This is a genomic window from Lactobacillus sp. IBH004, assembly GCF_026185255.2.
GTDB classification, from domain to species: Bacteria; Bacillota; Bacilli; order Lactobacillales; family Lactobacillaceae; genus Lactobacillus; species Lactobacillus melliventris.
The window spans coordinates 288,357-346,027 of sequence record NZ_CP110217.2 but is presented as its reverse complement, the minus strand read 5'-3'; the positions used below and the strand labels follow the sequence as shown (position 1 = coordinate 346,027).

General features: G+C 36.0%; 58 protein-coding genes and 1 riboswitch (2 of these 59 cut by a window edge). Of the genes, 9 read left to right on the top strand and 49 right to left on the bottom strand.

Going from position 1 to position 57,671, the window contains the following annotated elements:
• Window positions 1-101: the 5' end (the start) of an L-lactate dehydrogenase gene (locus LDX54_RS01680; RefSeq protein WP_174794912.1), read on the bottom strand. The gene continues 808 nt to the left of window position 1, outside the view; the window shows 101 of its 909 coding nt (coding positions 1-101); its start codon is at window positions 99-101; its stop codon lies off the left edge, out of view.
• Window positions 102-295: 194 nt separating this feature from the next.
• Between LDX54_RS01680 and LDX54_RS01675 the strand changes: the two genes are divergently transcribed.
• On the top strand, window positions 296-1,237 hold the full coding sequence (locus LDX54_RS01675) for an aldo/keto reductase (protein WP_265667057.1): 942 nt from the start codon (window positions 296-298) through the stop codon (window positions 1,235-1,237).
• A 135-nt stretch (window positions 1,238-1,372) separates the two neighbouring features.
• Here LDX54_RS01675 and rpoN read toward each other — a convergent pair whose 3' ends face one another.
• The 5 genes from rpoN to LDX54_RS01650 form a co-directional block, all read right to left on the bottom strand.
• A complete protein-coding gene (rpoN, locus tag LDX54_RS01670) occupies window positions 1,373-2,644 on the bottom strand; it encodes an RNA polymerase factor sigma-54 (protein ID WP_265667058.1) in 1,272 nt (423 codons plus the stop codon).
• A 272-nt stretch (window positions 2,645-2,916) separates the two neighbouring features.
• Entirely contained in the window at window positions 2,917-3,687 is a 771-nt protein-coding gene (locus tag LDX54_RS01665; protein ID WP_174794905.1) for a class II aldolase/adducin family protein, read from the bottom strand.
• A gap of 218 nt (window positions 3,688-3,905) precedes the next feature.
• Window positions 3,906-5,258 (bottom strand): PTS transporter subunit IIC, encoded by a 1,353-nt coding sequence (locus LDX54_RS01660; protein ID WP_265667059.1) that lies wholly within the window; start codon window positions 5,256-5,258, stop codon window positions 3,906-3,908.
• 22 nt (window positions 5,259-5,280) lie between these two features.
• Window positions 5,281-5,601, bottom strand: coding sequence for a PTS galactitol transporter subunit IIB (locus LDX54_RS01655; RefSeq protein ID WP_174794903.1), 321 nt, complete (start codon window positions 5,599-5,601; stop codon window positions 5,281-5,283).
• Entirely contained in the window at window positions 5,598-6,056 is a 459-nt protein-coding gene (locus LDX54_RS01650) for a PTS sugar transporter subunit IIA (protein WP_265667060.1), read from the bottom strand. Before LDX54_RS01650 ends, LDX54_RS01655 begins: the two co-directional genes overlap by 4 nt.
• A 162-nt stretch (window positions 6,057-6,218) precedes the next feature.
• Between LDX54_RS01650 and LDX54_RS01645 the strand changes: the two genes are divergently transcribed.
• From LDX54_RS01645 to LDX54_RS01620, 6 genes are all read left to right on the top strand, one after another.
• Entirely contained in the window at window positions 6,219-6,962 is a 744-nt protein-coding gene (locus tag LDX54_RS01645; RefSeq protein ID WP_238786746.1) for a DeoR/GlpR family DNA-binding transcription regulator, read from the top strand.
• A gap of 20 nt (window positions 6,963-6,982) precedes the next feature.
• Window positions 6,983-7,936 carry a 1-phosphofructokinase family hexose kinase gene (locus tag LDX54_RS01640; RefSeq protein WP_174794900.1) on the top strand — a complete coding sequence of 318 codons (954 nt, stop codon included), beginning with the start codon at window positions 6,983-6,985 and terminating at the stop codon, window positions 7,934-7,936.
• Between the two features lie 367 nt (window positions 7,937-8,303).
• A complete protein-coding gene (locus tag LDX54_RS01635) occupies window positions 8,304-9,272 on the top strand; it encodes an ABC transporter substrate-binding protein (RefSeq protein WP_046324292.1) in 969 nt (322 codons plus the stop codon).
• 460 nt (window positions 9,273-9,732) lie between these two features.
• Window positions 9,733-10,701, top strand: coding sequence for an ABC transporter substrate-binding protein (locus LDX54_RS01630; RefSeq protein ID WP_265667061.1), 969 nt, complete (start codon window positions 9,733-9,735; stop codon window positions 10,699-10,701).
• 30 nt (window positions 10,702-10,731) lie between these two features.
• Window positions 10,732-11,649, top strand: coding sequence for an ABC transporter permease (locus tag LDX54_RS01625; RefSeq protein ID WP_046324290.1), 918 nt, complete (start codon window positions 10,732-10,734; stop codon window positions 11,647-11,649).
• Window positions 11,627-12,430: an ABC transporter ATP-binding protein gene (locus LDX54_RS01620; protein ID WP_187156804.1), complete on the top strand. Its 804-nt coding sequence runs from the start codon at window positions 11,627-11,629 to the stop codon at window positions 12,428-12,430. The genes LDX54_RS01625 and LDX54_RS01620 overlap by 23 nt, the downstream gene beginning before the upstream one ends.
• A gap of 55 nt (window positions 12,431-12,485) precedes the next feature.
• Here the strand turns inward: LDX54_RS01620 and LDX54_RS01615 are convergent, their stop codons facing one another.
• The 20 genes from LDX54_RS01615 to LDX54_RS01520 form a co-directional block, all read right to left on the bottom strand.
• A complete protein-coding gene (locus tag LDX54_RS01615) occupies window positions 12,486-12,986 on the bottom strand; it encodes a TetR-like C-terminal domain-containing protein (protein WP_265667062.1) in 501 nt (166 codons plus the stop codon).
• A gap of 32 nt (window positions 12,987-13,018) precedes the next feature.
• A complete protein-coding gene (locus LDX54_RS01610) occupies window positions 13,019-14,377 on the bottom strand; it encodes a DHA2 family efflux MFS transporter permease subunit (RefSeq protein ID WP_265667063.1) in 1,359 nt (452 codons plus the stop codon).
• 346 nt (window positions 14,378-14,723) lie between these two features.
• Entirely contained in the window at window positions 14,724-14,993 is a 270-nt protein-coding gene (locus tag LDX54_RS01605; RefSeq protein WP_265667064.1) for a hypothetical protein, read from the bottom strand.
• A gap of 25 nt (window positions 14,994-15,018) precedes the next feature.
• Window positions 15,019-16,314, bottom strand: a complete 1,296-nt coding sequence (locus tag LDX54_RS01600; RefSeq protein WP_265667065.1) for a PTS transporter subunit EIIC — start codon at window positions 16,312-16,314, stop codon at window positions 15,019-15,021.
• A 39-nt stretch (window positions 16,315-16,353) separates the two neighbouring features.
• Window positions 16,354-17,439, bottom strand: a complete 1,086-nt coding sequence (locus LDX54_RS01595; protein WP_265667066.1) for a MupG family TIM beta-alpha barrel fold protein — start codon at window positions 17,437-17,439, stop codon at window positions 16,354-16,356.
• Window positions 17,440-17,453: 14 nt separating this feature from the next.
• Window positions 17,454-18,194, bottom strand: coding sequence for a KDGP aldolase family protein (locus tag LDX54_RS01590; RefSeq protein WP_265667067.1), 741 nt, complete (start codon window positions 18,192-18,194; stop codon window positions 17,454-17,456).
• Window positions 18,195-19,292: a DgaE family pyridoxal phosphate-dependent ammonia lyase gene (locus LDX54_RS01585; protein WP_265667068.1), complete on the bottom strand. Its 1,098-nt coding sequence runs from the start codon at window positions 19,290-19,292 to the stop codon at window positions 18,195-18,197.
• 1 nt (window position 19,293) lies between these two features.
• A complete protein-coding gene (locus tag LDX54_RS01580; RefSeq protein WP_265667069.1) occupies window positions 19,294-20,412 on the bottom strand; it encodes an amidohydrolase/deacetylase family metallohydrolase in 1,119 nt (372 codons plus the stop codon).
• A gap of 12 nt (window positions 20,413-20,424) precedes the next feature.
• Entirely contained in the window at window positions 20,425-21,108 is a 684-nt protein-coding gene (locus LDX54_RS01575) for a DUF4310 family protein (protein WP_265667070.1), read from the bottom strand.
• Between the two features lie 25 nt (window positions 21,109-21,133).
• Complete coding sequence (locus LDX54_RS01570) at window positions 21,134-21,907, bottom strand: DUF4311 domain-containing protein (RefSeq protein ID WP_265667071.1); 774 nt, start codon at window positions 21,905-21,907, stop codon at window positions 21,134-21,136.
• A 2-nt stretch (window positions 21,908-21,909) separates the two neighbouring features.
• Complete coding sequence (locus tag LDX54_RS01565; RefSeq protein ID WP_265667072.1) at window positions 21,910-22,260, bottom strand: DUF4312 family protein; 351 nt, start codon at window positions 22,258-22,260, stop codon at window positions 21,910-21,912.
• 8 nt (window positions 22,261-22,268) lie between these two features.
• Window positions 22,269-22,631: an SFCGS family glycine-rich protein gene (locus LDX54_RS01560; protein WP_110445581.1), complete on the bottom strand. Its 363-nt coding sequence runs from the start codon at window positions 22,629-22,631 to the stop codon at window positions 22,269-22,271.
• A 13-nt stretch (window positions 22,632-22,644) separates the two neighbouring features.
• Window positions 22,645-22,995, bottom strand: a complete 351-nt coding sequence (locus tag LDX54_RS01555) for a PRD domain-containing protein (protein WP_265667073.1) — start codon at window positions 22,993-22,995, stop codon at window positions 22,645-22,647.
• 16 nt (window positions 22,996-23,011) lie between these two features.
• Window positions 23,012-24,871 carry a helix-turn-helix domain-containing protein gene (locus tag LDX54_RS01550; protein ID WP_265667074.1) on the bottom strand — a complete coding sequence of 620 codons (1,860 nt, stop codon included), beginning with the start codon at window positions 24,869-24,871 and terminating at the stop codon, window positions 23,012-23,014.
• A gap of 369 nt (window positions 24,872-25,240) precedes the next feature.
• Entirely contained in the window at window positions 25,241-25,999 is a 759-nt protein-coding gene (locus LDX54_RS01545; protein WP_265667075.1) for a TIM barrel protein, read from the bottom strand.
• Window positions 25,996-26,658 (bottom strand): bifunctional 2-keto-4-hydroxyglutarate aldolase/2-keto-3-deoxy-6-phosphogluconate aldolase, encoded by a 663-nt coding sequence (locus tag LDX54_RS01540; RefSeq protein ID WP_265667076.1) that lies wholly within the window; start codon window positions 26,656-26,658, stop codon window positions 25,996-25,998. The genes LDX54_RS01545 and LDX54_RS01540 overlap by 4 nt, the downstream gene beginning before the upstream one ends.
• Window positions 26,659-26,671: 13 nt before the next feature.
• Window positions 26,672-27,226: a 6-phospho-3-hexuloisomerase gene (gene hxlB / locus LDX54_RS01535; RefSeq protein WP_265667077.1), complete on the bottom strand. Its 555-nt coding sequence runs from the start codon at window positions 27,224-27,226 to the stop codon at window positions 26,672-26,674.
• Window positions 27,220-27,849, bottom strand: a complete 630-nt coding sequence (locus LDX54_RS01530) for an orotidine 5'-phosphate decarboxylase / HUMPS family protein (protein ID WP_265667078.1) — start codon at window positions 27,847-27,849, stop codon at window positions 27,220-27,222. Before LDX54_RS01530 ends, hxlB begins: the two co-directional genes overlap by 7 nt.
• A complete protein-coding gene (locus LDX54_RS01525) occupies window positions 27,827-28,807 on the bottom strand; it encodes a sugar kinase (protein ID WP_265667079.1) in 981 nt (326 codons plus the stop codon). The genes LDX54_RS01530 and LDX54_RS01525 overlap by 23 nt, the downstream gene beginning before the upstream one ends.
• A gap of 27 nt (window positions 28,808-28,834) precedes the next feature.
• Window positions 28,835-30,124 (bottom strand): gluconate:proton symporter, encoded by a 1,290-nt coding sequence (locus LDX54_RS01520; RefSeq protein WP_110445573.1) that lies wholly within the window; start codon window positions 30,122-30,124, stop codon window positions 28,835-28,837.
• Window positions 30,125-30,339: 215 nt separating this feature from the next.
• On the opposite strand from LDX54_RS01520, the gene LDX54_RS01515 reads away from it, so the two are divergent.
• Entirely contained in the window at window positions 30,340-31,335 is a 996-nt protein-coding gene (locus LDX54_RS01515) for a LacI family DNA-binding transcriptional regulator (RefSeq protein WP_265667080.1), read from the top strand.
• A gap of 142 nt (window positions 31,336-31,477) precedes the next feature.
• Here LDX54_RS01515 and LDX54_RS01510 read toward each other — a convergent pair whose 3' ends face one another.
• Together LDX54_RS01510 and LDX54_RS01505 are read right to left on the bottom strand one after the other, a co-directional pair.
• The gene (locus tag LDX54_RS01510) at window positions 31,478-32,467 is read right to left on the bottom strand and encodes a D-2-hydroxyacid dehydrogenase (RefSeq protein WP_265667081.1); all 990 of its coding nucleotides are present in this window, start codon (window positions 32,465-32,467) and stop codon (window positions 31,478-31,480) included.
• A 66-nt stretch (window positions 32,468-32,533) separates the two neighbouring features.
• A complete protein-coding gene (locus LDX54_RS01505) occupies window positions 32,534-33,250 on the bottom strand; it encodes a coenzyme F420-0:L-glutamate ligase (protein WP_265667082.1) in 717 nt (238 codons plus the stop codon).
• Between the two features lie 274 nt (window positions 33,251-33,524).
• On the opposite strand from LDX54_RS01505, the gene LDX54_RS01500 reads away from it, so the two are divergent.
• Window positions 33,525-34,727: an MFS transporter gene (locus LDX54_RS01500; RefSeq protein ID WP_265667083.1), complete on the top strand. Its 1,203-nt coding sequence runs from the start codon at window positions 33,525-33,527 to the stop codon at window positions 34,725-34,727.
• Between the two features lie 101 nt (window positions 34,728-34,828).
• Here LDX54_RS01500 and LDX54_RS01495 read toward each other — a convergent pair whose 3' ends face one another.
• From LDX54_RS01495 to rsmG, 21 genes are all read right to left on the bottom strand, one after another.
• On the bottom strand, window positions 34,829-37,453 hold the full coding sequence (locus LDX54_RS01495) for a BspA family leucine-rich repeat surface protein (protein WP_265667084.1): 2,625 nt from the start codon (window positions 37,451-37,453) through the stop codon (window positions 34,829-34,831).
• A 350-nt stretch (window positions 37,454-37,803) separates the two neighbouring features.
• The gene (gene ribH, locus LDX54_RS01490) at window positions 37,804-38,277 is read right to left on the bottom strand and encodes a 6,7-dimethyl-8-ribityllumazine synthase (RefSeq protein WP_265667085.1); all 474 of its coding nucleotides are present in this window, start codon (window positions 38,275-38,277) and stop codon (window positions 37,804-37,806) included.
• Window position 38,278: 1 nt separating this feature from the next.
• Window positions 38,279-39,505, bottom strand: coding sequence for a GTP cyclohydrolase II (gene ribA, locus LDX54_RS01485; RefSeq protein WP_281214432.1), 1,227 nt, complete (start codon window positions 39,503-39,505; stop codon window positions 38,279-38,281).
• An 11-nt stretch (window positions 39,506-39,516) separates the two neighbouring features.
• Window positions 39,517-40,122 carry a riboflavin synthase gene (locus LDX54_RS01480; RefSeq protein WP_265667086.1) on the bottom strand — a complete coding sequence of 202 codons (606 nt, stop codon included), beginning with the start codon at window positions 40,120-40,122 and terminating at the stop codon, window positions 39,517-39,519.
• Window positions 40,107-41,144, bottom strand: coding sequence for a bifunctional diaminohydroxyphosphoribosylaminopyrimidine deaminase/5-amino-6-(5-phosphoribosylamino)uracil reductase RibD (ribD, locus tag LDX54_RS01475; protein ID WP_281214431.1), 1,038 nt, complete (start codon window positions 41,142-41,144; stop codon window positions 40,107-40,109). The genes LDX54_RS01480 and ribD overlap by 16 nt, the downstream gene beginning before the upstream one ends.
• 144 nt (window positions 41,145-41,288) lie before the next feature.
• Window positions 41,289-41,422, bottom strand: a riboswitch (FMN riboswitch).
• A gap of 109 nt (window positions 41,423-41,531) precedes the next feature.
• Window positions 41,532-41,726 (bottom strand): hypothetical protein, encoded by a 195-nt coding sequence (locus LDX54_RS01470; RefSeq protein WP_265667088.1) that lies wholly within the window; start codon window positions 41,724-41,726, stop codon window positions 41,532-41,534.
• Window positions 41,727-41,872: 146 nt separating this feature from the next.
• Window positions 41,873-42,619: an amino acid racemase gene (locus LDX54_RS01465; RefSeq protein WP_122037235.1), complete on the bottom strand. Its 747-nt coding sequence runs from the start codon at window positions 42,617-42,619 to the stop codon at window positions 41,873-41,875.
• Window positions 42,620-42,633: 14 nt separating this feature from the next.
• Complete coding sequence (locus LDX54_RS01460) at window positions 42,634-44,205, bottom strand: UDP-N-acetylmuramoyl-L-alanyl-D-glutamate--2,6-diaminopimelate ligase (RefSeq protein ID WP_265667089.1); 1,572 nt, start codon at window positions 44,203-44,205, stop codon at window positions 42,634-42,636.
• A gap of 44 nt (window positions 44,206-44,249) precedes the next feature.
• Window positions 44,250-45,404, bottom strand: coding sequence for a HAMP domain-containing sensor histidine kinase (locus LDX54_RS01455; protein WP_046324245.1), 1,155 nt, complete (start codon window positions 45,402-45,404; stop codon window positions 44,250-44,252).
• 4 nt (window positions 45,405-45,408) lie between these two features.
• On the bottom strand, window positions 45,409-46,095 hold the full coding sequence (locus LDX54_RS01450) for a response regulator transcription factor (protein ID WP_046324244.1): 687 nt from the start codon (window positions 46,093-46,095) through the stop codon (window positions 45,409-45,411).
• 177 nt (window positions 46,096-46,272) lie between these two features.
• Window positions 46,273-47,241, bottom strand: coding sequence for an ABC transporter ATP-binding protein (locus LDX54_RS01445; protein WP_265667090.1), 969 nt, complete (start codon window positions 47,239-47,241; stop codon window positions 46,273-46,275).
• A gap of 1 nt (window position 47,242) precedes the next feature.
• Window positions 47,243-48,769 carry an ABC transporter permease/substrate-binding protein gene (locus LDX54_RS01440; protein ID WP_265667091.1) on the bottom strand — a complete coding sequence of 509 codons (1,527 nt, stop codon included), beginning with the start codon at window positions 48,767-48,769 and terminating at the stop codon, window positions 47,243-47,245.
• A 187-nt stretch (window positions 48,770-48,956) separates the two neighbouring features.
• A complete protein-coding gene (locus LDX54_RS01435) occupies window positions 48,957-50,819 on the bottom strand; it encodes an ABC transporter ATP-binding protein (protein ID WP_265667092.1) in 1,863 nt (620 codons plus the stop codon).
• A gap of 9 nt (window positions 50,820-50,828) precedes the next feature.
• Complete coding sequence (locus LDX54_RS01430) at window positions 50,829-52,553, bottom strand: ABC transporter ATP-binding protein (RefSeq protein ID WP_174794862.1); 1,725 nt, start codon at window positions 52,551-52,553, stop codon at window positions 50,829-50,831.
• A gap of 141 nt (window positions 52,554-52,694) precedes the next feature.
• On the bottom strand, window positions 52,695-53,477 hold the full coding sequence (locus LDX54_RS01425; RefSeq protein ID WP_110445548.1) for a DUF1129 family protein: 783 nt from the start codon (window positions 53,475-53,477) through the stop codon (window positions 52,695-52,697).
• A gap of 9 nt (window positions 53,478-53,486) precedes the next feature.
• Window positions 53,487-54,587 (bottom strand): redox-regulated ATPase YchF, encoded by a 1,101-nt coding sequence (gene ychF, locus LDX54_RS01420; RefSeq protein WP_174794861.1) that lies wholly within the window; start codon window positions 54,585-54,587, stop codon window positions 53,487-53,489.
• Between the two features lie 24 nt (window positions 54,588-54,611).
• Window positions 54,612-54,887 carry a DUF951 domain-containing protein gene (locus LDX54_RS01415; protein ID WP_174794860.1) on the bottom strand — a complete coding sequence of 92 codons (276 nt, stop codon included), beginning with the start codon at window positions 54,885-54,887 and terminating at the stop codon, window positions 54,612-54,614.
• Window positions 54,880-55,767 (bottom strand): ParB/RepB/Spo0J family partition protein, encoded by an 888-nt coding sequence (locus tag LDX54_RS01410; RefSeq protein ID WP_122037229.1) that lies wholly within the window; start codon window positions 55,765-55,767, stop codon window positions 54,880-54,882. The genes LDX54_RS01415 and LDX54_RS01410 overlap by 8 nt, the downstream gene beginning before the upstream one ends.
• Window positions 55,745-56,524 carry an AAA family ATPase gene (locus tag LDX54_RS01405; RefSeq protein WP_122037228.1) on the bottom strand — a complete coding sequence of 260 codons (780 nt, stop codon included), beginning with the start codon at window positions 56,522-56,524 and terminating at the stop codon, window positions 55,745-55,747. Before LDX54_RS01405 ends, LDX54_RS01410 begins: the two co-directional genes overlap by 23 nt.
• Window positions 56,525-56,539: 15 nt before the next feature.
• Window positions 56,540-57,388, bottom strand: coding sequence for a nucleoid occlusion protein (gene noc, locus LDX54_RS01400; protein ID WP_122025610.1), 849 nt, complete (start codon window positions 57,386-57,388; stop codon window positions 56,540-56,542).
• Window positions 57,389-57,403: 15 nt separating this feature from the next.
• Window positions 57,404-57,671, bottom strand: the final stretch of a protein-coding gene (rsmG, locus tag LDX54_RS01395; RefSeq protein ID WP_110445544.1) for a 16S rRNA (guanine(527)-N(7))-methyltransferase RsmG. 455 nt of this gene lie beyond the right edge of the window; the window shows 268 of its 723 coding nt (coding positions 456-723); its start codon lies beyond the right edge, outside the window — the gene reads right to left on this strand; the stop codon is at window positions 57,404-57,406.

Below are 57,671 nucleotides of genomic sequence, written 5' to 3'. Positions count from 1 at the left end.
TCAATCATAACGAGATCGTCTACCAGACCAGTTAATATCAGCTGTTGTGCTACCGTACTGCCAACGTGACCGTCTCCGATAATTCCAATCTTATTACTCATAATTTTTCCCTCCTATTGTTTTTAAAAATATTAAAAAATTATGTAAGATCTATTATATACAAAATTATGATAAAAATAAAATATTTTTTAAAAAAATATTAGTTTTTAGTTATCATTGCTAAATGTAAATTAAAACCCACACTTTTTTAAAATTATAGGTAAAGAAAGCGTATACTAAAGAAAGGAGGTACATTATGAGACAAATTAAAATAGGTAATACTAACTTCACCGGTTCTGCCATTGCACTGGGAATTATGCGCATGAACAAACTGAGCGTTGACGAAGCTGTTAAAACGTTGGAAACTGCTCACGAAGCAGGAATTAATTATATTGATTCAGCTGATATTTACGGTCATGGCAAATCTGAAGAAATCTTCGGAGCTGCCTTTCAAAAGTCAGCGTTAACTCGAGATGATTTTTATATTCAATCTAAAACTGGTATTTATGAAAATCCTAAATTGGACTACAAGACAACCAGGTATGATTTTTCTAAAAAGTATTTGATTACTGCCGTAGATGGTATTCTTTCCCGGATGAAAATTGACTATTTAGACAGCTTGCTGCTCCACAGACCAGATGCTTTAATGGATCCAGCTGAAGTTGGCGCTGCCTTTGATGAATTACAAAGAGACGGCAAAGTGCGCCACTTTGGAGTTTCAAACTTTAATCCGATGCAAGTTGACTTACTGCAAAGTGGAGTCAGTCAAAGATTGTTGATTAATCAATTGCAATTAAGTGTGATGCACACAGGACCAATTGATTTTAATATTCACACCAACATGACGGATGCACGTAGCATTGACCACGACCGAGGCGTTTTAGACTATTCACGTTTACACAACATGACTGTTCAGGCCTGGTCACCTTTCCAGTACGGTCAAATTGCGGGCAATTTTATTGGCAATCCTAAGTTTCCAGAAGTCAACAAGGCTTTACAAAAAGTAGCTGACCAAAAAGGTGTTTCTAAAAATGCAGTTGCGGCTGCCTGGATTTTAAGACACCCGGCAAATACCCAGGTTATTATTGGAACTATGACACCAGCCCACATCATTGATAGTGCTAAAGGAGCAGATATCTCACTTACTGCTCAAGAATGGTATGATATTTATCTGGCTGCAGGAAATGATTTACCTTAAAAGTAATTTATAAATTTTAAAAATCCTGACATAAATAAAGTGCTCCACAATAGTTAGACATTTATCTGGCTATTAGGAGCACTTTTTCATCACTAAATATTCGACCGCTTTGAAAATTAAAGTTGTTTACAAAATTTAATCTGTTGGCTTGGCCTTTCTACTATAACTATTCGGTATATTGAGTTTTTTGCGGTATTTGGCAATTACACGCCGACTTAAAGTCACATCATGTTTGGCAAATATTTCTACCAGCTGTTGATCACTTAAAGGAGCACGGGCATCTTCTTTTTTTATGATCTGTTGCAGGTCATATTCTATACGCGCTTGGGATAAATCGGTCGTCACTTCCCGTGGAAAAAGCATTTTCAAACTAAAAATCTTGTTCTGACACTGAATATATTTGTCTTTAATCGCCCTGCTGATAGTACTTGGTGCTAGACCCAAAGCTTGAGCAGCTTCTTTTAAACCAAGTGGCTTTAATTCACGTCTTTGCATTGTGGTTAAAAAGTTACGTTGAAATTTACCAACATACTTACCCAGCCGCATAATGGTTTTCTGCCGTTCTACAATTGCGTTTTTCAGTTCGAGATAGTGTTGCTTTTGCTCAGAAAAATATTTATTTTCATCTGACTGCTCTTTTAACTCATGATAAGCTTTTTCGTCAAAAACCATCTCTGGTATTTGCGTTTGATAACTTTCAACTGTTAGGCGCCCATCCGTTATCCGATAAATTAAGTCCGGAAATAAATACTGTATATTATTTTCAACGACATAATCGCTAGCTGGAGTAGGATCCAGTGTTTGGATGCTGGCAAGAGCATCATTTAATTCGGATATTGAAAACTTAGAGTTAGGCCATTGTTTGGGATCAGCCAGCATTTCCAGCTGATTATCAAGTAAAATTTCAAGAGCTACAGGATTAAAATCTGCTTTTTGCATTGCTTGTTGCAACAGGCATTCAGTTAGATCCGCGGCACCGATACCACAGGGATCAAGACTTTGCAATAAATCCTTAGCCCTTGTCAACTTCTCCAGTGAAAACTCTGTTTGTTCGGCAATTTTAGCTAAGTCTACCCTTAAATAGCCGTCTTTATCAAGCAGATAAATTAAAACTTTAACAGCACTTTTTTCCCAATTGTGCCAGTCGCTCAAGTTAACCTGCATTAATAAATGATCAATCAGATTTTCACCTTCGGGCGCCCGCAACCATTCCAAATTTTGCATTTCACCTTTGGGTTCACGCAAAGACACAAACGGGTTGCTTAGGCTCAACTCCTTCATAGCATTAATTAAGTCATAGGTACTGTATGAGAGCACAGTTAGATTTTGCTTTAATTTAGGCGACAAGAAAAGCCGTGTTACTAACTGCTCTTTCGGCTTTAATACCATTTTTTGCAATCGTGTCATCGGCTATTCTCTCCTTTTTATTAAGAAGTAATTACTATTTAATTATACTACACCTATCAGTCCTAAAAAAATCGACAATACAAATATTCCTAACATAACCCAATTAATGTTTACTCTTTTGCTGTCACTATTTGTGACCTTCTTCTACAATGTTACATTAACCAAAAAACCTGATCAAAATGATCAGGCTTACACTTGAATAATAGTTGCATTCAACGCAAAAGTATTATATTGTCAAAGTGGTCAAACTTTGTAAGAAGGGTACTATTTATTTAGTCGCCCTTTTTATTTTGCGCAGTTTTTTTATTATAGAGGGCTTTACCAGCTTTAACATCTTCCCATGTCCCAATTTTGGTTCCTTCTGAGTAATAACCGTCTAGCACACCTATTTGTTGGAAAACAGTCTGCTTATAAGCAACTTTAGCATTATATTCGGTAATATCAACATCTGCTAAAGACTTATGCAGAGCAGTCAATGGATCCATGTCCTTACCACCGGAGGTAAATAAAGTACCGTGAGAATTTAAAATGAACCCATTTCTTAAAGCCTTAGCACCTAATTTCTTTATTTCAGCGGAAACATATTCTGCCAGTTCTTCAGTGCACATTGGATGCCAATTTAAAGTACGAATTTCTTTTAACTTTTGAGTTGCTTCGGTTACATTTGGCATATTTAAGCCACTGGTACCCCAGAACATACATTGATCAGCATGTGAGTGAAAAACACACTTAATTTCAGGATTAGCATCATATATTGCTTCATGCATATTAATTTCTCTGGTAACCTTACCAGTGCCAGAAATCACTTTACGTGTATGAGGTTCAATGACAAGAATTTGATCTGCATTCAAGTAACCCATATAAGCTTCTGACATCATTGTTGGTGTCATCACATAAAAGAATTTTCCAGTTTCATCTTGAACCTTAATACTGATATTACCACCAACAATGTTAGTGTCTCTGCGTTCCATTACTTCACGGACAACTTTTGCTAAATCATTTCGCTCGTATTCAAAAGGAATTCTTCCTGCAGGATATTTCATAAATTATTTTTCCTCCTCATTTTATTTTTAGTTGACATACTTTTTTTGGTAAAAAGGGTATCACTTCCCTTCTTGTTAATTAGTAATCCTAAAATAATAACGAAGACATTTATCCAATAAATTTTAGAAATAATTGCATAACTGAATAAACCAAATGTTAAAAAACTTAAACAAGTCCAAAAGACTTTTTTGTTCATTAATTTATCCATTATTTAGTCCTACTTTAATTTACTGTATTTAAGGGATGGAATTGGATTTTTCTTAAATGAACGATAAAGTAACCAGAAAAGAGCAAGTAATGCAATTAAGCCAATAATTGCCCAAATATTACCTCTTCCTGCCCATGCCATCACAAATCTCAATTCGGGAGCTTCAATTGAACTCCATGATACTTGTGATCCTGCAGGTACTTTAATAGAAGTGCTGGATTTTGCTAATTTTGTAAAGATATTAGCAAAATATGATGCACCGTAAAGAAAAACAGGTTCATAGATAATACCTAAAACAAGCATTCTCAAAAGATTACCACCAGTAAGAAGCAATCCACCTACACCAATACAGTAATTGATGACACCTGCAATTGGGAGAATAGTATTACCAGGCAAAATCGCTGCATAAACAATTGATACTGGGATCATTAACACCATAGTTACCCATAACTCGGTACTTTGTCCCAAAATAGGCCAATCTAGTCCGATTGAGAACGTTCTACCTTTAACGTGTTTTTTCATAAAGTCACTCATAGTAGAACCAAATGGAGTTAAAGCATCCATGAAAAACTTTGCCATAACTGGAAAAATAGCCATGACAGCACCAACAGTTACGGAAAGATTAAGTGCGTCACCTATGCTGTAACGACCTGCTAGCGCAAGAACTAATCCAATAATTGCTCCCATTGTCACTGGTTCACTGAATACACCAATTTTACGTTTTAATGAAGAAGCATCCCATTCACGATTAAAAATTGGTATATAATCCATCAATTTATTAATAGGAGACATTATAATTGCCGTAAACGCTTCAATGTGAGTTACAGTAACTCCCTCATAACCAAGCATATTGGCAATTTCTTTACTCCACATATCACCTAATTTCAAACAAATTACAACTTGGATAGCTCCACAGATGAAACCCCAGATTAAACTGCCAGAAATTTGATAAACCATATAACCAGTTAAGGCGATACCCCATACATTCCACATATCGGCATTCATTGTATCCGTCATTTTAGCCAATAGCATGACCAGATTGACTACAATTTCTACTGCAAAAAACAGAAAAGCTAATGTCCAGCTCCATGTAATAGCAGCAGCACCAGTCCAGCCAAAATCAACTGCTGGCAGATTAATACCAGTATATTTAGCTAACGCTTTAGCCGCTGGACTAACAGTTTCAGTCAATTGATTAATGGCCATTGACATCCCAATAAATCCGGTACCTAAATAAAGACCTGAAAGTATCGCTTTAGATGGTTTCATCCCAAAGATTAATCCCAAAATTATAATTAAAATTGGAATCAAAACCTGAGCACCAACTCCCAAAATTCCTTGAACTATACCGTTCCAATCCATTTAACTCACCTCTATTTACAGATTATTTTGCCTGTTTAACAATATCCGCCACTTTTTGATTGGCTTCTTCCTGCCCCATTCCGGTCAACCAGGGCAAACCCACCATTCCTACAACGTTGTTGGCGTCAAGGACTTCCTGCAGTTCAGCATCAGCTTGTGCTATACCAACATAAATAATGACACTGCTATCATTTTCAATTGTTGTCTTGGCCTCACCAATTGGCTCAGGTGTAGCCTTCGCCAATTGATCTAAACCATTTTCTGTCAAATAATCATTAATTTTATTTGCTACTTGGGGACTGGTAGCAACACCAGTTCCACAACAAACCAAAATAGTTTTCATTTTATTACCTCTTTAAATTTATTTTTGACAATTTGAAGCATATCTTTAGTGTTTCTTGTTTCCATATAAAGTTTGACAAAATCCTTATCTTGAAATGCAGATATTATTTGTGCTAATAGTTCAGGTTGTTTTGACCCGTTTTTAAGGCCTAAAAATAAGAAATCATTAGCATCCATGTCTGCATTATCTCCCATTTGTTTAAGCTTTAATGGCTTAATGGTACGACCAATATAAATAAATGGCTTTTCAACATATTGTGGATCAACATGTGGTAAGGCTAGTGAAACCTGTGGAAATTTAAGTCCAGTTGGATATGAAAGCTCCCTCTTTTCCAAATTTGATATGTATCCAATCCTGGCAAAATCAAGTTTAATTGCACGAGAACCAACTAAATCAAAAAGTTGTTCTTCTGTTTCAACTGAAATATTTAAATCAATTAATTTTTGATAAAACACTGCAAGACCTCCTTTCACTTTGAATACGTTTTCAATATAATACTAAGTTTGAACAATGTCAACCTTAATTTAACAAAGTATAACAAAGTTGAACTTTATATGTTATAAAATGTTTGATATACTACTAAAGTAATGATAAAATCGGTAAAAAGAAGTGATTATTTGAGTTTACAAGAAAAAAGATTAACAGAGATAAACATTCTGTTACGTAAAACCGGTTTTATGACGACAGTTGACATTGCTAAAAGTTTGAATGTTTCTTCAATGACCGTAAGACGTGACCTAAAGCGTTTAGAAGAACAAGGAAAAATTACAAGAATTTATGGCGGTGCACAAAGTAACTCTCGAACTGAGTCAACTACAAATGAAAAATTGCAAAAAAATATTTCTGAAAAAAAAGAGATTGCTAAATTATTAGCAAAGCAAGTAACTAATAATTCAACAATTTTTTTAGGGGCCGGTACAACTTTGTTAATGTCTGTTCCTTTATTACTTTCGAAGAATTTAACTTTTGTAACTAATAGTTTGCCGGCATTTAATGAAATTAATAAAAGTAAATGTCGTCTATTTTTGACAGGTGGGGAACTACATAGGAACACAGAAGAATTTTTGGGTGAAAAAGCTGAAAACATCTTTGAGGGTTTAAATTTCGACTATGCATTGTGCTCAACTAATGGGATCTGTGATAATAGTGTAACTACTAGTACAATACCCGAAGGAAATATTCAAAATATAGCAATTTCCCATGCAAAAATGTCTTTCATAGTGGCAGATCATACCAAACTAAATCATTCTGATATCATCACCTTTCGTGATCTCGATAAATTTGATCTTTTGGTTACGGATCCGAAAGTTACTCCTGAAGATGTTAAAAAATATTCAAAATATATTAAAATCATACATTAACTTATAGGTTAGGAACAAAAATGGAAATTACAGTTACAGTTAATCCTTCAGTAGATCGTTTATACGAGTTAAAGCAGCTGAAAGTAGGACAATTAAATAGGGTTCAATTGATCAAAAAAATGGTCGGTGGTAAAGGCATCAATGCTGCCAGAGTTTCTGCTAATCTTGGAGCCAAAACTGTAGCCACAGGGTTCTTAGCTGGCTCAAATGGCAAATATATTTTAGAACAAGCTAAAAATGACCAGTATAAATGTAAATTTATTGAAACTAACGGTAACACCAGAAATTGTTACACTATAATTCAAAGTAACGGTGAAAAAACAGAAATAAACGAGTATGGAGACCATATTTCTCTACAATATTTCAATCAATTATTAGAGACTATAGAACAATTAATTACTAAAAATAGCGTTGCAGCAATTTCTCTAAATGGCAGTCTCCCTCCTAGTGAGATTCATAATTTTTATCCGCAAATAATTGCCAAAGTTCGTGAACTTAACCCAAATATTAAAATCGTTTTGGATACTTCTGGAGAAGCCTTAGCTGACGTCCTAAACAGCCACTTTTTACCAGACTTCATAAAGCCTAATGAAACAGAAGTAGCAGAATTATTATCTTTTCCTGTTACTAAGAATTACAAAGTAATAAAAGAAGAAATATTAAAGAGCAAACTAATACGAATTCCAAATATAATCGTTTCTTTAGGAGAAAAAGGGGCACTTTTTAAGCATAAACATGATTTTTATAGTATTAAATTAAAACCAGTAAAAGTAGTTAATACCGAGGGCTCAGGTGATTCACTTGTTGGTGGTCTTTTATATGCCTTAGGTAAAAACTATGGATTTCAAGAAGCCATCAAATGGGCTATTGCATCTGGAACTGCTAATGCAATGGAAACCAAAACTGGCTTTGTACAGCTCAGCAAAGTACTCGAAATTATTAAAACCATTAAAATTGAGCGAATTACTGATTAACAAAATTTTTTAACTGTTAGTCTTAATGATTATAAAAATAAAAGCAAAATTAATCCTTGACTTTTAGTTTTTATTTTTTTATAATCTTGTTATCAAAGTTGGAGGTAAGGATAATGATTCATTTTAGTCAAAAAGAGAATCAACTAAATAATCGTTATTATCTTAGCTACTATAGATAAGAGTTTGAGTTCATCTAGGTGAATTCAAACGAAACTAAGTTTGAATTTATCTATGATGGCTAGGACTCTTTTAGTACGGTTAGCCACATAGCTTTCTAAGTGGCTAACCACAATCCAATTATTTGTTGGCAATTTAATTTCTGTGTACCCGCTTAGAAGTAAGTGGGTATTTTTTATGGAGGCACAAGATGCGTTTTAGAAAACTAATTACAGGAATTACAATTGTTGGTTTAATGGCTTTAGGAGGCTGCAGCAGTAAGAAAGCTAGTAAAAGTCCAGACGTGAAACACGTGGGCGTTTTGCAAGTAGTGCAGCATCCTTCTCTAGATAAAGCATACAAGGGCTTTAAAAAGGGCTTGAAGGAAAGTGGCTTTGTAGAGGGTAAAAATCTTAAGATTGATTACCAGAACGCTCAAAATAATCAAGATAATTTGAAAAGTATGAGTGAAAAACTGGTCAACGAAAAGTCAGATTTGATCTTAGGGATTGCTACACCGGCAGCGCAAAGCGTGGCGAATGCAACGCAGAAAATCCCAACTGTTGTCACTGCTGTAACTGATTTAAAAGCCGCTAAATTAGTTAATTCAGATGAGAAACCGGGTAGAAATATCACGGGCACAACAGATATGGTTTCAATTAAACGCCAGATCAAGTTGCTGTTGTCAATTGTGCCCAAGGCTAAAACTATCGGTATCATGTACAACGCTGGTGAATCAAACTCCAAAATTCAGGCTGACTTAGCAACAGCTGCACTAAAAAAAGCAGGAGTTAAAGTTTTGATCAAAACTGCAAATACGACTAACGATGTCCAACAAGTAACAGAAACTCTGGCTTCAAAAGTTGACGGTATTTTCGTTCCTACCGATAATACCTTTGATTCAGCAGCTTCAGTAGTTGGCAAAGTAGTTAAAGAAAAGAAAGTTCCTCTAGTAGCAAGTTCAGTTGATCAAGTCAAAACTGGCGGCTTAGCCTCAATCGGAATTGATTACGAATTATTGGGAGAACAAACAGGGAAAATGGCTGCGAAAATTTTATCTGGCAAAGCTAAACCTGCAAACATGCCGGTTGAAAAAGCACACGATATGAAATTAGTGGTGAACAAAAGTATGGCCAAAGCACTGGGAATTGATCCTAAATCAATTAAAGCTCCAAAATAAACGGGAAACAGACTGCCACAAGGGCAGTTTTTTTATGTAAAACAAAAAACTAGCTTAAACATTTTGGCAAAATAAATTTGAAAATTTCCCTTAGGTTGCACATCAATTGCAACCAAATTTTATTATTCCTTGACTTTTTCTTCTTTATTTTTTATAATCTTCTCATTAAGGTTGGAGGTTGATCTTAAATGAAATATTATATTAAACACATCTCACAACTGAATAATCGCTACTACTTTAGCTATTTTAGATAGGGTTTGGGTTCATCTAGATGAATTCAAACCAGATTCAAGTTTTGAATTTATCTATGATGGCTAGAGTCCTTTAGTTGCGGTTAGCCACATAGCTTTCTAAGTGGTTAATCACAAATAATTATTAATGAAAATGATAACTTGTACACCCACTTAGGAATAAGTGGGTGTTTTTACGTTATGAAGATTAGATTTACGGAGGAAGAAAAATGCGAATTAAGAAATTAGTTATGGGAATGGCCTTAACCGGTTTGTTGCTATTAAGTGGTTGTAATAACAAAAAGACAGGCAGTACAGCAACTGTCAAACATGTGGGTATACTGCAGGTAGTACAACATCCCTCTTTAGATGAAGCCAACAAGGGCTTTAAAGAAGGACTGAAAGAAAAAGGCTACGTTGAAGGCAAAAATTTAAAGATTGATTACCAAAATGCGCAAAATAGTCAAGACAATTTGAAGAGCATGAGTGAAAAACTAGTCAACGAAAAATCAGATTTAATTTTAGGTATTGCCACCCCAGCAGCACAAAGCGTAGCAAATGCTACCGAGGATATCCCGATTGTAGTGACTGCTGTGACTGATCTAAAAGCTGCCAAACTAGTAAATTCAGACACTAAACCTGGCAGAAATGTCACAGGAACCACTGATATGGTTTCAATTGATAAACAAATCAAATTACTTTTATCAATTGTGCCTAAGGCTAAAACAATTGGCATTATGTACAATGCGGGCGAAGCCAATTCCAAAATTCAAGCTGATCTAGCTGTCAAGGCACTTAAAAAAGCCGGAGTCAAAGTTTTAATTAAGACGGCCAACACAACAAATGATGTTCAACAAGTCACTGAAACTTTAGCAGGAAAAGTACAAGGAATTTACGTACCAACAGACAATACTTTTGCCTCTGCTTCTTCAATTATTGGTAAGGTTGTTAAGGAAAAGAAGATTCCACTGGTAGCCGGTTCAACGGATCAAGTTAAAACTGGCGGCTTGGCTTCTATTGGAATAGATTATGAGGCACTTGGTAAACAAACCGGTAAAATGGCTGCTAAGATTTTAGATGGTAAAGCTAAACCTAAAGACATGCCTGTTGAAAAAGCTACCGATTTGAAATTGGTGGTTAACAAGAAAATGGCAAAGGCACTTGGAATTGACCCTGCTTCAATTAAAGCACCTAAGTAAATTAAAGAAAGGCAGCGTGAATCAATAGTTATGTTAAATACATTTTGGGAGTTATTACTTTCGTCTACTTCTCAAGGACTACTTTGGTCATTAATGGCAATCGGTGTTTATTTAACTTTTCGGATATTAGATCTAGCCGATATGACAGCAGAAGGCAGTTTTCCCTTAGGTGGGGCTGTTGCGACGATGTGCATTATTAAAGGAATTAATCCGATATTAGCAACTATTGCCGCATTTATTGGCGGTTTAATTGCCGGACTAGTTACTGGTATTTTGAATACCAAATTGCGTATTCCTTCTTTGTTAGCAGGAATCATCACTATGACTGGACTATATTCAATTACTTCCAGAGTAATGCAAAACGCTGCTAATGTTTCACTACTTGGCAAGGACACGGTCTTTACAATTGCGCAAAATTGGGGCTTAAGTCGTAACAATGCTGTAATTGCAATGGGACTGATAATTGCACTTTTAGTGATCTTCTTATTAGTCGTTTTCTTCAAAACAGAAATAGGCTTGGCTATGAGAGCCACTGGTGATAACCCGCAAATGAGTGCTGCCAACGGCATTAAAACTCAAGGAATGAAAATTTTAGGTTATATGATTTCTAATGGCTGTATTGCTTTGTCAGGTGGACTTTTAGCACAAAATAACGGCTTTGCCGACCTTAACTCTGGTGTAGGTACTCTTGTTATCGGACTAGCTTCAATTATTATTGCAGAAGTACTTATTCGCAATCTGTCAATTGGTGGTCGTTTACTTACTTTAGTTGTAGGTGCCATCATTTATAGACTGATTTTAGCTTTGGTATTCCAGATGAATGTAGAACCATCTGATGCAAAATTAGCTTCAGCTTTAGTCTTAGTTGTGTGCTTAACTTTGCCGAATTTCCATTTACCACGCAATCTTAAAGGAGGAAAGCAAAATGCCAGAAGTACTAAAGATTAAAAATTTACATCAAACTTTTGAACAGGGGACTGTCAATGAAAACCGTGTTTTACGCGGAATTGACCTTAATTTAGAAGCCGGAGATTTCGTGACTATCATTGGTAGTAACGGGGCCGGTAAGTCTACTCTACTCAATAGTATTGCCGGAACGCTCCCTATTCAAGAAGGACAAATTATTCTAAAAGGTACTGATATTACAAAACTGCCTGTTACTAAAAGAGCAAAAAATATTAGTCGCGTTTTTCAAGATCCTAAAATGGGAACAGCAGTCAGATTAACTGTGGAAGAAAATTTGGCTTTAGCCATGAAGCGCGGAAAGCGCCGAGGCTTTCGTCCTGGTGTTAAAAGTCAAGACAGAAAATTTTTCAAAAAGCAGCTTGCGCAACTTAATTTGAATCTAGAAAACCGCTTGGAAACTGAAATTGGCTTACTTTCTGGTGGTCAAAGACAAGCTATTACCCTTTTAATGGCAACACTGCAACGGCCAGATTTGATTTTACTGGATGAACATACTGCGGCTCTTGATCCACAAACTTCAATAACGGTCATGCAATTAACTGAAAAGTTGATATCTGAACAGCATTTGACAGCATTTATGGTCACTCATAACATGGAAGATGCTATTCGCTACGGCAATCGTTTGATCATGTTGCATCAAGGTCGTGTAGCAATTGATCTGGCTGGTGAAGATAAACAAAATTTAACTGTGCCTAAGTTAATGGAATTATTCCAAAAGCATGTAGGCTCAGGTCTTGAAGATGATGCCATTTTGTTGGCATAAAAACAGAAAAACAATCTGCAATTCAGATTGTTTTTTTATTTTTCTTAGGTAGATCTTAATATTTATTACTATTATTCTGCAAACAATTTTGATGTGCATCAATTACTTTAACAACGTTATCTATTGGTTCTGAACAATTATTTTTTAGCCACTCTGTAATTATAGCCGCTATACCATTGCGAAAAAATACTTCATCATAATGATTTTTTTCTTCATGACTATCTATAAACTTTTCAGCAACACCATCTTGTAAATTTAGTTTAAAAAATAAACGATATAAATCTTGGTTGTCTTTAACATGTTGTAATAATTTTGAAAAACATGGTTTTTTAGAATTATTTTGCGTTAGTGCGTATTCATCAACAAGATATTTTCTTAATTTGTCTGCCATATCATAAATATCTGTGTAATTATCATAAAAAGTTGACCTGTTAATTTGTGCCTTTTGACAAATTTCAGTGACTTTTAAATTTTCTAAATTACTATTCTTTAAAAGTTCAACGACGGTATTTTGAATTTTTTTACGTGATACGGTGCGATTTCTTTTTTTATTCATAGAAATGATTATGGCATATAAAAATCTTTTCGTTAAAGCTTTTTAACTTTATATACGCTAATCAATAATTGAACTAAAGCCAAAAATGTCATTATACCGAATGTGAATTGAATTCCTATATAATTTGCCGTCACTTTGGTATCAATAAAGTGGGTTGCGCTAGTCATGGCTTCCATAAATAAAGAAGTTCCTATAGCACCGCTTAATGTTCTTAAACAAGTTAGAAGAGCTGTACCATTTGCTGCTTCATTTTTAGGCAAACTTTGCATTCCCCAAGTTACGATTGGCATCATCAAGCAGCCAACCCCTAATAAACGGAGAAGATAAAAAACTCCTAACAAAATTATTTCTTTTGGAGAATTGATAAATGTTACTCCCAAGCAACTAATTACTAATAACAAGCTTCCTGAAATTGCCAATTTAGTTATTCCAAATCTGTCATAAAACATTCCCGTAAAAGGATTAATTATAGCCATAGCTAACGATCCGGGCAACATTATAAATGCTGAAATAAGGGCTGATTTTTTCATTACAGTTTGAATTAAAATAGGGTAAATAGTTGAACTACCCATCATTATTGCATAAAGAAGCATACTGATTAATACAGCCAAACGAAAATTTGAATTCTTAAAAATTCTTAGATTTAGTAATGGTTCATCATCTTGTAACTGTCTTTTACAAAAAATAATTATTAATACTGTTCCAATAACCAGCAAGATTAAGCTTGTAAATAATCTAGTAGTAATATTGCTTAGTCCTATCAACATACTGCTCAAGCCACCAGTACTTAATAATAGAGAAAAGTAATCTAGATGATTTTTGGCAACTGGTGAAACATTTTCAACGCTAAAGATTGCTAAAATTATAATAAAAAGTGATATAGCTGCTGAAATAAAGAAAACACTACGCCAACCCCATATTTCAATAAGTAAGCCTGTTAAAGTTGGTGCTATCACAGGTGCTGCTCCTGATGCCAATCCCAATATCCCCATGACCATTCCCTGTTTGTTAACCGGATAAAGAATCATAATTACTACTTGAGTTAATGGTAAAATAATGCCGCTACCCAAAGCTTGAAATATACGACCTATTAGTATAATTAGAAAATTGCTTCCCCAACAACAAAGTAATGTGCCGAATGTAAATAATAGCATTGACGATAAAAATATTTGCCTAGTAGTAAAGCGCTTAATCAAATATGCTGATATTGGAATCATAACCGCCATAGCTAAACTAAAAGCACTGGTTAACCACTGGGCAGTTAGTGCGGTCAATGATAACTCATGCATAATTTGTGGTAAGGCCGTTGTTAATGAAGTTTGAAGAAACGATGTGACAATTGTTCCAGTCAAAAGAGTTCCAAAAATCAAATTAGTTTTTTTTCCAGTCATGAATTTCTCTTCTTTCAATTTAAGTTGTTTTAATTATATTGATGTAGAAAAGATAAACAACCAACAATTTATATTGAAATGTTGGGAAAGTATAAACAGTAAATCAATTAAAAATTGAAATGGGTATCCTATTATCCATTTAAGAAAAATTTGACAGTCCATTGAAAAAATAAAACAGCCTGCTAATGATTAAAAATCGGCTCTATAATTTATCCTGTTGATGACTTATCTATGTGATAAGCCGTTAATGGTTTTTTATTACATAAAAAGGACTAATTATCTAGCTTATCAGATATTAGTCCTTAAAAATTATTTATTTTAATATGTAATGTACGATTTTATTATTCTATATTTTTCTCCCCTTTTCCATATCTTTAAAAACAAGTCGAAATTTTTCTGAAATAATTGAACATTCAAAAACAGTAATTAAAGCAATTAATATCCAGCTTACTTTTAAGGTCATGCATAAAATTGACCCCAAGCTGATAGCAATTATGCCATATAAAACTATCTTTCCTGCACCATATTGGTTAATGAATTTTCTGATGCGCGTAACTTTAAAAACTATTACCTGACAAGCAATAAAATAAGCAGCTAATAAAATTATATATATCATTATTATTTCACTTATCCTTATTTAATCAGCTTTGCTCAGCATCATTTTCCTTTTCCAACTGCTGTTTCTCAAACACTTTAAAAAATGGATAGTAAATGATGATGTAAATAATAAAGTTAACCACTGATAGTATCACAGCATTCCAACTCCAATTTGTACTCATGATTGCAGCAATTGGTGCGGGAATAGTAAACGGCAATCTAACCATCATCATTGGTACCAGGTGAGAAGTAGTAGCAAAATAAGAAATAGTAGTCGTTACCAGTGGAGCCAGTATAAATGGAATTCCGAGAATTGGATTTAACACAATTGGAGCACCAAATATAATTGGCTCATTAATATTGAATAAACCCGGTAAAATTGATAATTTACCTAAATCTTTTAGATACTTAGACTTAGAAAACATAAAAAGTACTACTAAAGCAAGTGTCCCACCAGCTCCACCAATCCAAACAAACCATTGCAAAAATTGTTCAGTAAAAATTGTGGATAAGTGAGTTGCTGCTGCACCAGCATGAAATTGATTCATATTGGTAGCAATTGACATTTCCCAAAATGGTCTGACAATTGGATCCATAATAGCAGCGCCATGAATACCAAGTGTCCAGAAGCCACAGATAAAGAACACAGTAGTCAAGCCACCGGCCAAGCTGTTGCCAACTAAAAATCCTTTTAACGGCATTAAAATATTGGAAATAAAAGTAGCGATATTGAAATTAAATATATCTCTTACAACCCAAAATAATATTAAAATGACCGCTGCTGGAAAAAGAGCTACAAAAGAATTGGAAACCTCAGGTGGGACACCCTGGGGCATTTTAATTGTAATGTTTTTCTTTTCTAAAAAGTGGTAAATTTCGACAGAAATCAAGGCTGTTGCAATCGCAGCAAATAACGAAGATGCACTTAAATTGGCTATATTAATGTAGCGACCTGCTGTAATCACATTTTTAACATCTGCATTTACTTTAACTGGCTGTACTGTTGCTACTAAAAATGCGAGTACAGCTAAAATACCACTGGATAAAGTATCCATTTTATAGCTTTCAGCAAGAGCAGAAGCAATACCAAATGTTGCATATAATGACAGAATCCCTACTGTAAAACGAAAAGGAATATCTAGAATTGCCTGATAAGGTGCCAAGAAATTAGCGACTGCCGGTATGGGCATATTACTTAGAATGGTAAAGAAAGAGCCAACAATAGTTAATGGTAAGGTAGCAATAATACCTTTACGAATAGCTGTCATATGTCTTTGCTGACCCATTTTATTAGCTACAGGTAGAATTTTTGCTTCCAAAAAATTGACAAAATTATTCATTTATTTTCACCTCATATTTATTTTTTAGTTATAGAATTTTTAACAGACAAACTTAAATTTTGACCAAGACTTAATAAATGGTAATAGTAAAAGTTCATCGGTATTGATATGTCCAACGAGATTTTTACGATTATCTTTATGTGGCTTTAATACAATCTGTAGCTCATTCTTATACTTTCCAAACCCATTATTGCCTATGACTACATCCCCTTTTTGAAACTCAATTTCATTGTCATGGGGCGAATTGGAAAAACTATGATACTTTTTTCTAACTTCTGTTGACCTGATTACCTGTTCATTAATATCCCCTCGTCTAACATGTTGATTTTTAAGAACGATGTCATGTTCAACCTTATTTATATCTGAAACAAAATCAATTTTTAATTCCACTTGATAGCGATCTATTAAACTAAGTTTTTTTAATTCTTCGTCACTAGCATAGGAATTACCGATAATTACATCGTCAATGAGTCCGGTCGCAAACATTTTTTTAGCTTGCACTTCAATAGGCAATTCACGATCTTCTTCTAAAGTTGGTAAGCCATCATTCACGCTCCAGGGGCCAATTTTTCCTGATTGAGAACTGATAAAAGCAGCTGTATGGAGATTATTTCTTTTAAAACGCTGACTACATTTCACAAAGAAATCATAAGGTAGACCTGTTCCTTTTTGAGGATAAAAATTGTGACAGCCATAAATAAAAGGTTTATTAGCTTGATAAGTCAGAATATTATCCACATAAGCAACATCATTACTCATGTTTAATTCAATGCTTAAACCTTGCGGATTATAACTAAGTAATGCCTCTTTTTTGCCATCAAATCCGTCATCTAGACGTAAACCATCTACACCAAGTTCTACAAAAAATGAAAGGTCATCATATGAGATTCCCAAAAGGTTAAATATTGTTGGCGAAACATCCAAAATCACTTCATAATTAAGTTCCTTTGCCAACTTAGTTAACTTTTGATATTTAGCAATTACTTCTTTCTTCTCGCCGGTAATTTCAAGCAAACTCATAAAAATTCTGGAAAATCCAAATTCACTTGCTTTTTTGATATAGGCCTTATCACTGGCGAAATCGCTATGATCTGGGTATATCGATATTCCTAGTTTTCGCTTCATCTTAGTGCCTACTTTTATGCAAGTTTTCTTTTAACAATTTCAAACAATTTTGTTACATCATCTGGCTTAGTAAGTCCGGTATCTTTGTCAATAATTGATGAGTATACATGTGGTAATATTCTAGTCACGCCAGCATCCAAAGCAATATCCAAGATGGTCTCAAAGTTTTCCAAATCTATACCACCAGTTGGCTCAAGACTAAAATCATTTGTAGCGCAAGCTTTAGCAATATATTCATATTCCGCTTTATGTGCTAAGCCTTTCATTGGAAAGAACTTAAATGAACTACCACCCATATCCTTTAACAAGGCAATAGCCGTGGTAACCGGTACTTCTGTTGCCATTTCTTTAGAGCTGAGTGGACCCGTTGCAATATTGACGTAGCCAACTTTACCTGTTGGAGAAACTAGACCATTAATAATAGTTTGATTTTGTCTTAGCAAAGCCCGTGAATAACCAACCCCTGTAAAAACTTGATTGACATGTTGTGGTTGAATTACTTGCGATACCTCACTAACCATCTTACTTTGGTTAGGGTCACCTGCTCCTAATCCAACCGAAATTGCATTATTTACTGCGATTTGATACTTTTTCAAATCAGCAATACAGCTGTCATTATCAGGATAGTTTTTAGTTAAAACGCCACAAACAACATGACCGTCAGCCGCTTCATATATATCCTTAGCATTTGCGACACTTCCGGCCAAAACATTTAACGCTACTCTTCCTTTATAATAATTTGGTACTAATTCCATTTATTTCATAATCTCCTTTAATCTTTCAACTATTAAATCCATTTCTTTTGAATTGAGCGCTCTGATGTCAAATTCAATTATTCCTTCATTAGCACGATATTCTCGAGTATAAATAGCGGGATCATTATTTTTCAAGTCTTTAACTACTTGAATTGCACTTTTTGATGCATCAGCATTCATTTTAATATCGGCACGATAAATTTCTCTTCCTGCTTGATCTTGTGCTTCTTTGACCGTAAGCCCAGGAATTGCGCTCAACTTTTTTAAAAATGGTGCAAGACGCTTACGCATATGTGTGCCAACCTCTGGGCCTGCGCTGACATATTCTTCAATTGCTCCTACCAATCCCAAAAGATTGTCTTTACCGATTTTCATCGCTCTACCGATTCCCGAACTTTGGATACGAATCCAATCAATGTATTTTGCTTTACCAAATGCCAGACCTGAAGCTGGACCTTCAATTGCTTTTGCACCACTAAAAAGAATGATATCTACGTTTAAAGCCAAATATTTCTTAAGGTCTTCTTCTGCTGCGGCGTCTAAAATTAAAGGTAAGTTATGCCTATGAGCAATTTCAACTGCCTGTTTAACAGTAAGCATGCTCTTTTGTACTGCATGATGACTTTTAACATAGAAAATAGCTGCAGTATCTTCATCAATCATCATTTCTAAATGTTCTGGTGAACACATATTAGCGTAGCCAGCTTCAACTACATTGCCTCCACCCAAAGTAATCATTTCTTCTTCTGGAGCACCATAATCTACATTTTGTCCTTTAGGTATGATAATATTCCTGGCTTTAAACCTGGTTGAGTATGGATGATAAACATGGTACTGGCTTCCCTGACCAATAACCCCTGCAACACTTAAAGCAATCCCAGCAGATGCTGAGTTCACAATAACTGCGTCTTCTGCTCCAATCAATTTAGCCACGTATTTTCCGCTCTTTTTAACTAAATCTGACATTTCAAAAAAATGTTTGTCACCAAATTCTTGGGCTTCAATCCCTGCATTACTTGTTTTTGAAACGCCTAAAATTGTCATCTTACCGCTGGCATTTATTACATGCTTTAAGTTCAATTTCTGATAATAATCCATTTTATTCTCCAATCTGATAAGTTTTACCCATAACGACAACCATTTTGGGACAAATATGTTGATTAAATTGATGGTGATTATGATTTGAATCTGTAAGTGTAACCTCTTTATTTTTTTCTAATTTAAAAATCGTCAGATCAGCATCATATCCCGGCTTCAACTGTCCTTTGTTAATCAAGTTAAAATTATTCGCCGGAGCTGCAGTTACCTTATTAATTACATCGCTAAGTGAATAGCCATACATTAAAAATTTATCCAAAGTTGTGGCCATGTTATACACAGGTCCATTTATACGGTTGCGATTATAGATATCGGTACTAATAGAGTAAGGAATTAAACCGGCAGCATTTGCAATATCAAAAGTATGGAAGTTAAAGCTATCGGTACCATGACCAACATCAAAGGTTACGCCTCTGCGATAGGCTTCCCAGACAAATTGACGAATATTGTCCGATTCATCAAGTATCCCATTTGGTTTACCGTTATAGCCATGAGTCAAAATATCGTTATCGTCCATTAAGTCTAAAACTTCTTTTAATTGTGGTGGATTTGCGCCAACGTGTACCATAATTGGGAAATTACCACCTAAGTATTTTTGGAATGTTTTAGCTTTTTGTAAAGGCACTATGCCATTATCAATAACTACAGAATGACTTTCTCTTACTTTGATGCCAACAATAAAATCATGGTATTTTTGAATAGCCTCCATTAGAGGATCTTTTTGAACAGTGTTAATGTCGCCCAGTTCATTTTGTGCCAATATGCCTGTTTGGCCGACGTTAATCATTGCATAGACATTAGTAATTTTATTTCTGGTTATATTGTAAAAATCACCAATATTTTCTGCTCCTGTAGAACCAGCATCAATCACAGTAGTAACTCCTGATTTATAACCGTCTTCATCAGGATCATCATAATAAAGAGTCAATTTTTCATAACAATGAACATGATCATCTATCCACCCTGCTGAAACATACTTTCCTTGAAGATCAATTACTTTAGCAGCTTCAATTCCATCTAGGCAATGGCCGACAGCAACAATTTTTTTACCTAAAACGCCAATTTCGACTGGAGAACCATCAGCAACACTTTTACCATTTTTCAAATATAAATCTATCATCTTTCACCTCAACTAAACTTTCACAGGGAAGAACAATCCAGCAATCATAGCTCCGATAATTGCACCGCCAGTGATTGGCTTCTTCCACGCATAAAATATAACTGCACCAATAACTGCTCCCAAACCAATAGGAATTGATGCTTGACAGGCAGAAATTATGATTAATGGGCCTAAAAATCTCCCTGTATCGTTACCTGCACCCATCATAATGTCAGCACCAAAAGTTGAATTAGATTGTTTTAAGGTAAAATGTCTAATAGCATAAATAACAAAACCAATCAAAATTCCGATGATAGCACCAGTTAATAGAGCCAAAGGAAAACTCTTAATTGGTTCTTTAATATTCATACTGAGTAAAATAGCCGGAATACCTAAACCAACACCAGTTAAAATTGAGCCACCTAAATCTAAGATCCCGTCTAACGAACCTTCTAAAACTCTGGCAAAAAGGAAGCTGGCACCAAATGCTGCACAAGCGCCATACGATCCCCCAGTCATCCCTGCCTTCAGCATAGCAACAAATGCAACTTCATTAAATGCACCAGTGCCATAGTTAAAATACATTGAAGTCCCAGCGAATACTCCAGCTGACATTAAGCCAACAATAATTGGGAAACTCCAATCGGCATACCAAAAACTTTTGGTATTCTTTAAATCTAATTCTTGTTCTTCTAAAGTTTCATCACTTTTATCCATGTCTTTGCCTCTTTTCAATTAAGCTTTAGCCACCAAAAACTGAGTGAATCTGCTTTAACCAAGCAGGAACTCCCATATTCAGTTGCTTGATCAATGTCAAATCGATTCCTCTGAAAAATGCACTCAAAATAAATAAGACAATTGTCGTAATCAGAATAATTTTAGTAATTTTATTCCAACCACTTTCATCTACTCCTTTACCGACTAAAATTCCCAAAACCACTCCTGGGACAGCATTACCCATAATTAGTTGGGCAATACCACCAAAGACTGTTCCAAAAATCCCAGATCTTTTCCCACCATCAATTGCTGCTAGCCAAAAGATAACAGGCATAACAGTGTTAATTAATAATGTAGCAGCCGGAACTAAAACTTTTACCGCTGTAATTTGAAGGGATTGTGGCAAAGCAGAACTCGTTAAGTTAAGAAAAGCAACAATTAAAGCTCCCACTATTGCACCGGCTATACCCATTTTTTTGGCATCATGCATCTGTTTTTCATCGTGGTTTTTCAACATTAAAAGTGCAGCAGCCCAATTTGGTATTACTCTGTGAGTAACATCCTGTGTAAAGGATCCTGCTGCCACAGTTGAAGCCCAGGCGTTAAAGAAAAAGCCTAATCCAAACGAAAAGTGTGATGCGGGGTCTCCTTCACTGGCATTCATTTCACCTAGTGTTCTAAATGCTCCTAAAGCCTGGACAGTTGGAGCATTAAACATTCTGGCTGCTCCTACTCCAACCGCTAATCCAACAAGAGTACCAATGATTAAGGATTCAATTAAAATTATCAAAATATGCATTTTTATACTCCTTTAGTTACTCTGTTAAAAAGTGGGTTGTCAGTTGTTGCTACTTTCTGACAAGCTACTTCATTAACGCAAACGTACTCTACATGAACCAAAACTCTAAGTTGAACCTCATAGGATTTGCGTATTCTGGGGAAAAAGAAAAACAAAAAATGTTCTTTTTCATCTATTTCCTTAAAATTTTCTACTTCAAAAGATTTTGGCTCTATCTTAAAAATCAAATTATCTTCTTTTGCACTTAAATTTCTGGCTATTTTGTTTATTGCATTAGCAAATGCCTCTTTCTTACTCTTAGCCTTTCCATTCACTACAATGTTTCTATCCTCTGCTTGAATTATATTTTTCATTTGAACACCTAAAACTTGTTGGGATATTTTTTATTGATTGCCTCAACAAGTTTTTCTCCTAATTCTTCTTTATCCATAAAGCCAAAACCAAGAACCTTTTTACCGTCATTAATAGCAGTAACCCCTTGAGTAATTGATCTCATACCATGTCTTTCTGGATAACCGTATTTATTATTGGCAATCAAAGCGCCAGCTCCGCCACTACCACAAAAAGAAATGCCGAAATCAGCTTTTTCTTTATTCATGACATCTCCTAATTTCATGTCTGCACCAATCCCAGGAACTAAAACAGCCTTAGCACCGGCTTTTTCAATACCTTTTGCAACATTACTTCCTTTTCCCATTCGGTCAGCAACTACAATTTTCAACATATTAATTTCTCCTTTAATCTAATTTCATATTTTCAAAATGAATTGACAAAACATACTTTTCTGATTCAGCTATTTTGCCGATGTTATTATCAATAAAATCCACAACTTGCTGAGACATTTCTAACGATTGCTGTGAAACCTTAGCAAAAATTTTCTTATCTACTTTTTCTAATTTTTTTCCATTCTTTGCTCTATTAACCATTTCAAATAAATGATTACCTAAAATCTGAGTTTCTAAGTCGCTCGGATGCAGCTTATTTTGATGTATTAAAGAAACTACATATACCATTACCCGCCTTAATTCATCTTTATAATTACTTTTTGCAATATATTTTTGGAATTCTTTATATAACTCTACTTTCATCTAAATTACCGTTTCTTTATTTCAACAACGTATAACGTAAAATTGCTATTATTTCATTAATATTAATGTGTAAACCCAAATCTAAGTAAATTGTGCGCAGTCGATTGATGTCGGTTTTTGAAAATTTATTTATTTGTTTATCAGTTGGTTTAGAATCATACTGCTTATCAAAGTAAATCCGTTCCGTTGCTAATTGCACATGAATCATAAATGCTTTTTCATATTTTTTACTGATGCGATCTGCTAAATATTCACTGACTTTGATATAGGCTTCTATACTTAAAGATAGTATTTTCTCTACATTATTAATACTTTGTTCTTCCTTAATGGCATTCTTCAAATCATTGTCATTTTTAACAGCATTTTGTTTGAGCAAGAAAGAAACTTCCCGTTCAACTTTCAACATATCCTGCTCATTAGGGATCGGATTAACCTGTATGATTTTAGTTGACGCTATTTTTTTCAAAGGGAAAATACTAATTACGAGATCAGGCTTTGTTTCATATATTTTTGTGCGGTAATTAATCGCTGAAGCAAAGCCGGCACTTGTAATGTACGGAATTCTGCTTTGAATTACTTTTTTTAAAAGTTTCGTTGCACCTAAACCGGTTGAACAAACGTAAAGTGCACTGACTTGTGGTATTTTTTGCATATCACTAATTGAAACCAAGAAATGAAGAGAAACCAAAGTCACAAAAGTATCACTGTTAATGAGTGGACTTTTAGAAATATATTTGTCTAATGCTGCTTTAACTGTGTCAAACAATGTGCTAAACCGACTCTTTACCTCTGCCGTAAAAGGAGTATAGTCATTAAAATGTTGATAATTACTATTCAACTCACTCATCAAATGTTGAGTTAACGAGTCTTGTAACTGTAAATCATTTTCCAAAGGCAAAACCATTTTTTGTGATACATAAGATATAATCTCCTTTACAGCCTCACTAGTTTCCACATCTTTTTCCAAGACTTTTACTCCAAAAATAAAGTATTTTTCTTCGTCTTTTGTTGGCTTAATGCCAAAAATTTCACTTACAAATTTGTAGATCTGAGCATAATGCTTTTGAGTCTGATTAAGTCTTTTATCATAGCTTGGAAGATTTAAAATTCGGTGACGAGAATTTTCCAAAATAATGATTGTTAACCGGTTAATCATTGACTTAGCAATACTCAAATCCATGCTGGTATTAAAAGCATCTTTTAGGTTTAAAATGTCACTCAATATTAAAGAAATATAATTAATTAACTTATTTATGTTTTTAGGTAAATTCGTATTACCAACTGAACTTGTGCTTATTTTAGAAATCAAATCAATCAAATTATTGGCACCAAATGAATATCTATCAATTTGCTTTTGTAAGATATATTCCATTAACGCACGAATATTAATTTCATCTCCAGTTAAGAAGTAACCGTAATAATTTTTTCCTTCTAAAAGCAAATTAAATCTTTTAGCTTCTGACTTGGCATTGTTTATGTCTGCTAAAAAGGTATTAGCAGACACGCCAAGCATTTTAGTCATTGTTTTACCGGTTATAAATTCCTCAGCGAAAACCAAACTGGTCAAAATCTTCCATTTTCTTTGGGTTGGACTTAAATACTGCGAAATTACTTCCTCACTTGAAAAAGATTGCAATGAGTTAATTGCATTTGTTCGATTAAAATCACTAGCAAAACTTATCCATATTCCCTTACCAGGCTTCGAATTATATTTACAACCAGGCTGCTTATTTATCCATTTTGCTATTTTCTTTAGATCGTTTCTTAAAGTTCTAATCGAAACTTTATATCTAGCAGATAAATCCTTAACTTTATAAGTTTGCGGGTTATTTAATAAGTTCGTTGCAATGTTAATTTGCCTAGAAATTAGAGTCATTTTGCTTACTCCTTTCTATATTTAAATTATATGAAAGCGGTGTTATAAAAAGAACTCCAAATTAATTCAACACTGTTGGTGCAAAGAATTGAACAACAAAAATGCTCATAGAATTTTATTCTGTGAGCATCAATCAAAATATAAATATTGTTGTGTATGTGTGTTTAAATCTGCAAGAATGTATATAAAACAATTTTCACTTTGTTATTAGTCAAATAAAAAAGGTAAATCTTGTTTCGAATTAAAACAACGATTTACCAATTTATAAAAATACTTTTTTAAGCTACCAATCAATGATTGTATAGATCCTTAAAGTCTGTGAGAATTTTTTAACGAGGAATCCGCTAATTAACTTCAAAATCCTAAATGTTACCTTTTACCATTGAAATAATCATGGAACTTTTCCATTTCTTTGCCAATAACTTCATCATCTGGCATTGCGAATTCAAAAGCACATTGTGCATCTTTAGGCAGGTATCTAATAACCGCTTTCCAGTTAAACATCCCACGGTCTAATGACTCAGTATTTTGCATTTTGCCTTCTGCATTAAGCATAGGATTCTTCAAGTGAATATAAGCTACAAACGGTGCGAGCTTCTTTGCGGCCAAATTTGGATCAAAGCCTGTAAAGGCAAGATTTCCTAAGTCAAATGTAGCAAAAATTGAATTGAACCCAGCTTTTCTGACAGCAGTCAGAAAATCAAATATTGTATCTGGGTTACCACTTATTGGTGTCTGGTCATTCTCGATAGTTGTTTGAATAGTAGCTAAAGGTAAAGTGGCAAGATCTTCTGCCAAATCGCCATGGTATTTATAGAAATTGCCGGTACTAAACTTGATTTTCTGTGCACCAAGCTCTTGGGCTTCTTTATAATACTTGTTTAAGTTCTGGTTAAAATTACCATTATCATCAAAAATATTATCAGGTACACTATAGTTTAATAATAAGCCTTTTTCTTTAATAGCTGGTGCCAGTTCTTTAATTTCTGCAGCTACATCTTTGAAATATTCACGTCTAAGTTCAATTCCGTCTGCACCTAAATCGGCAATTCTATCCACTAAGTCCAGTTGACTAATACCACTTTGAATCTCTTTTTCATACACCAATGTATTAATTATTAAAGTCATGATTTGCTCCTATTTGTTCTAAAATCTACATATTTCTCATTAAATTTTTTAGCATTTTCAGTTACGGCTTCGTAATCATTCTTTTTACCTGGTCCGACTAAACTACCGCCTACTCCAATAACAAAAGCTCCCTTTTCAAACCATTCGTTCATGTTTGCTAATGAAACACCACCTGTTGGCATAACATTCACATTTGGAAATGGTCCGTGGATTTCATTAATCATTGTTTTGCCTGCAACTGAACCCGGGAAAACTTTAATTACGTCTGCCCCATATGTCAATGCATCTTGAATTTCAGTTGAAGTAAAACACCCTGGAATATACGGAATCTGGTATAAATTACACATCTTGGCCGTATCTTTATTAAAAGAAGGACTAACCACAAATTTAGCTCCTGCTATAATAGCTAGCCTTGCTGTTGCTGGATCCAGCACCGTACCTGCACCAATAATCACATTTTTGTCACTGCCATATTCTTCTGTCAACCTTTTGATCGTTATATCTGCACTAGGAGAAGTAAATGCTAATTCAATAGCAGTAATATGTCCTTTTATACATGCTTTAGCAGTTTGGTAGGAATTTTCTTCATTATTACCTCTAACTACTGCTACGACTCCGGCTTCTTGAATTCTTTTTATTGATTCATATTTTAAAAGCATTTTATCTCTCCTATCATTCCATATTACTGTGCTGTTTTTTAGCAGCGCCATTAGAAACTTCATCTCTAATGCTCAACTTGAGACAAAGAATATCTAGCACAATGTGCACACTTTGGTCAAATAGAGAACTTAAAAGTTGAATAGATTCAACCCCATCCCCATTTTTAGTTGCTCCAGGCACTACTATCACCTGTTTCGCTAATTTTGCCAGAGGTGAGCTAGCATTACTCGACACAGCAATTATTTCAACTCCATTTTTAGCTGCTTTTTCTGTTAATTCCAGCACACTGCTGGTCTTTCCAGAACCTGAGACAGAAACCAAAACATCGTGTGGCTGAATTGAGGGCGTAATTGTTTCTCCGATGACAAAAACCTGGTAACCAATATGCATTAACCTCATGGCAAAGCTTTTGGCCATAAAACCGGAGCGGCCTGAACCTAAAACAAATATTCTTTTATTCTTAGTAATTAAAGTTGCAGCTTGATCAATTTCTGCCTCGTTTACCTTATCCAGGACTGTGTTTATCTCTGCTAAAACGGGTTTAATTAAATGTTTAGAATCTAACATAAATTGATAATCTCCTTAAACTTGCTAGCCTCATTAATAGGATTATTAGATTGAACAATCTTACTTCCTACAATAACCTCTTGTACTTCATTTTGCACGGCTAATTTCTTTGCTTGCTCTAAATCAATACTACCAGCAACCGCTATGTTTTTAATTGTGGGGAATTTTTTCCTAAAATCAGAGACTAAATTAAGCAAATTTGCGTTTTTACCAGCATCATGAGAATTATGCAAGTTATAAATTGCATTAGGAAATTTGGCAATCTCTAAGATGGAATTATTGCTCATGCCCATTAAATCAATAAGCACTTCCCTATTTTTTTGCTCTGCAATTTCATAAACGCTGGCAAGAGTTTCCGGATCAGCCGTTCCCATTACAGTTAGAATATCCGCCCCTGCTTTAAATCCTTGTTCAAATTCGTATTGACCTTCATCGTTTGTTTTAGTATCTAATAAAAGTAAACTGTGTTTTAAATTTACATTTGCAGCTTTAATCTCATAAAAGCCGTAATCTTTTATTATTGAGGTACCAAATTCCACAATATCAGCAATACCATCAAGTTTTCGCGCCAATTGAACTGCGGTGGTTAACGAGACTCGATCAATTGCGACTTGCAGCTTCATCTTCAGAAACACCCTGTTTTTGGTAAAATTCTTGTAATTGTTCTTTTGTTGGATAACCGTCATTATCACCTAGGGTTTGCACCTGCAGACAGCCTACAGCATTACCGCGAATAGCCCCAGCCTTCAAACTTTTTCCTTCAAGTAAAGCAGTAATCAAACCCAAAGCAAACCCATCTCCAGCACCGACAGTATCAAGAACTTTATCTGGTTTAAAACTAGGAACAGTGTATTTTTCACCTTTAACATTTTTGACGAAAACACCTTTATCCCCGAGTTTAACCATTACCGTTGTAGTTCTTTCACCTTTCAAGTAAAAGTCAGCTATTTCTTCAGGATCTTCCGAACCCATTAGTGTCTTGCCTTCACTGATACCCGGTAAGACAATATCAGCCATACCTGCCAGCTCATTGATTGTCTTAATCATATAATCTTTGCTCTTCCATAAAGGAGGACGCAAATTAGGATCAAAGGTAATTAGTTTTTTAGCAGCAATTAGTTTTTTATAAAAAGCACGGAAAGTTTCTTCTGCAATATCGGAGATTGCAGGAAAAATTCCAGACATATGGGCAATTTTAACATCACTTAAATCAATATCAGCAATTTGGCTGGCTTCCAGGTGACAAGCAGCAGAATCACGACGGTAATTAAAAGTCGCAGGATCACCATGTGTTACTAACTGCTTTAATTGATGACCTGTAAAATACTTATCATCATAACTAACATACTTAGTTCCTACATTGTGAGCAGCAATAGTTTTTTGGACATACTTGCCAAAAGGATCTTCTCCAACTCGCGTAACATACTCAACAGAGTGTCCCAATCTTCTCACGCCAATAGCAACATTTAATTCAGCTCCACCCATTACTTTGTGAAAATCTTCAGTGTCTACTAACGAAACATCTGGATCTTTTGAACACAATATAACAAGTGGTTCACCAATAGTAATTACTTCAGACATAATATTTCCTCTCTTTGCTTTTCATACTCATCCGAAAAAGTGATAAACAAGAATTTCATTTATAATTGAAACTACCCACATTACCGGTACACCATATTTTAAGAAGTCCTTTGATTTTACCTTCATGTAGTCCAAGCCCCAAACATTCCAGGATTGGGTAATATCTACTGATACTGCCATCAAAGTTGGAACATATAAAAGTGGTAATAAGAAGGCATCACTGAATAATCCAGTGCTGTACAAAACTGCAGCGGTGGCAGCTCCGGCTCCCCAAACATGTAAAGGACCGCGGAACAAAGCCAGTGGAGCCAAAATACCCAAAGCAAGACAAAGGATTAAGTGTTGATGAGGCAAAACAGCTGCCAATATTGGGCGAAATCTTTCGGCATTAATAGTTGCTGCGCCAGTAAAACTTTCCAGAGCCATTAAAAACATAATCAAGCCTGCAATATCACTAATTGCATGAGAAATTGAATCATTTAAAAACTTGAGGCCCTTTTTGTAGTCTTTAAATTGACCAGTTAAGAAAATAGCAATAATACTTGCTAAAGTTAATGCAGGTACTGCATCCCATTTAAATGCCATGTTCATTAAAACTGGAATAATAGGAACAATGTACGCTACTTTAGGCACTTTAACAGTACTAGTTTCATTATTTTCAGCACCAATTAATTTAAGATTATCATCTGCCATTGCCGGATTAATCTTTTTACGATTGAAGAATAAAAAGACAATGATCGCTAGCAACTGTACTATTGCAGCGCATATACCAAAAGTAAGGTACTTACTGTCATAAGCAGCCTTTGGCACAAAGGCCTTCATCTGGTTATAAAGGACAACGTTGATATACATTGGTGCTCCAATAGCCATAGAGAATGCTGCCAAGGCAACATCTCGCGGTAATCCTAATGATAATAGAATTGGTAATAGAATAACACCAATTGCTATTACTGAACCAACACCGTATGCACTTACAAAAATAAACGCTGTAACTAAAACAACTAAAATTGCTGCCAGAAGTGGTTTCTTTTTACCAATTGACTTAGTAGCTTCTGATATTGCAGGCGCAATCCCACTATCAACCAGTACGCGACCAAACCATGAACCAAATACGATATAAATAATAGTTGGACCATAACTGAGCGCTGGTTGCGCGAAAACTTTATTGATTGCTTCATTAAATGGTACTAAACCAATGATGCACCATAAGATTGCCATCACGAAGAAGCCAATCATCAAGTTCCCACCTTTTAAGATGTACCATATAAATAGAGCAAAAGTTATTAATAGCAAGATTGCTATTACTGTAGAACTCATTACACTTACCCCTTTACTAACTGATTATTTCATCTAAATAATATCAGCTTATTACTTTTTAAGGTAACCGGTTACCCTCTTAATATAAAACATTTAGTTTATCTTTGCAAGCGCTTTTCAAATAAAATTATATACGCAATAATTTATGCAATATTTCATTTTAATGGCAGTAAAATGATATACTACTTTTAAAACAAGAAAAAAGAATAGTGATTATGAAAAAAGCAACAATTCGTAACGTAGCTGAATTAGCACAGGTTTCCGTTGCATCCGTATCAAGATATTTAAATAACAAGGCTAAAGGCAGGCTCTCTGAAGAAAAAGCAAAAGCGATAGAGCAAGCAATTAAAGACTTAAATTACATTCCTAATCTGGCAGCTCGTCAAATGGCTACCAATCAAAGTAAGACAATTGCCGTAGTTGTTTCCAATATAGACGATTATTTTTCAACTGAATTATTTAAAGGGGCATCTAACATTCTCAGAGTTAAAGGTTATGAAGCCTTTTTATTAGACACTAATGCCGAACAGCAGCGGGAACGAGAATTAATTAAAACCGTCAGCAGTAGTTTCTTTGATGGGCTGCTGTTTCAACCCTTGGGTAGTAATATCAAAACAATTCAATCCGAGTTTATTCACAACATCCCTACAGTAATTTTAGACAGACGCCTGGCTACTAAACGTTGGCCACAGGTTATTTCCAATAATATTACAGTTTCAAAGGACGCGACTAAATATTTTTTGAAGCAAGGCTGCGATGACATCTTAATTTTGTCTTCTGAAGTTAAAATCGCTTCTACGAGAAGAGACAGGTACAGTGGTGTGTGCTCAATTGCAGATCCTGATCAGATTCATTTAATTGAGCTGGACGAGGAATCATATAATTATATGGCGATTAAAAATAAAATTGAATCTTTCTTGTTGAAGCAAAAAGCTCAAAACAAGAAAACCTTGATTTTTAGTTTCAAGGAACGCTGGCTCCTTGCCTTTTTACCAATGCTTTTCGCTGATGGCTTTTTAAATAGTGACGAGGTTTTAATTACGGGATTCTCAGATACTAAATTAGTACAGACAATTTTGCCCGAAGCAAGGCTAATTTCACAAAATCCATATTTAATGGGAGCAAGTGCTGCAGAAATTTTACTTAAGAGCTTAAGCGGTGAGGATACTAGTAAAAAACATGAACCGCTTATTGTACCTGCTAAATTTTAGCTGTTGTATTTATTGCCATTTACCTGACAAAAGCAAATAAAATAAAAAAGCTTTGAGAACTGCATTCCCAAAGCTTTTTATATCTTGCCCAACCTAATTTAACTATTTATTGGAGCATTTTGGCCTAAACTAACTTTTGTCCTTACAAATTAACTACACTCTTTACTTCTCCACCTGAGATAATTGTTTTGGCATCGTTCAAAGCAATCTCAATACTGTTTTTAACGGCTAGTTTAGTGAAAAAGGCAATGTGCGGTGTAATCAAAACTTGAGGCATTGCTGTTAATTCCTTGTAATCTTCCGGCAATGAGTTCAGCATATCCTTTTTATTATAAAAATCAGTTTCATCGGCTAAGGTATCAAGAGCAGCTGCAGAAATTTGTCCATTTTTTAGTGCCGCAATTAAAGCTTGTGTGTCAACCAAGCCCCCACGAGCTACGTTAATCAAAATAGGCTTTTTCTTCATTTTATCAAAAGCAGTTTTGTCAATCATGTTTTCGGTACTTGCTAATAACGGCGTATGCAAAGAAATAATATCGGATTCAGCAAGAATCGTATCAAAGTCAGTATAAGTAAGATATGGTTCTAAAGACGCGTCATAAACCGGATCACAAGCTAAAACTTTAGCCCCTAATGCGCTATAAAGCTGGGCACTGGCTCCTCCAATGTGACCGGCTCCAATTATGCCGACAGTACAGTTAAAAATTTCTGTGCTAATTGTACTTTCGTCATAAGTAAAATCACCATGTGCCATTCTGTCTTGGTAAATACCAATTTTACGCAATAAGTACATTGCGTCAGTTACGCCAAGCTCTGCAATAGCTCTTGGTGAATACGCTGCAACGTTAGTAATCCTAATGCCGTTCTTCTTTGCTGCAGCTAAATCCTGGTTATCAACCCCAACTTGCCGAATGGCTAGTTGCGTAATGCCATACTGCTTAAATTTTTCATATACACTAGCACCTACAGGAAGATTGCCTTCAGAGCTCACGCCATCAAAACCTTCAGCCAAATCCGCATTTTCAGCACATAAATCATCGTGGACAATTTTTACTTCAACATTATTTTTTTGAGCCCAATTTTCAATACGGGATTCTTCCATTTTGATTACGCCGTAACAAATAATCTTCATTTATTCTTTCTCCTATTCTTAATTCAAACTGGCATATTTACATTAATATTTATGAACTAAAAAGTCTTATAAACTATAATTCACAACATCGCCAATACCAGAATCAGTATTTTGGTCATATTCAAGTCCATGAATACACACTAAAGGCATATTGACTCCTCGTTGCCCCATTACTAAACCAGCAGCAGCTGCCAGCAAATCACAAAGCGTTTCAGCTGTACCAGCTTCTTTATTTATCCTTAAGCCATTTAATCCGTATAAGCCAACTGCTACCTGATTAGCACCTTTTTTATCTGCCCTACCGTCACTGTCAGTAATGATTACACTAGTTTTTACACCTAATTCTTGGTAAAAAGTATTGCTGATGCGTTTAGCTGTTAAATCACAATTCTTAGGTAAAGTTATCGCTGTATTATTTTTACCCTTGTCAACACCGCCACTAGTTAAAAACAAACCGTTAGGAAGCCAAGCACCAATATGATTTCCACTTACTTCTAATTTACTGCCAGATGGGTCAGCGGTTTGGTCAATAATCACTTGAATTAAACTGGCATCCTTTCTGGGTATGCGTTGATGAATTCTTTTTGCCACAGAAGTTGGTGCTACGTGGCTTAAATCCACAATATTGCCCTCCGCCATTGAGCAAATTTTAGACGCTACACAAATAATGTCGCCAGCAGCAATTTTGAAATGTTCTTTTTTGATAGTTTCAACTAATATTCGGGACAAGTCACAAGTTTTAGATATCATGGGCACGCCTTGCAAGCCAGTAATTGTTACCATATAAAATCCTTATCATAACCGTTATTATTTTTCCTTAATATTTATATAATACTCTAAAAGGTTGAACAACACTATGTATTTTATGGCTTTGGCAGCATAAAAAACATTACTCTTAATAAACTTTATAAAATTAACAATTACATTTAGGTCTAAGAATTTGTATAGTGAAAATGGCCGTTTCAACTAATGAAAATGGCCGTTTATGTTACTTTTGCTGCCAGCAAAATTCCTACATGTTACGCTTCTCATTATATTACATGAAAGCGTGATAAAAATGGACAGTAATAAATTTCTCAAGCGCAATCAAATATTATTACCACTAATCAATCTGCTATCAAATTTTGGCAGTATTCTAGTTGGAATAGGTGGTGCACTAATTATTCGTGAATATTCAGATAATATCGTTGTTAATGGCTTGATATCAAGTATTAGTTCCTTGGCACTTATTTTGAGTGTCCTGTTTATTGGATCAAAGCTTGATAATGTCGACAAACGCCGCATGTTAATTTGGATATATATATTTCTGTGTTTATTCTTATTACTGCCGTTTACTTTTCCCAAAAAATACTTTGTTCCCTTATATATTCTGGTTGACCTTTGCATTACAATGTTCAGTTTAGTTGAAGGACTATCATTTACGGGAAATTTAAAATCTCTTCTGACAGATAATTCCCTCGAAAAAACCATCAACTGCAATTCTATTGCTGGTCTGATCGGTAATATTGCCAGTATAGCTGCAATAGCAGCTCTGATTTTGACTACACGCAATTATTTATATTTTCTCCTAGTAGCAAGCAGCGGCTTTTTCATTAATATTTTTCTTACCCTAGCTTTGCACCAAAGGCATTTTGTTAAAGATAAAAACAATTTTAAAACCATAACCCATCTGGTCAAAGTCTGGCACAATATTATTACTAATAAAGGCTTACGCGCAGCAATTATTGTGGCCATGTTTAATGGTGCTCTCCAATCTGTATTCAACGGACTGATGATTTACTTCTGGAAAACAATTGATCCTACATACAGTCAAGTATACTGGCTGCTGCTTGCTGTAGTCAGTGGCCTCTTATTAGGAGCTGTGCTTATTCGCTTTGATAACCACTACTGGTTACTGTGCACCTTAATCATAATTACTACTTTAGCATTAGGCATATTCTTTTTAAAACAAACAATCGCCACCATGTTCATTAGTACAGTGTTAATTTATGGAGAAACTTTACCAATCGGTAATTGGTGCAGCAAAGTTAGAATTAAAAGGACTAGTAAAAATGTTCAGTCTGCTCAATCAAGTTTTTTGCAACTAGGCAGTGCACTATTAAATATCTTTTTTACAGTCGGAGTTTCAGCAATTGCCAATGTGCTGCAGCGACCTGCTCTTACGCTCCTTGCTAGCGGAATTTCGTTATTACTAGTTTTTGGCATTTTTGGTATTAACGTGCAAAATTATCGCTTAGGCAAAAGCAACAGGTCTAATTAAATTTCTTCTTCCTTATACAGCAATTTAGCAAAACAATAAAAAAGCTCTATCTAGCCTATTTTTACTATGATAGAACTTTTCTAATTATTATTTCTCAATTGCTAAAAATTAGCTTTTTTAATATAGCGATTCTTACCAACAATATAGTACAGCTTATTATGCATTTTAATAGCTCCACCATATGTTCTGATCGTTTGTTTCTTTTTCAATACTTTACGACCAGAACGCTTTACTTTCTTATTAGCCTTCCTGGTGTAAATATAGGCATTGTGCTTAAGTTTGCGTTTAATACCTGTTACATTATTAGCTTTAATAAAAGTATCGTTTCCAAGTTCGTAATATTTCTTATTCTGAATAAGCCTACTGCCATAGGTTTTAATTTTTTTGCCAATAAAGTATTCGCCAGCTTTACGGCCACCATTTTGGTCATATAGATAGGAATTATGACGAACTGTTCGAATGACACCATTTCTCGAATAAACATAAGTAACAGTTTGTGGCTGGCTGCTAAAGAAGCCGGTAGCATTAACAGGTCTAAGTTTAAGAGTATAACCTGTAATATCCAAAGCCTTGGTAATGTAGCCTTCACCAACAACGCCAGTTAAAATCTTAGAGGGAGCAATTTCATTTTCGTTCTCATCCTGATAATGAACTTCAACTCTTGCTACAGTATTATTATCATTTATCCCTGAGTTTGTTCCATGACCGTTTGAGCCGGAATTATTTGAACCTGAATTGTTTGAGCCTGAATTATTATTAGAATCATTCGTTTTGTAAATAAATGTAATATCATCTAGATTTTCTCCAATGCGTCCTGACGCATTTTTCGGCATAGCCGTTAAAACATAACCAGGAATTTCTTTGACTTTAGCTTCATAATGAGTGCCGTATGTGCCAGTGTAAGTCTCATCAGGCGCAAGCGTCTTGCCCTTTTCATCTTGATAATGAGCTGTTATTGTAGTTTTACGCACGTACGTTTCATCTTTTGCACCATCTTTCCAATTGCTCATCAGTTCAGCTGATAGCCATTGTTCTGAGCCTTCAGGATCCTGCATTGTTTTCTTTCCAACATTTAACCAAGTTCCTGGTGTATCAAGACCCATAATTGAAACGAGTTTGTTTCCTTTTCCCAGTTTCAAAACTAGCAAGTTTTGGTGCCCTCTCAGCATATCATAGGTGTTACCATTACTACTCATATCAAAATTGCTGATATCTAGGGTTCTTAAGTTCGAAAGTTTAGGATATTTACCATCTTTTTCAGGATCAGCGTAGAGATAAAACATTTGACTCATGCTTTTTACTTTAGAAGTATTGAAACTTGACAAATTCAAACCAACTAAACTATTCGTATCACGAAACATGTATGACATATCTACAACATTTGCAGTATCAAAGTTGAACAGGTCTAAGTATGTTAATTTATTACATCCATTAAACATACTATTCATAGTTGTGACTTGAGAGGTATTAAATTTAGAGATGTTTAGGTCTTTTAGCTTTGTACATTTAAAGAACATAGATGACATATTCGTTACTTTACTAGTATTAAAGTTAGAAAGATCAAGTGAGATAAGGCTGGAATCCCAACCGAACTTTGAACTCGTATCGCTCTTATAAGAATAATACATACTAAACATTGACGCCATATTTTCAACATTTTCAGTATCAAAACTGTGTACATCAATGTTAGTCAAACTTGCACAGTGATTAAACATAAATGACATGTCTTTAACATTAGTAGTATTGAAGCTAGTAACATTTAATTTTTTAAGACTCTCACACCCTGCAAACATCCATGACATATTTGTGACTTGGGAAGTATCAAAACTCTGCAAATCTAATTCTTTGAGACTTTTGCAACCGGAAAACATATATGACATATCTTTGACTTGGGAAGTATCAAATTTACTTAGGTCAAGATCTTCGAGATTGGTACAGCGGTCAAACATATAAGACATGTTTTTAACATTTGAGGTATTAAAATGAGAAAGATCTACGTGTTTAAGACTACTGCATTGACTAAACCAGGCAAACATGGTGGTCGCTTCCGAAGTATCAACGTTTTCTAAGCCTTCAATATCAGTTAGGCCACTAAGGCTAATAAAAACTGACATGGTATTGCCAACAACTTTAAAGTAACCGTCAAAGATTACCTTTTTTACCTTTGCAATATCAGGGTTTCGTCCACCTTGATCTAGAAATTCACCTAAAGTTTTAGTTGTATTGACAATAGTCGGATTATCCTTATCATGACTTCCACTTACAGTTAATACGTTAGTATCACTATCATAACTTTCGTCAGCATTACCCCACTTACTTGTTTTAATAGTTTTTGTACTAATTTTATTTTCATTCTTAGTAATGTCTGTTTCTGGCTGATCATTACCAGCAGAAGTTTGAGAGTTTGTCTCTTCATTTGTGCCCTGCGATGAGCCCACACTCCCGTTTTGAGTTTCATCTGCATTATCTGTAGTATCATTAGCATTTCCTTCTGGTGCAGTGGTATTCGCATTATCAGTAGTGCCTTGATTACTTCTTTGAGATGCATTATTATTTGCTACTCGGGTTTTATTCCTATCAAAGTTTTGCGCAGTGTCCTGTGTTCCTGAATTGCTATCAGCCTTTACCACATTAGTATTTAAAATTGCTAAACCAAGTGCAGCTGCCGTTAAACTACTAAAAAGCAGTGCTCCAGTTCGCTTATTGTGGTTCAATCCTTTATTCATTTTTCACCTCAATAATAAAAATTATCTAATTTTGCTACTAAAAAAATATGAATATCATTACAATTTCATTATATAATTAATTTAATAACATTGCAAGTAAAAATATTTTTTTAAAAGTGCTTAAAATAGCCATAAAATTAACATTAGTAACAAATTAAAATAACTATTTTACTGTTATCGGATAATATATGCATATATGATTTTAAAATTAGTTTTAATAATTTAAAGATAAATCAACTAATAATAAAAGCAAACAGCAAGCCGCTAAAACTACTAAGACCAAAAACAAGCCACTTCTATTTCTAGAAACGACCTGTTTTTTCTTTATTTAGGATTGTGCACTTAAAAAATTATAGTTGCTTTATCTGTTCTTCTATATTTAATACTTCTAAGACATCTGTAGCACACTCAGCTCCTTTATTGCCTGCTTTACCTCCGGCACGATCAGTTGCTTGTGCAACCGTATCGGTCATAAGTACACCAAACATGACTGGAACTGGCCCATTGGCTGATGCAGCTGCTAACTGAGAAGTAGTACCTTCACAAACATAGGTAAAATGAGCTGTTTCGCCTCTAATTACAGCTCCTAATGCAATAATGCCATCAACTTTGCCACTTTTTGCCAGACAGTTGACCGTACGAGCAATTTCAAAAGCACCGGGTACTTTCACAAGCACAATATTTTCATCTTTCACTCCTGATTTTTTCAATTGCTCTAGCGCACCTGAAAGTAGGCGATCCGTTACCACACCGTTAAATTGAGCAACGACAATACCAATCTTTTTATCCTGTCCCTGGGCAATGTTGCCAATAATTTCTTTCATGTTAATCTACCTCGTTTAAAATATGATTCATTTCATGCTTTTTAGTTGCCAAGTAATTCTTATTTTCTGCGGTCATGCCTACTTCAACAGGTATTCTTTTGACAACTTTAATGCCATAATTTTCTAATTGCGTTACTTTATCCGGATTATTGGTCATTAATTCAACTTCGCTCACGCCTTTTTGCCTTAAAATTTCAGCAGCAACATTATAGCGGCGTGCGTCAACCGGCAAGCCAAGGTGCTGGTTAGCTTCAACTGTGTTCATACCTTCGTCTTGCAGCTTATAAGCGCGCAATTTATTTTCTAGACCAATTCCCCGACCTTCTTGACGCAAGTATAAAACTGCTCCTGATCCATTTTGCTCAATTTTTGTTAAAGCTGCGGCAAGCTGAGCGCCACAGTCACAGCGCTTAGAACCAAAAACATCCCCAGTCAAACATTCACTGTGAAGCCGCAATAAAAGAGGCTCACCTTTTTTTACTTCACCCTTACTAATTAACAAAGTCGGTTGCTTTTCAGGATGCTTTTTATCCCTGAAACCTTCAAGCTGGAAGTGACCGTACTTGGTAGGAAAAGCAACCTTGGTAAAGGATTCAATCCCCAAATCTTTATTTGCCAGATTCTTGCGGTATGCAATTAACTCTTCAATGGTCAAATAAGGAATACCAAGTCCTTCTGCTAAAGCCTTTAGGTCTTTACGTCTGGCCATCGTTCCGTCTTTTTTAATGCACTCGCAAATAAAGCCTACAGGTGCAACTCCTGCCAATCTAGCCAGATCCAAAGCAGCTTCAGTATGACCTGTGCGCTCCAGTACACCGCCTTCTTTAGCTACCAAAGGAAAAACATGACCTGGATGATAAAAGTCAGCCCACTGGCTATTAGGATCAGCCAATTTTTTAATAGTTTTAGCACGGTCAAAAGCTGAAATTCCCGTAGTGGTTTCAGTAGAATCAACACTAAGGGTAAAAGCCGTGCCAAAAGTATCGTTCGAACCAGTTTCAATTGGTTTTAGTTGCAAGCGGTCAGCGTATGCCTTACTCATCGGCACACATAATAGTCCGCGCGCCTTAGTAATCATCATATTAACTGCTTGAGGCGTTACCTTTTCAGCCAGACCAATCATATCCCCTTCAGACTCACGCTGCGGTGAATCAGCCACAATGACCAACCCACCTGTCAGCATATGTTGTAACACCTTTTGCATTTTTTCATTCAGTTGTTCTGTCATTTTTTCCTCCATTAAAATTCCTTTTTCCAAGCTTGAATTTGTTTGACAGCGTACCGACCAATCATATCCACTTCAATATTGACTTTGTCATGCACTTGATAGTGAGCCAAAGTAGTATTTTGTATGGTATAAGGTATTAAGCTCACTCCAAAATGATCATTTTGCGTCATTGTCACGGTTAAACTAATGCCGTCAATGGCAATTGAGCCTTTTTCAACAATAAAAGGAGCATACTTATGTGGTACTGCGAATTCTAATTCTACAGAATTCTCATTTTCATCCCGTTTTATTAATTCTGCTGTAGTATCAACATGACCTGCAACAATATGACCATCAAGCTTACCGTTTAAAGACAATGATGGCTCTAAATTTACTAAACTACCTTTTTGCAAATTGCCCAAATTAGTCCGTTTCATTGTTTCCGGCATCACGTCTACTGCAAAGTCATTATCGCTCCAAGCGGTAACGGTTAAACAAATACCATTAACGGCAATGCTTGCCCCTAAAGGCAAATCTTTTTGCACTAATTTAGGAGCGCAAATACCTAGTCTTGCATGTTGCTCACTAATTTCCAAACGGGTTATCGTTCCCGTAGTTTGAATTATTCCTGTAAACATTCTTTTCTCCTCACGCGAATTCTGACATCTTGATTGAATTTTTTAACGTCTAAAAGTTGATAATCACTTTTTTCTGCTAAAGCCTGGCCAAACACAGCAGGTAATGCAGTACCGCCTAAAACTAAAGGAGCAATGTATGTCACTATTTCGTCAGCCAAGTCCGCTGCTACAAACTGGCTCTGGACATTGCTGCCACCTTCAACTAATAGTGCTTGAATTTCATGTGCGGCTAAAAACTGCACAATTTTTGAAGGTGTCCATTTAGCAGCAGTAAAGCAGCGAACATTTTCAGCTACTTTTTGTGTCAGTTCAGTTCTACTTAATAGCCAAATTTCGCCTTGTGTCTTAAACATGCGACTGTTAAAGTCTAATTGATTAGCATCTTTAGTAAGCACTATTCGAATAGGTGGCTGGGGTAAATTTTTAATTCTGACCGTTAAAAGCGGATTGTCTATTCGCAAAGTATTTGCCCCAATTAAAATTGCTTGGTTGTGCAAACGCAACTTTTGCACATCCACCTGAGCTGCATCCCCAGTCAAAATTGTTCTCGTTTTACCTGCAGCATTAATTTTGCCATCAAGAGACATTGCATATTTAAGCGTCACAAAAGGCCTCTTTTGGTGATAAAAAAAGTTATAAGCAACGTTTAAATTTTCTGTACCACCGATTATCTCAGTTTGCACCCCATGGCTTTCTAGATATTCAATACCCTTGCCAGCTACAATTTGATGAGGATCAATCTGACCAATAACAACTTTTTTTATTCCAGCTTCAGCGACCTTTTTGCAGCAAGGAGGTTGCTTGCCGTAATGGCTGCAAGGCTCTAGTGTGACATACAAGGTTGCTCCCTGTGCCTGCTGGGGATCAGCTAAGTGTGAGAGTGTATTCACTTCTGCGTGTTCCTTACCAAATTGATGGTGGTAGCCGGTCGCTAGAACCTGATTGTCCTTAACCAAAACTGCACCAACTAAAGGATTTGTCCAAGTCATTCCCTGAGCTTTCAATGCTTCTTGAACTGCCATTTGCATATAATCCTTATCCTGCACTAATTTCACTTCCTAAGCATTAAAAAACCTCGTTGATTCAATCAACGAGGCTTATTTTATATTCATCAAATAAGATTTCAGCGAAGTTTAATAACGACGCGAGTTTTCTGTCTAATCTTGTTTGTTCTTCTCCCATCCAGACTTTAACTGTCGGTACTAGACTCACACTAGTTCCACCGCAAAACGCGGGTCACGGACTTCAATTATTAATTGTCACCGTCGGTAGGGAATTACACCCTGCCCCGAAGAAACCGTATTCAACTTATTCCAGTATAATATAGATATCCTATATCGGCAATAGCAATTTATTGTTTTATAAAATTATATATATACGATAAGCACAAACTTAAATAAAATAATTCCTTATAGTCCCCAATCAGACAAATGGAGAGGGATATTATTATTTTTACCAAAATATTTCTTAAAGGCAGTGCCAAATGACAAATGATCTTTAAGATGATTGCGATAGGCGTCTCTAATGCTTAAAATTGCTGTCACAGCTAAATTAGTAGTCAGAATTATCAGTATGCCAATAAATATATATAAAAGATATAACATTTTAACCCTCCCATTTTTAACTGTATTACTTTTCTAATACACTACTACCAAGTGGCAACATTGTCAATACTTTTTGGAAAAATAAATAGACTAATAATCAAATTGATTACTAGTCTATTTAATTTGCATTAAACCTTACGCTTTATTTAATACATATATTTCTCTATAGCAGTCTTAGGATCCATTCCTGCACGAATTTTTAGTTCTAATTCAATTGCCACATCAGCAATAATAACTTGCGGATCAATAACATTATACGGATGCTCTGGCGCCTTTTCCTGAGCTAAAGATAATTCAGTACAACCAAGTAAAATTACATTACAGCCATACTGATCATGCATGGTGCGTAATATGCGGTGATAAAGTTCACCATCAACTACGCCTTTTTCTTTAATGCTGGAATAAATCAGCTCAGTAACCAGCGGTTGAATCTCAGGACCACCCAATTCTACCTCACGGCCAACTTGTTCAATTTCGTCTTCGTACAAATGATCATAAATCGAACCTTCCGTAGCAATCAAGCCAATCTTTTTTTCCTGCGGAAAGTCACTTGCAAATTTATGAACAGCAATACGCATCATATGTAAAAAAGGAATATCAGTTAGTTTAGCCAAGTCATCATAAAAATAATGTGCAGTATTACATGGCATCACGAAAAAATCGGGCTTTAACATTGCTTGCTGGAGCACATCATCACGCAAAGCATTGAAAAAATTAGGTTGGCTATGGTCTTTGATATAAGCCGTGCGGTCAGGAATTTGGGCATCATTAACCAAAATATAATTCAGATAGTCCTGATCTTTGGTAATCTTTAGACGGTGATTAATCATGCGGACATAGCTTTCCGTTGCAATCGTACCCATACCGCCAATAATACTAAAAAAATGTTTCATTAATACCTGCTTTTCTAACCGTTAAAATGTTCTTTTTGCCCTTCAAGTTCATCAATTACCTGTTGTGCAACTGTAATATCAGACGGATAAGGAGTATCTACTCCCCGGATCTTTTGATAACTATCTTCACCTTTACCACAGATCAGAACAACATCACCCTGCTTGGACATACTGATTGCATCATGGATGGCCTTCTTACGGTCTAGTTCTATTGTGACATCAACTTTAGAATGATCGATCCCTGCATCAATTTCCTGTGCTATATCCTTGGGATCTTCAAAGCCAGGATCATCTGTTGTCAGAAAGGCTTTAGCAGCGTAGGCATTTAGACTGTTACTAAAACCGGGACGACGAGAAACTCCTTTGTCACCAGGTGCCCCCACAACGACAATAATTTTGGGATTATTAAATTCGCGTTGCATAAAGCCCATAAGAGCCATCATTGAGGCTTCATTATGTGCGAAGTCCACAACCACTACTCCGTGCTTCTTGGTAACTTCTGTTTGCATTCTTCCAGGGACGGTAACTTGACTGATACCTTTAGCAGCATCGTCATAATTCATCCCGGCCAGTCCTGCACCAATTACTGCGGCAGTACCGTTAGATTCGTTAAAATCACCTAACATCTTTAACTGGTAATCGCCAGCTATTTTAAGCTGCTTGGCTTTGTCGCTAACACACAATACCTGGAACCGGGTCCGTGACATATCAAGCTCTTGGGTCGAAAAACGAAAATCGATGGTCTGCTTCAGATCCGGATTAGTAAATTTTTCGTCAGCAAATAAGTAAATACTGTCTGGATCTGTAGTAGTCATGGCCGCAGCATAAACTTCAGGAAAATGATCAGTCTGAGCGTTAATAATACATTTACGGGCATTAACCAGCAGCTGCAACTTACAATGTAAATAATCAGCGAAATTGGGATGCTCATTGGGTCCAATATGATCAGGTGTAATATTTAAGAAAAAGCCCAGGTCATAGGTCAGACCAAATACCCTGTTTTTTTTATAAGCCTGGCTGGAAACTTCCATAACCATATGCGTCATTCCGTTGTCTACAGCTATTCGCATATCACGGAACAAATCAAGTGATTCAGGCGTTGTCAAGCTTGACTTAAAAGTATCATCTTTTTTAGGTCCCACAACTGTATTGACTGATGAAATTAACGCCGTTTTACCGCCGTTAACTTGATCTAACATCCCTTTTAAAAAGTAGGCCGTTGTAGTCTTACCTTTAGTACCAGTAATAGCTATTAAATATAAATCGTCTTGCGGGAAACGGAAAAATGCCGCAGACAATAACGCCATCGCTTTGGAAACATTGCGCACAATCAGTGCATGCATTCCCTTACCTTCCGGATAGGGTTGCTCTGCTACATAACAATTAGCACCATTCGCCTTTGCCATTGACAAATAAGTGGGACGAAAACCAGCACCTTTACAGAAGAATAATGTATTGGTATGAACGTCACGCGAGTCATACGACACATATTCCATCTTAGAAGATATAGTATCTTGGACAGCACTCGATTTAAGCAGATGGTGTTCTTTTAAAATTAAAATACAGGTATTTAAAGAAATACTCATGCTATACTCCTCTATTTATTATCTCAGTCAAAATTATACCACAGCTATGCTGGAGTTTTTTCACTCTTTAAGTTTAAAGGCAGGCAAATAATGAAACGGGTCCAATCTTTGTCAGATTCACAGCGGATTTTGCCCTGATGAAGATCAACAATACTTTTGGTAATTGATAGACCTAGCCCGGTGCCACCCGTTTGGGTATTACGAGAGCCTTCGACTCTGTAAAAACGTTCAAATATTTTTTTCAACGAATCTTCGGGAATTTGAGCACCATTGTTTTCTACCCGTAACTCAACTTCATTGTTATTAACTAAATTAGCAATTAAGTTAATTTGTGTTGCACCTGTACCGTACTTTAGCGCATTAGTGATGAGATTATTATAAACACGTACCAACTTTTCCGCATCAGCTTGAATAGTTAAATTTTTAGGTCTTGCTTCTATATTAAATACTATCCCTTTTTCCTGACCTTCGAATTCAAAGCCCGCGGCAACTTGCTCTAACATAGAAAAAATATGTAAAGAAGACAAATTTAATTTGGTACTAGTTGATTTTAACGTGGTATACTCAAGCAAATCATGAGCGAGCGATTTCATCTGTTCAGCCTTCATATATGCAATATTAAGGTATCTTTGTTGATCTGCTGGATTTGACACCCCCGATTTCAGTAAACCCAAATAGCCGATGATAGAAGTTAAGGGCGTTCTGATATCATGAGAAACATTGCTAATCAGTTCGTCCTTTGACTTTTCAATCGCTTTTTCTTCATTAATCGCATTTACTGTACTGTCTACTAACGAATTAATTGAATCAATTACTTTTTGCAAATCAGTTTTGACTTTAAAAGAAATTGTATGGTCAAAATGTCCCTTAGCAATATAATGCAGTTCAGAAATAACATGTCTTAACTGCATTTGATGATAGCGCCGAATTAAGCGCCAGTACAGAACGATTAAATCACCAATACCCATGAAAATAATAAAGGTATTCTGCCAGGACCATAAGTGGCGCCCGCCAGCAAAAGTAATGGTCTTTTTTAGAAAATAAATCCCGTTAACCAGGTTTTTATCTTGTAAAATTGTCAAGTTGATCAAAATAATCACTGACAGGTTCAATAGTAGCTCTAAAACTACCGTTATAACGCCTTCAGCAAACAGCTCACTTTTTTCCGCGGCTGTCAGCTTGACCCTTTCCTTTTTCATCTAGTTAAGCCTCAACTTTATAGCCTACTCCCCAGACGGTCTGAATAACATCTTCACCACCCGTTGCCGATTGAATTTTGTCACGCAGGTGTGAAACGTGCACCATAACGGTTTTAGCAGAAACTATGGATTCCTGCTGCCAAACCCGTTCAAAAATTTCATCCGCTGAAAATACCCGGTTAGGGTGACTGGCCAGCAAGTATAAAATGCCAAATTCTAAGGCAGTCAACTGAATGTCTTTACCATCAATTGTCTTAACTTCATGTGAATCACGGTTAATAATCAGTGGTCCCACTTCTAAAATATCTGGTTCATCATCCTTAACCTGCTTTTGACTACGACGCAAAAGTGAACGAACTCGTGCCATTACTTCTAAAGGATTAAATGGCTTAGAAACATAGTCATCTGCTCCAGTAATCAAGCCTTGAATTTTATCCATATCACCAGTCTTGGCTGATACGATAATAATTGGGATATCAGAATCTTTGCGTACTTCCTTGATAACATCAATTCCGCTCATATTAGGCATCATGATGTCCAAGATCATTAATGCAATATCTGGCGTCGTAGTTAATTTGGTAATTGCTTCTTTGCCGCTATAGGCAACAACTGGAGTGTAACCTTCATTTTTAAGATAAATACTTAACAGCTCGACGATTTCTTTATCATCGTCAACAACTAAAATTTTCATAGGGCTAATTTCCCTTCTTTTATCTATTGATTATTTTCGGTTTATTTCATTATTCCACTAAATATAGTTTAGCAGAATCTATGTCTAATATTTTAGTCAATTTTGTAATAAACTACTAATATTCAAGCATAATTTTATCGTTTTATTAAAAAAGCTGGACAGTTCCCAGCTTATTTCCTATTTTAAACTATTAATATTGTTCAAATATTTAATCAGCCACTGGCGATCAATGAAGCCTAAATATGTTCCATTATTATTTTGTACGGCAGCTTCATTTTGATGGCTCAATAATTCCAGCAAAACAGCAATTTTCTCATTAATATTAATTACAGGCATTGCTGCTAGCGAATTAGAACTAGTTTGCTTAAATTCATTAAATAAGGCTGCTTGCTTTAATGGTGTTTCATATAAATTGTTCCCTAAGCTGCCTTTAAAAAAGTCCCTGACAAAATTGTTTGCCGGATGGCGTAAGATTTCTTGTGGCTGATCGACCTGTAATAATTTGCCATCCTTCATAACGCCAATCCTGTCAGCTAAGTGCAGGGCTTCATTCATATCATGCGTCACAAATAAAATTGTATTATGCAGCTGCTTGTGCAAATTAATAACTAGTTCTTGTAAATTTGCACGGGAAAGTGGATCCAGGGCGCTAAAGGGTTCATCCATTAAAACAATCGGAGGCTTTGACGCAATCGCGCGTAAAATGCCAATTCTTTGTTGTTCACCACCAGACAGTTCATGAGGATAACGGTGAGCATACTCTTGGGGATTTAGTCCCACTTTTTCCAATAAATTTGCGGCCATTGCCGTAAGATCAGCCTTAGCACCTTGAATTTCCGGAATCAAAGTAATATTTTTAGCGACAGTCATGTTAGGAAAAAGAGCAATTTGTTGCAGAACATAACCAATTTTCCAGCGCAATTTCTGAACGTTATAATCAGTCGTAGGCCGCTCATTGACTAAAATCTGTCCAGCACTAGGATCTGCCAAACGGTTAATCATTTTAATCGAGGTAGTTTTTCCACTGCCTGAGTTTCCTACCAAAACGAAAAGTTCGCCTTGCTGAATATCCAAATTAAGATCGTTAACTACTACTTTTTTAGCAAAGGTCTTATTTACATGCTCAAATTTAATTGCTGAAGTCATCTTACTTCTCCTTAAGCAAATGCTGTTTTAATAAAAAGTGACGTGCGACTTGTCCAGGATCCATATTTTTAACATTAACTTCATAGTTCATTTCCTGCATCTGCTTTTCGGAAATCTTGCCAGCCAGCTTATTCAAGCTGCGAACAATTTGCGGATGCTTGTGGGCAAAATCATTGGTCATCAAGGGAGCGCCTTGATAAATAGGAAAATTATGCTTATCATCTTTTAAAATAGTCAAATGATATTGGCGCAATTCACTATCAGTTGAATAGGCATCAACGATGTTAACTTTATTCTGATTAATTGCCTGGTAACGCAAAGCCGGTTCCATTGACTTAACAGGGAAATCAATCTTGTATAATTTCTTAATACCCTTGAACCCATCACCACGATCAATAAATTCTAATGTCATTCCTCCTTTTAGCTGATTGGTGATATTAGCCAAATCACTGATTTTTCTTAAACGATTTTTCTTTTTAAATGAAGTTTTAACTGCTAGGGCATATGTATTATCGTACGCCATAGGCTTAAGCAAAGTAAGCTTATCCTGTTTATTCATTAATTCTTTTGCTTTTTCATAGGTTTCTTTTTCAGACAAACCAGCCGTTTTAACCGGAGACTTCGCAAAGGTTTCCAAAACAGTTCCCGTAAATTCTGGATAAATATCTATTTTATTGTTTTTCAAAGCGGTATATAAAAAGGTAGTTTTACCAAAATTAGGTTTCAAGGTCACTTGAACGTGTGGATCGTCTTGTTCAATTAACTCTTTATACATGTTGATCAAAATTTCTGGTTCAGAACCTAACTTACCGGCAATTGTAACTGTTTCTTTCTGACCGGCAAAAGCTTGATAAATTCCACTTCCTGCTAAGAAGATGACACTAACTCCTAATATTCCCAAAGCTGTTTTAACTGAGGCATGTTCCAGCCACTTAATGAGCGCGCTTAACGTAATCGCCAAAACGCCAGAACAAACAGCGCCAATTACAATTAGTCCGGTATTGTTGCGGTCAATTCCCAATAAAATAAAACTGCCCAGGCCACCAGCACCAATTAAAGCTGCCATGGTGGCAGTACCAATAATTAAAACTAAGGCCGTTCTAATACCCGAAATGATTGTCGGCATAGCTAAAGGTAATTCCACCTTAAGTAATTTTTGCATGCGTGACATGCCAAATGCGTCAGCAGCTTCTTCTAGTGCTGGATCAATTTCAGTTAATCCCAAGTATGTGTTCTGAAAAATCGGTAATAGTGCATATACCACTAAAGCAATCACAGCAGGCACTGTTCCAATCCCAACGAGTGGAATTAATAAACCTAGCAGTGCTAGTGACGGAATGGTCTGTAAAATGCTGGCAACTTGCAATAATACCTCTGCTATTTTAGTGTGTTTTACTGTCCAAAGGGCCAAAGGCATGGCAATCACCATTGCAATCAACAACGAAACTAACGATATTTGCAGATGCTGCAATAAAGCAACTCCTAAATCGCCTTTGCGCTGGCTTAAAATCTGGATAATTTGATTCATCGCTTAATTCCTTTATTATCTTTTAAAATTTGAATTATAGCCAAATTATATTAATAGTGTTAAACCTAATAAAATTCATTTATTTTACCATAACACAAACTAATGATTAAAAAGTAATTATTGCTTACACTATTATTCAAGACAAAAAAATTCCCAGTCTATAGGACCAGGAATATTTTAAGTACATCTATTCTATTTCTTTTTTACCAGTATATAACTCGTAGTAATAACCCTTCTTCTTTAGAAGTTGTTCATGATTGCCGGCCTCTATAATATGGCCATGATCAAGCACCAGAATTAGGTCTGAATTAACAATCGTAGACAAGCGGTGAGCTATGACAAAGCTAGTACGACCAGCAAGCAAGTTATCCATACCAGCTTGTACCAGTTTTTCCGTTTGGGTATCAATGCTTGAAGTGGCTTCATCCAAAATCATCACAGGTTCATCTGCTATCATTGCTCGTGCAATACTAAGCAGCTGCATTTGTCCTTGAGATAAGTCTCCGCCATTGCCGTCAATGATTGTTTTATAACCTTCATCTAAATGGTGAATAAATTCATCAGCGTGAGATAAGTGTGCTGCCTGATATACATCATCATCACTGGCATCGGTATTACCAAAACGAATATTGTCCATCACAGTACCGGTGAACATATGAGTGTCTTGCAAAACAATCGACAGAGACTGACGCAAATCATCCTTCTTAATTCTGCTAATGGGAATACCATCATAAGTAATCGTACCAGAATTAATTTCATAAAAGCGATTAATCATATTAGAAATCGTCGTTTTACCAGCACCGGTTTCACCAACTAAGGCTACTTTCATGCCTGGTTTAGCATCAATAGAAATGTCGTACAAAATTTGTTTATTGGGCGTATAGCCAAAATTAACATGATCGAAGACAATATGTCCTTTAACTGTGACTTTCTTGATAGAGCCATCTTTTTGCGGTACGTTCCAATGCCAAGTACCCTTAACATTTTCATCCTTGGTAATAGTGACGTCACCATTATCAATTTCAACGGGTTGATCCTCTAACTTAAAGATTCTTTCTGCGCCCGCTAAAGCCATTACAATAGAATTTAATTGTTGTGAAATCTGGGCTATTGGCATTGCAAATTGCTTAGATAATTGCAAGAAAGCACCAATGACACCTAATGAAAGTGGGGCAATACGGTTAATAGCAACTGCTCCACCTAAAATAGCAATTAAGACGTATAGCAAATTGCCCATGTTACCCATAATAGGGAACAAAATTGTGGCATACGTATGAGCTTTACCAGAGGCTACTTTTAAAGATTCATTATAAGCATCAAAGTCTTCTTCAACTTCAGGCTCATGGCTAAAGACTTTTATTACCTTAAGGCCATTAAGCATTTCTTCATTGTAACCATTAACTTGACCCAATTCTTTTTGTTGCAATTGAAAATAATGAGCGGAGCGAACGGTTAAAAAACGGACGATTATAATAGAGAGTGCAAAAACAATCAAGGTAAAGATAGTTAATTGCCAACTTAAAGCCAGCATGGCACCCAAAACAAAAATGAGGTTCAACGCAGAATTCATAAACTGCGGAATAGACTGCGAAATCATTTGCTGCAAGGTATCAATATCATTAGTATAGCAACTCATGATGTCGCCATAATCATTTTCATCAAAATAGGAAATTGGCAACTTTTCCATGTGCTCAAACATTTCAAGCCGCACTCTATATTGTACTTTCTGGGCCAAAACTGCCATCAACACAGCAAAAAGATAATTAGAAATAAATCCGATAGCATAGCAACCAAACATAACTGCAATTGCATGTAAAAGCGGACCAAAATTTGGCTGGGCTTCTTTAGTTAAGGGAATAATGTAAACATTAATCAAACGTTCAATAAATAGTGAACCTAAAACGTTTGCTGCAGCTGTTAAAATTATTGCAATTGTTGAAGCAATCAGCATCCAAGGACTTGTACTGGCAACTAATTTAAGCAGACGCCATAAAATTGTGGAACGTTTACCAGTATTTTGGCTATTTTTATTTTCTACTGCTTTATCCAAATTAATCACCTACTTCTTCTGTTCTTCTTGAAACTTAGCAATTGAGCTGTATAAATCATTACGTTGCAATAGCTCTTCATGTGTCCCGATATCCTGAATCTTGCCTTCATCCATTACAATTATCCTGTCTGCATCTTTAATTGACACAATTCTTTGAGAAATAATAATTTTGGTAGTATCGGGCATATCCTTTGCCAAGGCTTCCCGAATTTGACGCTCAGTCTGTGTATCTACTGCTGAAGTAGAGTCATCAAGTATCAAGATTTTCGGCTTTTTGAGCAATGCCCTTGCAATAGTGATCCTTTGCTTTTGGCCACCAGAAACATTATTACCGCCCTGCTCAACCATAGTGTCATATTGATCTGGCATTTCACGAATAAAGTCATCAGCGTGAGCAATTTTTGAGGCAGCGATAATTTCTTCATCTGTTGCATTTTCATTGCCCCATTTAAGGTTTTCCTTTATAGTGCCTGAAAATAGGACATTATTTTGTAAAACCATGGCAACATTATCACGCAACGTCTTTAAGTCATAGGACTTAACGTTATGTCCCGATACACGCACCGCTCCGGAATCGGTATCGTAAAGCCGCGGAATCATAGAAACTAATGTAGATTTTGATGACCCCGTACGACCAATTATTCCTATTGTTTCACCCGGCCTGATATTTAAGTTAATATCACTTAAAGCCAGTTCCTTATCATCTGGGTCATACTTAAAGTTGACATGATCAAAAATCACTTCTCCATTATTCACATGCTTTAACGGCTTACGTGGATTTTCAATTGAAGGCTTTTCATTAATAACCGCAGCAACCCTGTGACCACTAGCTCCTGAAACTACCAGTTGAGTAATGATCATAGCCAGCATGTTCAAGCTACCCAAGACAGAGTTGGAATATGAGAACATTGAAATTAATTGACCAGTCTGTAAACTGCCACCCACTATTTCCTTAGCACCAAACCAGCAAATAGCTAAATTAGAAATATTCAAAACAGCCATGACAATCATGGAGTTAAGTGACATGATCTTCTGAGCTGTAGCAAAAAGTCTATAAATAAAACCAGCTGATTTTTTAAACTTAACAGTTTGCGCTTCTTCTTGCACATAGGTTTTGACTTCGCGAATACCACGAACATTTTCCCGGACAACCTGGTTCATGCGGTCATAACCGCGGAAAATTTTAGGAAAATACTTGCTGGCACTTTTAATTACTAAGCCTAAAAGGATTACGAAAATCGGTGCAATCACGACAAAAACAAGTGACAACTGTGGACTAACTATTATTGACATAATAATTGAAACTAACAACATCATTGGTGCCCGAACTGCTATTCTAATCAGCATTTGATAAGACATCTGAATGTTATTAACGTCAGTAGTCATTCTCGTAACTAGACTCGCACTGGAAAACCTGTCAATATTTTCAAATGAATAATCTTGCACATGATAGAACATATCTTTACGCAAGTTAGCTGCAAAACCAGAAGCAGCGTGAGCAGAGGCATAACTGGCACCAGAACCTAAAACAAGTGAAACAACTGTTAACACCAGTAAAATAACACCAGTTTTAGTGATATATGACATATTTCCCTTCATAATGCCATTGTCTATTAATATACCAACTAAATACGGTATTAACATTTCAATGATAACTTCACCAGTAACAAATAATGGTGACAGCAACGACAGTTTTTTATACTGCCTGATTGACTTACGCAGCGTGTTAATCATTAAATACCTCTTTCTAATTTATTAATGCTTTCTTTTTTACGTGTTTTCAGTTTAAAAAGGATAAATAGATTCATAATAAATCTATTTATCCTTTAAAACATATAGTTATCTAAGTATAGCGCTTTTCTTGACAAAAAGCACCTATTTGCTCTTATCAGCTGGTGAAAAGGCCGAACCAATAATTTCATAATGCCGGCGGAACAACCAGCGAATGCCATACGCTACCGCTGCAATAATTAAGTTATATACTCCTGGCAAAGCCGGGTTGATCACTTGTAATGCAGGAAGACCTAATACGCCAAAGCAGATAAAGAGCATTCCCATCAGTAAAACAAAACCCCAGATTAATTTTGACCACGGAATTTTACGATTTTTACTGCCATTAGGTAAAACCCAGTCATTATATTTGGTCATGAAAACACCTAGTGAAGCACCAACAATCAATAATGTTAATACACCCATCTGTGAATTATATTTGTCATTCTTTTGGAACAAGCCGATTAAGCCAAAAAGACCAAAGAAAATAGCAACATAAAACAAGGCATTATCCGTAGCGTATTGCCAAAATGGAATATCTGAGGCTTTTTTCTTTTTGGGCTTTAACATGTCAGCAGCCTTAAGTTTAGGCGACATATTATAATACGTGCTGGCTGGTTGACCATGACGTTGTGCAATTACCAAGTCATTTAAAAGCTCATCCACTCTTTTTTGTGCATCTTCATGACTCATTTTACCCTGTGTTTCCAGTTCTTTTTGCAAACGAAAAACATAGTCAGAGTTCTTATTACTGAGCTGCTTACGCAATTCAGCAGGCTGCATTTGCTTGACTTCATCATCCTTATTCTGATTAATTACCTTTTCTTTTAACTTTTCCTGCTTATTAGTATCAATCTTAGCTTGTTCTTCAGTTTTCTTTTCTGCCATTATTTTTTCCTAAACGTTAAATCTAAATTCAATAATGTCGCCATCTTGAACTTCATAATCTTTACCTTCAAGACGTAGCTTCCCCGCTTCTTTAACCTTTTGCATGGTTTCATACTGATCAAGATCAGTAAATGAAACTACTTCAGCACGAATAAATCCCCGCTCAAAATCAGAGTGAATAACGCCTGCAACTTGCGGAGCCTTCATTCCCTTATGAAAAGTCCATGCCCGTGTTTCAGGACCACCAGCCGTAAAGAAAGTCCTTAAGCCTAAAATGTGGTAGGCTGCACGGATTAAACGATCAAGACCTGACTCTGTTACGCCCTCTGCTTCTAGGAACTCAGCTTTTTCATCGTCATCCAAGCCGGCAATTTCTTCTTCGGTTGCAGCAGATATACCTAAACATTCCGCATTTTCACTTTCTGCATGTTTTTTAACCACTTGATAGTACTGGTCTTTTTCTGGGTCGGCCATTGAACTTTCAGCGATGTTCGCTACATAGATAACGGGTTTATCAGTCAGCAAGAACAAGCCCTTGACAATTTTTTGCTCATCGTCATTAAAACTGATTGAACGGACAGCCTTGCCTTCTTCTAAAACCGGCTTGATTTTTTGTAAAACATTGAACTCTGCTTTAGCCTCTTTGTCATTTTGCTGGGCAATCTTTTTTACCTTATTAATACGGCGGTTGACGGCGTCAAGATCTGCAATTGCCAATTCCAAGTTGATAGTGTTGATATCTTCTTCCGGATCTACTTTACCAGTAACAGAAGTAATATTATCATCTTCAAAGGCCCTAACAACATGGATAATAGCATCCGTTTGCCTAATATTTTCCAAGAATTTATTACCCAGACCTTCACCTTTTGAAGCGCCTTTAACTAGTCCGGCAATATCGGTAAACTCAAAAGTAGTATGAACAATTTTCTTAGCCGGAATCAGTTCCTGTATTCGAGCCAGTCTCTTGTCCGGAACTTCAACCATTCCGACATTAGGCTCAATCGTTGCAAACGGGTAGTTGGCCATTTCCGCACCCGCTTTAGTAATTGCGTTAAACAAAGTTGACTTGCCCACGTTTGGCAATCCAACAATCCCAGCAGTTAATGACATTTTTATCCTCTTTCTTTGACAAAATCAGTTATTTTCTTGATTAATATCCGGCCGTGCTATCTCTTTTTTAGGCACATAAAGCGTATTTTTAATATTAACCGGATCATTAGCCTTAGTTAAAACTTTTTTAAAATTATGCGCGAATTTTGAACGCGGCATCATTACGATATGGCCACACCCCATGCACTTTAACCTGATATCAGCCCCTAAACGCAGAACTTCCCAGTCATTAGTTTTACAAGCATGTGGCTTTTTCATCAATACCGTATCTGCCAAACCATAAGCAATTTCTTTATTCATCAAGGTCGACTCCCAGCACATCGAGTATTCTATTCAACTCTTCTGTTGAAGAGAAGCCAATCGACAAATGGCCGCTACCTTTTTTGCTGGCGGAAATATTGACAGTTGAACCCAGCTTATCAGCTAATTGATGTTCAGTAGCACGAATAAAGGGCGATTTGTGCACTGTCTTTTTGCGCGGCTTTTTAGAATTAAGATTGGCTACCAGTGCCTCAACTTTGCGTACTGGCATCCCTTCCTTAACCACCTGCTTAGCTACTTCATCAATTTTGTCCTTATTCTTTAAGCCTAAAAGCGTTCTGGCTTGTCCCATTGACAGTTCACCGTGCTGTAACAAGTGCTTAGTTTTATTAGGAAGTGTCAGAAGACGCAAATAGTTAGCAATATAAGGACGGGATTTACCCATTCTTTTTGAAACTTCTTCTTGGGTCAAGCCCAGGTTTTTTTGCAACATTTCGTATGCCTGAGCTTCTTCAAGAGGCGTTAAGTCCTCACGTTGCAGATTCTCTAAAACGGCAACTTCCATCATCTGGCTTTCGCTAAAGTCACGGACAATGGCAGGTATAGTAGTCTTTTTTGCTAGTTTTGAAGCACGAAATCTGCGCTCACCAGCAATAATTTCATAGCCTTTCACCGACTTACGCACAATAATTGGCTGAAAAACACCATTTTCTTTAATCGAATCAGCCAATTCTTTAAGAGACTTGTCATCAAAGTTTTTACGTGGTTGATAAGGATTAGGTCTGATATCGCTTAAATTTAAATCCTGAATTTCTTCTTCATTATCTTCAATTTGCGGCTCGTCTTCAAACAGGGCCTCAATTCCCCGGCCTAGACCGCCATGTTTTTTAGTATCTTTATTTCTTGAGTTTCTTACCATGATTCTTTAACACCTCCTTAGCTAAATCATCATAAACTTCAGCACCACGTGAATTAGGAGCATATTCAGTAATTGCTTCTCCATAACTAGGTGCTTCAGCCAGCTTAGTAATTCTCGGAATAATAGTTTTATAAACCTTATCAGAAAAATAAGAACGTACTTCTTTTACTACTTCTGCACCTAAATTAGTCCGCGCATCCAGCATGGTCAGCAAAACGCCCTCAACACCTAAATCTTTATTAAAGTGTTTTTGCACCAAACGGATGGTATTAAGCAGCTGACTAAGCCCTTCCATAGCATAGTACTCACTTTGAACGGGAATTAAAATTGAATCAGATGCCGTAAAAGCATTGATAGATAATTGGCCTAATGAAGGCGGACAATCAATAAAAATAAAATCATAATTACCACTAATTGAATCTAAAGCTGACTTCAAGCGTGTTTCTCTGGCCATCATACTGATTAGTTCTGTTTCGGCTCCAGACAAATTGATAGTCGCCGGAACTAAATCCAGCCGCTTAGTTGAAGTATGGAAAATCGTATCTTTAAGGGGAACATCATTAATCAAAACGCTGTAAATATCTTGATCAATAGCAGATTTTTCAATCCCCAGGCCAGAGGTCGCATTACCCTGCGGATCAATATCGACAATTAAGACTTGATAACCGCGTTCCGCAATCGAAGCCGCTAAATTTATAGTTGTTGTCGTTTTACCGACGCCACCTTTTTGGTTAGCAACTGAAATTACACTCACCATATTTTCCATGCCTTCCTACTTTCTTTTCAATTCAATCGTAATCATATAATCATCAGGATCATTGTTTTCTTTGAACTTAACCTTGATGCCAGACTGTTGAGCAAGTTTAATTGCCTTTTTAATTGTATTAATTTGTACTTTCAAATCTTTAGGGATACGATTGGCTGCTCGTCTTGTTTGTTCTGCCTGCTCTTTTTCTTTATCCTTAACTTTTTTGCCTGCAAAATACTGGTCAACATTTTTAACGATTTTTTCGGTGTCGCTAACATTCAGGTTATTTGCAAGTATTTCATCTAAGACACGGCCCTGATCTTTCTCACTCAGTCCCACCAAGCAGCGACCATGACGTGGCGAAATTTCACCACTGGCCAAATAACTTTGTACCTTCGGTGTTAACTTTAACAGGCGCAACTTGTTAGCAACATAAGATTGTGACTTGCCAATATTTTGGGCCAAGGTAGTTTGCGTCAGGCTATTTAGTTTCATAAGATTACTATAAGCCTGTGCTTCATCAATCGGATTTAAATCTTCCCTTTGCAGGTTTTCAATTAAAGCCAATGATGCAGCCTGGCTATCATCCATGTTATTAACTATTGCCGGTATTTTTGTCCAAGCGAGCTGCTTTGCAGCTCGCAGTCTGCGTTCACCAGCAATAATTTCATAATTGCCCTCTTTTTCACGTACAACAATTGGTTGCAGTAACCCGTCTTTATCAAGGGTTGAAGCCAACTCATGAATTGATTCTTCAGAAAACTGGTGCCGCGGCTGAAAAGAATTGGGTTTTATTTTACTTAGCTCAATATCCTGAATCTGTTTATTTTTAGGTATTTCTTCATGATGACGTAAAGAAGAAAATAATGACATTTTGAGTCCCCCTGTTTAATGAATTGGTTTGCGGTGCGGAGTTCCCGCCTGCCGCGGATACTTCTTAGGCGTAGCCTGCACTTTTTCTATCAGAATCAAAGTGCGCTCTTCGGTACTTCGAGGTAATTGTAATTCTTTAACTGCAATGACCTTACCACCTAAAACTTTTAAGGCTTTCTGAGCTGATTTCAGTTCGTCTTCAGCTTTTGGTCCCTTGAGAGCAATGAAATTGCCACTTTCTTTAATTAACGGCAAACAATACTCACTTAAAACGGCCATGTTA

What these genes read in the sequence shown, in the direction of transcription:
- LDX54_RS01575 (WP_265667070.1), bottom strand. Translation starts at nt 21,108, where the DNA reads ATGGATAAAAGTGATGAAACTTTAGAAGAACAAGAATTAGATTTAAAG.
- LDX54_RS01440 (WP_265667091.1), bottom strand. Translation starts at nt 48,769, where the DNA reads ATGAATCAAATTATCCAGATTTTAAGCCAGCGCAAAGGCGATTTAGGA.
- LDX54_RS01580 (WP_265667069.1), bottom strand. Translation starts at nt 20,412, where the DNA reads ATGATAGATTTATATTTGAAAAATGGTAAAAGTGTTGCTGATGGTTCT.
- LDX54_RS01595 (WP_265667066.1), bottom strand. Translation starts at nt 17,439, where the DNA reads ATGAAGCGAAAACTAGGAATATCGATATACCCAGATCATAGCGATTTC.
- LDX54_RS01605 (WP_265667064.1), bottom strand. Translation starts at nt 14,993, where the DNA reads ATGATATATATAATTTTATTAGCTGCTTATTTTATTGCTTGTCAGGTA.
- LDX54_RS01520 (WP_110445573.1), bottom strand. Translation starts at nt 30,124, where the DNA reads ATGAGTTCTACAGTAATAGCAATCTTGCTATTAATAACTTTTGCTCTA.
- LDX54_RS01410 (WP_122037229.1), bottom strand. Translation starts at nt 55,767, where the DNA reads ATGGTAAGAAACTCAAGAAATAAAGATACTAAAAAACATGGCGGTCTA.
- ribA (WP_281214432.1), bottom strand. Translation starts at nt 39,505, where the DNA reads ATGACAGAACAACTGAATGAAAAAATGCAAAAGGTGTTACAACATATG.
- ribD (WP_281214431.1), bottom strand. Translation starts at nt 41,144, where the DNA reads ATGGCAGTTCAAGAAGCATTGAAAGCTCAGGGAATGACTTGGACAAAT.
- LDX54_RS01675 (WP_265667057.1), top strand. Translation starts at nt 296, where the DNA reads ATGAGACAAATTAAAATAGGTAATACTAACTTCACCGGTTCTGCCATT.
- LDX54_RS01625 (WP_046324290.1), top strand. Translation starts at nt 10,732, where the DNA reads ATGTTAAATACATTTTGGGAGTTATTACTTTCGTCTACTTCTCAAGGA.
- LDX54_RS01405 (WP_122037228.1), bottom strand. Translation starts at nt 56,524, where the DNA reads ATGGTGAGTGTAATTTCAGTTGCTAACCAAAAAGGTGGCGTCGGTAAA.
- LDX54_RS01515 (WP_265667080.1), top strand. Translation starts at nt 30,340, where the DNA reads ATGAAAAAAGCAACAATTCGTAACGTAGCTGAATTAGCACAGGTTTCC.
- LDX54_RS01470 (WP_265667088.1), bottom strand. Translation starts at nt 41,726, where the DNA reads ATGTTATATCTTTTATATATATTTATTGGCATACTGATAATTCTGACT.
- LDX54_RS01450 (WP_046324244.1), bottom strand. Translation starts at nt 46,095, where the DNA reads ATGAAAATTTTAGTTGTTGACGATGATAAAGAAATCGTCGAGCTGTTA.
- rpoN (WP_265667058.1), bottom strand. Translation starts at nt 2,644, where the DNA reads ATGACACGATTGCAAAAAATGGTATTAAAGCCGAAAGAGCAGTTAGTA.
- LDX54_RS01585 (WP_265667068.1), bottom strand. Translation starts at nt 19,292, where the DNA reads ATGGATTATTATCAGAAATTGAACTTAAAGCATGTAATAAATGCCAGC.
- LDX54_RS01640 (WP_174794900.1), top strand. Translation starts at nt 6,983, where the DNA reads ATGGAAATTACAGTTACAGTTAATCCTTCAGTAGATCGTTTATACGAG.
- LDX54_RS01570 (WP_265667071.1), bottom strand. Translation starts at nt 21,907, where the DNA reads ATGCATATTTTGATAATTTTAATTGAATCCTTAATCATTGGTACTCTT.
- LDX54_RS01560 (WP_110445581.1), bottom strand. Translation starts at nt 22,631, where the DNA reads ATGTTGAAAATTGTAGTTGCTGACCGAATGGGAAAAGGAAGTAATGTT.
- LDX54_RS01530 (WP_265667078.1), bottom strand. Translation starts at nt 27,849, where the DNA reads ATGAAGCTGCAAGTCGCAATTGATCGAGTCTCGTTAACCACCGCAGTT.
- LDX54_RS01655 (WP_174794903.1), bottom strand. Translation starts at nt 5,601, where the DNA reads ATGAAAACTATTTTGGTTTGTTGTGGAACTGGTGTTGCTACCAGTCCC.
- LDX54_RS01465 (WP_122037235.1), bottom strand. Translation starts at nt 42,619, where the DNA reads ATGAAACATTTTTTTAGTATTATTGGCGGTATGGGTACGATTGCAACG.
- LDX54_RS01565 (WP_265667072.1), bottom strand. Translation starts at nt 22,260, where the DNA reads ATGAAAAATATAATTCAAGCAGAGGATAGAAACATTGTAGTGAATGGA.
- LDX54_RS01550 (WP_265667074.1), bottom strand. Translation starts at nt 24,871, where the DNA reads ATGACTCTAATTTCTAGGCAAATTAACATTGCAACGAACTTATTAAAT.
- LDX54_RS01425 (WP_110445548.1), bottom strand. Translation starts at nt 53,477, where the DNA reads ATGGCAGAAAAGAAAACTGAAGAACAAGCTAAGATTGATACTAATAAG.
- LDX54_RS01630 (WP_265667061.1), top strand. Translation starts at nt 9,733, where the DNA reads ATGCGAATTAAGAAATTAGTTATGGGAATGGCCTTAACCGGTTTGTTG.
- LDX54_RS01635 (WP_046324292.1), top strand. Translation starts at nt 8,304, where the DNA reads ATGCGTTTTAGAAAACTAATTACAGGAATTACAATTGTTGGTTTAATG.
- ychF (WP_174794861.1), bottom strand. Translation starts at nt 54,587, where the DNA reads ATGTCATTAACTGCTGGGATTGTTGGATTGCCAAACGTGGGCAAGTCA.
- noc (WP_122025610.1), bottom strand. Translation starts at nt 57,388, where the DNA reads ATGTCATTATTTTCTTCTTTACGTCATCATGAAGAAATACCTAAAAAT.
- LDX54_RS01505 (WP_265667082.1), bottom strand. Translation starts at nt 33,250, where the DNA reads ATGGTAACAATTACTGGCTTGCAAGGCGTGCCCATGATATCTAAAACT.
- LDX54_RS01510 (WP_265667081.1), bottom strand. Translation starts at nt 32,467, where the DNA reads ATGAAGATTATTTGTTACGGCGTAATCAAAATGGAAGAATCCCGTATT.
- LDX54_RS01600 (WP_265667065.1), bottom strand. Translation starts at nt 16,314, where the DNA reads ATGAATAATTTTGTCAATTTTTTGGAAGCAAAAATTCTACCTGTAGCT.
- LDX54_RS01620 (WP_187156804.1), top strand. Translation starts at nt 11,627, where the DNA reads ATGCCAGAAGTACTAAAGATTAAAAATTTACATCAAACTTTTGAACAG.
- LDX54_RS01660 (WP_265667059.1), bottom strand. Translation starts at nt 5,258, where the DNA reads ATGGATTGGAACGGTATAGTTCAAGGAATTTTGGGAGTTGGTGCTCAG.
- LDX54_RS01545 (WP_265667075.1), bottom strand. Translation starts at nt 25,999, where the DNA reads ATGACTTTAATAATTAATACATTGGTGTATGAAAAAGAGATTCAAAGT.
- LDX54_RS01665 (WP_174794905.1), bottom strand. Translation starts at nt 3,687, where the DNA reads ATGAAATATCCTGCAGGAAGAATTCCTTTTGAATACGAGCGAAATGAT.
- LDX54_RS01540 (WP_265667076.1), bottom strand. Translation starts at nt 26,658, where the DNA reads ATGCTTTTAAAATATGAATCAATAAAAAGAATTCAAGAAGCCGGAGTC.
- LDX54_RS01525 (WP_265667079.1), bottom strand. Translation starts at nt 28,807, where the DNA reads ATGTCTGAAGTAATTACTATTGGTGAACCACTTGTTATATTGTGTTCA.
- LDX54_RS01555 (WP_265667073.1), bottom strand. Translation starts at nt 22,995, where the DNA reads ATGAAAGTAGAGTTATATAAAGAATTCCAAAAATATATTGCAAAAAGT.
- LDX54_RS01430 (WP_174794862.1), bottom strand. Translation starts at nt 52,553, where the DNA reads ATGATTAACACGCTGCGTAAGTCAATCAGGCAGTATAAAAAACTGTCG.
- hxlB (WP_265667077.1), bottom strand. Translation starts at nt 27,226, where the DNA reads ATGTTAGATTCTAAACATTTAATTAAACCCGTTTTAGCAGAGATAAAC.
- LDX54_RS01445 (WP_265667090.1), bottom strand. Translation starts at nt 47,241, where the DNA reads ATGACTTCAGCAATTAAATTTGAGCATGTAAATAAGACCTTTGCTAAA.
- LDX54_RS01495 (WP_265667084.1), bottom strand. Translation starts at nt 37,453, where the DNA reads ATGAATAAAGGATTGAACCACAATAAGCGAACTGGAGCACTGCTTTTT.
- LDX54_RS01500 (WP_265667083.1), top strand. Translation starts at nt 33,525, where the DNA reads ATGGACAGTAATAAATTTCTCAAGCGCAATCAAATATTATTACCACTA.
- LDX54_RS01415 (WP_174794860.1), bottom strand. Translation starts at nt 54,887, where the DNA reads ATGAATAAAGAAATTGCTTATGGTTTGGCAGATACGGTATTGATGAAA.
- LDX54_RS01455 (WP_046324245.1), bottom strand. Translation starts at nt 45,404, where the DNA reads ATGAAAAAGGAAAGGGTCAAGCTGACAGCCGCGGAAAAAAGTGAGCTG.
- ribH (WP_265667085.1), bottom strand. Translation starts at nt 38,277, where the DNA reads ATGAAAGAAATTATTGGCAACATTGCCCAGGGACAGGATAAAAAGATT.
- LDX54_RS01460 (WP_265667089.1), bottom strand. Translation starts at nt 44,205, where the DNA reads ATGAGTATTTCTTTAAATACCTGTATTTTAATTTTAAAAGAACACCAT.
- LDX54_RS01610 (WP_265667063.1), bottom strand. Translation starts at nt 14,377, where the DNA reads ATGACTGGAAAAAAAACTAATTTGATTTTTGGAACTCTTTTGACTGGA.
- LDX54_RS01615 (WP_265667062.1), bottom strand. Translation starts at nt 12,986, where the DNA reads ATGAATAAAAAAAGAAATCGCACCGTATCACGTAAAAAAATTCAAAAT.
- LDX54_RS01480 (WP_265667086.1), bottom strand. Translation starts at nt 40,122, where the DNA reads ATGTTTACAGGAATAATTCAAACTACGGGAACGATAACCCGTTTGGAA.
- LDX54_RS01590 (WP_265667067.1), bottom strand. Translation starts at nt 18,194, where the DNA reads ATGGAATTAGTACCAAATTATTATAAAGGAAGAGTAGCGTTAAATGTT.